This is a genomic window from Rhizobium sp. AN6A (assembly GCF_900215635.1).
GTDB lineage: Bacteria > Pseudomonadota > Alphaproteobacteria > Rhizobiales > Rhizobiaceae > Agrobacterium > Agrobacterium tumefaciens.
In genome coordinates, this window is record NZ_OCNC01000003.1 from 516,185 (window position 1) to 573,855 (window position 57,671).

The 57,671-nt window shown below is 57.6% G+C and carries 53 protein-coding genes (2 of these 53 running past the window's edge); 11 read left to right on the top strand and 42 right to left on the bottom strand.

What is annotated here, in order from left to right:
• From CRO62_RS06230 to CRO62_RS06265, 8 genes are all read right to left on the bottom strand, one after another.
• On the bottom strand, positions 1-79 hold the beginning of the coding sequence (locus tag CRO62_RS06230) for a class I adenylate-forming enzyme family protein (RefSeq protein WP_097099596.1). 1,454 nt of this gene lie to the left of the window's left edge; 79 of the gene's 1,533 nt are visible here — the first part of the coding sequence; the start codon lies at positions 77-79; its stop codon lies beyond the left edge, outside the window.
• A gap of 18 nt (positions 80-97) precedes the next feature.
• Entirely contained in the window at positions 98-361 is a 264-nt protein-coding gene (locus CRO62_RS06235) for an acyl carrier protein (protein ID WP_097099597.1), read from the bottom strand.
• Positions 358-2,310 (bottom strand): asparagine synthase (glutamine-hydrolyzing), encoded by a 1,953-nt coding sequence (gene asnB / locus CRO62_RS06240; protein WP_097099598.1) that lies wholly within the window; start codon positions 2,308-2,310, stop codon positions 358-360. The genes CRO62_RS06235 and asnB overlap by 4 nt, the downstream gene beginning before the upstream one ends.
• On the bottom strand, positions 2,310-3,245 hold the full coding sequence (locus CRO62_RS06245) for a hypothetical protein (RefSeq protein WP_323455477.1): 936 nt from the start codon (positions 3,243-3,245) through the stop codon (positions 2,310-2,312). The genes asnB and CRO62_RS06245 overlap by 1 nt, the downstream gene beginning before the upstream one ends.
• A 434-nt stretch (positions 3,246-3,679) precedes the next feature.
• Entirely contained in the window at positions 3,680-6,469 is a 2,790-nt protein-coding gene (locus tag CRO62_RS06250) for a bifunctional aconitate hydratase 2/2-methylisocitrate dehydratase (RefSeq protein WP_097099600.1), read from the bottom strand.
• Positions 6,470-6,808: 339 nt separating this feature from the next.
• Entirely contained in the window at positions 6,809-7,366 is a 558-nt protein-coding gene (locus CRO62_RS06255) for a fasciclin domain-containing protein (RefSeq protein WP_003518253.1), read from the bottom strand.
• Between the two features lie 248 nt (positions 7,367-7,614).
• The gene (locus CRO62_RS06260) at positions 7,615-8,871 is read right to left on the bottom strand and encodes a Zn-dependent hydrolase (RefSeq protein ID WP_097100403.1); all 1,257 of its coding nucleotides are present in this window, start codon (positions 8,869-8,871) and stop codon (positions 7,615-7,617) included.
• Between the two features lie 19 nt (positions 8,872-8,890).
• Entirely contained in the window at positions 8,891-9,733 is an 843-nt protein-coding gene (locus CRO62_RS06265) for a BtpA/SgcQ family protein (protein WP_038494808.1), read from the bottom strand.
• Between the two features lie 24 nt (positions 9,734-9,757).
• Here CRO62_RS06265 and CRO62_RS06270 point away from each other — a divergent pair, with 24 nt between their 5' ends.
• The gene (locus CRO62_RS06270; protein WP_019566855.1) at positions 9,758-10,654 is read left to right on the top strand and encodes a ribokinase; all 897 of its coding nucleotides are present in this window, start codon (positions 9,758-9,760) and stop codon (positions 10,652-10,654) included.
• A gap of 31 nt (positions 10,655-10,685) precedes the next feature.
• Here CRO62_RS06270 and CRO62_RS06275 read toward each other — a convergent pair whose 3' ends face one another.
• From CRO62_RS06275 to CRO62_RS06300, 6 genes are read right to left on the bottom strand one after another with little or no spacing between them, the layout of a single operon-like run.
• Positions 10,686-11,456, bottom strand: a complete 771-nt coding sequence (locus CRO62_RS06275; protein ID WP_003518260.1) for a glutamine amidotransferase — start codon at positions 11,454-11,456, stop codon at positions 10,686-10,688.
• A 25-nt stretch (positions 11,457-11,481) separates the two neighbouring features.
• The gene (locus CRO62_RS06280; protein WP_097099601.1) at positions 11,482-12,549 is read right to left on the bottom strand and encodes a phosphotriesterase; all 1,068 of its coding nucleotides are present in this window, start codon (positions 12,547-12,549) and stop codon (positions 11,482-11,484) included.
• Between the two features lie 4 nt (positions 12,550-12,553).
• Positions 12,554-13,558, bottom strand: coding sequence for an ABC transporter permease (locus CRO62_RS06285; RefSeq protein WP_003518264.1), 1,005 nt, complete (start codon positions 13,556-13,558; stop codon positions 12,554-12,556).
• Positions 13,555-14,364 carry an ATP-binding cassette domain-containing protein gene (locus CRO62_RS06290; RefSeq protein WP_097099602.1) on the bottom strand — a complete coding sequence of 270 codons (810 nt, stop codon included), beginning with the start codon at positions 14,362-14,364 and terminating at the stop codon, positions 13,555-13,557. Before CRO62_RS06290 ends, CRO62_RS06285 begins: the two co-directional genes overlap by 4 nt.
• Positions 14,361-15,314 carry a substrate-binding domain-containing protein gene (locus tag CRO62_RS06295; protein WP_097099603.1) on the bottom strand — a complete coding sequence of 318 codons (954 nt, stop codon included), beginning with the start codon at positions 15,312-15,314 and terminating at the stop codon, positions 14,361-14,363. Before CRO62_RS06295 ends, CRO62_RS06290 begins: the two co-directional genes overlap by 4 nt.
• Before the next feature lie 35 nt (positions 15,315-15,349).
• Positions 15,350-16,375 carry a LacI family DNA-binding transcriptional regulator gene (locus CRO62_RS06300; RefSeq protein ID WP_097099604.1) on the bottom strand — a complete coding sequence of 342 codons (1,026 nt, stop codon included), beginning with the start codon at positions 16,373-16,375 and terminating at the stop codon, positions 15,350-15,352.
• 528 nt (positions 16,376-16,903) lie between these two features.
• Here CRO62_RS06300 and CRO62_RS06305 point away from each other — a divergent pair.
• Positions 16,904-17,191 (top strand): hypothetical protein, encoded by a 288-nt coding sequence (locus tag CRO62_RS06305; RefSeq protein WP_097099605.1) that lies wholly within the window; start codon positions 16,904-16,906, stop codon positions 17,189-17,191.
• Positions 17,192-17,303: 112 nt separating this feature from the next.
• Here CRO62_RS06305 and CRO62_RS06310 read toward each other — a convergent pair whose 3' ends face one another.
• The 5 genes from CRO62_RS06310 to CRO62_RS06330 all read right to left on the bottom strand — a co-directional run bounded on the left by CRO62_RS06310 (position 17,304) and on the right by CRO62_RS06330 (position 23,518).
• Positions 17,304-17,573, bottom strand: a complete 270-nt coding sequence (locus CRO62_RS06310; protein ID WP_013762208.1) for a DUF1488 domain-containing protein — start codon at positions 17,571-17,573, stop codon at positions 17,304-17,306.
• Positions 17,570-17,863 (bottom strand): hypothetical protein, encoded by a 294-nt coding sequence (locus tag CRO62_RS27610; protein WP_097099606.1) that lies wholly within the window; start codon positions 17,861-17,863, stop codon positions 17,570-17,572. The genes CRO62_RS06310 and CRO62_RS27610 overlap by 4 nt, the downstream gene beginning before the upstream one ends.
• A 607-nt stretch (positions 17,864-18,470) precedes the next feature.
• The gene (locus CRO62_RS06320) at positions 18,471-20,423 is read right to left on the bottom strand and encodes a putative bifunctional diguanylate cyclase/phosphodiesterase (RefSeq protein WP_179784469.1); all 1,953 of its coding nucleotides are present in this window, start codon (positions 20,421-20,423) and stop codon (positions 18,471-18,473) included.
• Between the two features lie 159 nt (positions 20,424-20,582).
• On the bottom strand, positions 20,583-21,263 hold the full coding sequence (locus tag CRO62_RS06325; protein WP_097099607.1) for a DUF2161 domain-containing phosphodiesterase: 681 nt from the start codon (positions 21,261-21,263) through the stop codon (positions 20,583-20,585).
• A gap of 311 nt (positions 21,264-21,574) precedes the next feature.
• A complete protein-coding gene (locus CRO62_RS06330; protein WP_097099608.1) occupies positions 21,575-23,518 on the bottom strand; it encodes a methyl-accepting chemotaxis protein in 1,944 nt (647 codons plus the stop codon).
• A gap of 598 nt (positions 23,519-24,116) precedes the next feature.
• Here CRO62_RS06330 and CRO62_RS06340 point away from each other — a divergent pair.
• From CRO62_RS06340 to CRO62_RS06355, 4 genes are read left to right on the top strand one after another with little or no spacing between them, the layout of a single operon-like run.
• Entirely contained in the window at positions 24,117-25,712 is a 1,596-nt protein-coding gene (locus CRO62_RS06340; RefSeq protein ID WP_003518320.1) for a peptide ABC transporter substrate-binding protein, read from the top strand.
• Between the two features lie 53 nt (positions 25,713-25,765).
• A complete protein-coding gene (gene oppB, locus CRO62_RS06345) occupies positions 25,766-26,689 on the top strand; it encodes an oligopeptide ABC transporter permease OppB (protein WP_097099609.1) in 924 nt (307 codons plus the stop codon).
• On the top strand, positions 26,682-27,812 hold the full coding sequence (locus tag CRO62_RS06350; protein ID WP_097099610.1) for an ABC transporter permease: 1,131 nt from the start codon (positions 26,682-26,684) through the stop codon (positions 27,810-27,812). Before oppB ends, CRO62_RS06350 begins: the two co-directional genes overlap by 8 nt.
• Before the next feature lies 1 nt (position 27,813).
• Complete coding sequence (locus CRO62_RS06355; RefSeq protein WP_154964783.1) at positions 27,814-29,424, top strand: ABC transporter ATP-binding protein; 1,611 nt, start codon at positions 27,814-27,816, stop codon at positions 29,422-29,424.
• Between the two features lie 173 nt (positions 29,425-29,597).
• Here CRO62_RS06355 and CRO62_RS06360 read toward each other — a convergent pair whose 3' ends face one another.
• On the bottom strand, positions 29,598-30,434 hold the full coding sequence (locus CRO62_RS06360; protein ID WP_097099611.1) for a helix-turn-helix domain-containing protein: 837 nt from the start codon (positions 30,432-30,434) through the stop codon (positions 29,598-29,600).
• Positions 30,435-30,569: 135 nt separating this feature from the next.
• On the opposite strand from CRO62_RS06360, the gene CRO62_RS06365 reads away from it, so the two are divergent.
• Positions 30,570-31,613, top strand: a complete 1,044-nt coding sequence (locus tag CRO62_RS06365; protein ID WP_097099612.1) for a fatty acid desaturase — start codon at positions 30,570-30,572, stop codon at positions 31,611-31,613.
• 20 nt (positions 31,614-31,633) lie between these two features.
• Positions 31,634-32,380: a phosphate/phosphite/phosphonate ABC transporter substrate-binding protein gene (locus CRO62_RS06370; RefSeq protein WP_097099613.1), complete on the top strand. Its 747-nt coding sequence runs from the start codon at positions 31,634-31,636 to the stop codon at positions 32,378-32,380.
• A 23-nt stretch (positions 32,381-32,403) separates the two neighbouring features.
• Here CRO62_RS06370 and CRO62_RS06375 read toward each other — a convergent pair whose 3' ends face one another.
• The 6 genes from CRO62_RS06375 to CRO62_RS06400 form a co-directional block, all read right to left on the bottom strand.
• Complete coding sequence (locus tag CRO62_RS06375; protein ID WP_097099614.1) at positions 32,404-33,894, bottom strand: HAL/PAL/TAL family ammonia-lyase; 1,491 nt, start codon at positions 33,892-33,894, stop codon at positions 32,404-32,406.
• Between the two features lie 79 nt (positions 33,895-33,973).
• Positions 33,974-34,717, bottom strand: a complete 744-nt coding sequence (gene hutC / locus CRO62_RS06380; protein WP_097100406.1) for a histidine utilization repressor — start codon at positions 34,715-34,717, stop codon at positions 33,974-33,976.
• Between the two features lie 104 nt (positions 34,718-34,821).
• On the bottom strand, positions 34,822-35,736 hold the full coding sequence (locus CRO62_RS06385) for an ABC transporter substrate-binding protein (protein ID WP_097099615.1): 915 nt from the start codon (positions 35,734-35,736) through the stop codon (positions 34,822-34,824).
• Between the two features lie 61 nt (positions 35,737-35,797).
• The gene (locus CRO62_RS06390) at positions 35,798-36,475 is read right to left on the bottom strand and encodes an ABC transporter permease (RefSeq protein ID WP_003518330.1); all 678 of its coding nucleotides are present in this window, start codon (positions 36,473-36,475) and stop codon (positions 35,798-35,800) included.
• A complete protein-coding gene (locus CRO62_RS06395) occupies positions 36,472-37,122 on the bottom strand; it encodes an ABC transporter permease (protein WP_097099616.1) in 651 nt (216 codons plus the stop codon). The genes CRO62_RS06390 and CRO62_RS06395 overlap by 4 nt, the downstream gene beginning before the upstream one ends.
• Positions 37,119-38,231 (bottom strand): ABC transporter ATP-binding protein, encoded by a 1,113-nt coding sequence (locus CRO62_RS06400; RefSeq protein WP_097099617.1) that lies wholly within the window; start codon positions 38,229-38,231, stop codon positions 37,119-37,121. The genes CRO62_RS06395 and CRO62_RS06400 overlap by 4 nt, the downstream gene beginning before the upstream one ends.
• A 504-nt stretch (positions 38,232-38,735) precedes the next feature.
• On the opposite strand from CRO62_RS06400, the gene CRO62_RS06405 reads away from it, so the two are divergent.
• Positions 38,736-38,939, top strand: coding sequence for a cold-shock protein (locus tag CRO62_RS06405; RefSeq protein ID WP_003518333.1), 204 nt, complete (start codon positions 38,736-38,738; stop codon positions 38,937-38,939).
• Positions 38,940-39,172: 233 nt separating this feature from the next.
• Here the strand turns inward: CRO62_RS06405 and CRO62_RS06410 are convergent, their stop codons facing one another.
• From CRO62_RS06410 to CRO62_RS06475, 13 genes are all read right to left on the bottom strand, one after another.
• On the bottom strand, positions 39,173-39,778 hold the full coding sequence (locus CRO62_RS06410) for a nucleotidyltransferase family protein (RefSeq protein WP_323455478.1): 606 nt from the start codon (positions 39,776-39,778) through the stop codon (positions 39,173-39,175).
• Positions 39,779-39,810: 32 nt separating this feature from the next.
• A complete protein-coding gene (locus CRO62_RS06415; RefSeq protein WP_097099619.1) occupies positions 39,811-40,770 on the bottom strand; it encodes an XdhC family protein in 960 nt (319 codons plus the stop codon).
• Complete coding sequence (paoC, locus tag CRO62_RS06420) at positions 40,760-42,958, bottom strand: aldehyde oxidoreductase molybdenum-binding subunit PaoC (protein ID WP_097099620.1); 2,199 nt, start codon at positions 42,956-42,958, stop codon at positions 40,760-40,762. Before paoC ends, CRO62_RS06415 begins: the two co-directional genes overlap by 11 nt.
• A gap of 5 nt (positions 42,959-42,963) precedes the next feature.
• Positions 42,964-43,914, bottom strand: a complete 951-nt coding sequence (locus CRO62_RS06425; RefSeq protein ID WP_097099621.1) for an FAD binding domain-containing protein — start codon at positions 43,912-43,914, stop codon at positions 42,964-42,966.
• Positions 43,911-44,549 carry an aldehyde dehydrogenase iron-sulfur subunit PaoA gene (paoA, locus tag CRO62_RS06430; RefSeq protein WP_003518348.1) on the bottom strand — a complete coding sequence of 213 codons (639 nt, stop codon included), beginning with the start codon at positions 44,547-44,549 and terminating at the stop codon, positions 43,911-43,913. Before paoA ends, CRO62_RS06425 begins: the two co-directional genes overlap by 4 nt.
• A 216-nt stretch (positions 44,550-44,765) precedes the next feature.
• Positions 44,766-45,377 (bottom strand): hypothetical protein, encoded by a 612-nt coding sequence (locus CRO62_RS27155; RefSeq protein WP_097099622.1) that lies wholly within the window; start codon positions 45,375-45,377, stop codon positions 44,766-44,768.
• Positions 45,378-45,494: 117 nt separating this feature from the next.
• On the bottom strand, positions 45,495-47,093 hold the full coding sequence (locus tag CRO62_RS06440; RefSeq protein WP_097099623.1) for an MFS transporter: 1,599 nt from the start codon (positions 47,091-47,093) through the stop codon (positions 45,495-45,497).
• Entirely contained in the window at positions 47,090-47,533 is a 444-nt protein-coding gene (locus CRO62_RS06445; protein ID WP_097099624.1) for a DoxX family protein, read from the bottom strand. The genes CRO62_RS06440 and CRO62_RS06445 overlap by 4 nt, the downstream gene beginning before the upstream one ends.
• A gap of 173 nt (positions 47,534-47,706) precedes the next feature.
• On the bottom strand, positions 47,707-49,689 hold the full coding sequence (locus CRO62_RS06450) for an amidohydrolase (protein WP_097099625.1): 1,983 nt from the start codon (positions 49,687-49,689) through the stop codon (positions 47,707-47,709).
• Complete coding sequence (locus CRO62_RS06455; RefSeq protein WP_003519470.1) at positions 49,689-49,976, bottom strand: XapX domain-containing protein; 288 nt, start codon at positions 49,974-49,976, stop codon at positions 49,689-49,691. The genes CRO62_RS06450 and CRO62_RS06455 overlap by 1 nt, the downstream gene beginning before the upstream one ends.
• Positions 49,977-50,038: 62 nt before the next feature.
• Positions 50,039-50,728 carry a hydrolase gene (locus CRO62_RS06460; protein ID WP_097099626.1) on the bottom strand — a complete coding sequence of 230 codons (690 nt, stop codon included), beginning with the start codon at positions 50,726-50,728 and terminating at the stop codon, positions 50,039-50,041.
• A 723-nt stretch (positions 50,729-51,451) separates the two neighbouring features.
• Positions 51,452-52,369 carry a LysR family transcriptional regulator gene (locus tag CRO62_RS06470; RefSeq protein WP_097099628.1) on the bottom strand — a complete coding sequence of 306 codons (918 nt, stop codon included), beginning with the start codon at positions 52,367-52,369 and terminating at the stop codon, positions 51,452-51,454.
• Between the two features lie 58 nt (positions 52,370-52,427).
• Positions 52,428-53,360, bottom strand: coding sequence for a VOC family protein (locus CRO62_RS06475; protein WP_097099629.1), 933 nt, complete (start codon positions 53,358-53,360; stop codon positions 52,428-52,430).
• A 120-nt stretch (positions 53,361-53,480) separates the two neighbouring features.
• On the opposite strand from CRO62_RS06475, the gene CRO62_RS06480 reads away from it, so the two are divergent.
• Positions 53,481-54,380, top strand: a complete 900-nt coding sequence (locus tag CRO62_RS06480) for a LysR family transcriptional regulator (RefSeq protein WP_097099630.1) — start codon at positions 53,481-53,483, stop codon at positions 54,378-54,380.
• On the opposite strand, the gene CRO62_RS06485 is transcribed toward CRO62_RS06480, so the two are convergent.
• From CRO62_RS06485 to CRO62_RS06495, 3 genes are all read right to left on the bottom strand, one after another.
• Positions 54,367-55,077 carry a gamma-glutamylcyclotransferase gene (locus tag CRO62_RS06485; RefSeq protein ID WP_097100407.1) on the bottom strand — a complete coding sequence of 237 codons (711 nt, stop codon included), beginning with the start codon at positions 55,075-55,077 and terminating at the stop codon, positions 54,367-54,369. The genes CRO62_RS06480 and CRO62_RS06485 overlap by 14 nt on opposite strands.
• Positions 55,078-55,153: 76 nt before the next feature.
• A complete protein-coding gene (locus tag CRO62_RS06490) occupies positions 55,154-56,134 on the bottom strand; it encodes an alpha/beta fold hydrolase (protein ID WP_019566822.1) in 981 nt (326 codons plus the stop codon).
• A gap of 187 nt (positions 56,135-56,321) precedes the next feature.
• Complete coding sequence (locus CRO62_RS06495) at positions 56,322-57,113, bottom strand: alpha/beta fold hydrolase (RefSeq protein ID WP_097099631.1); 792 nt, start codon at positions 57,111-57,113, stop codon at positions 56,322-56,324.
• A 143-nt stretch (positions 57,114-57,256) separates the two neighbouring features.
• Here CRO62_RS06495 and CRO62_RS06500 point away from each other — a divergent pair, with 143 nt between their 5' ends.
• Positions 57,257-57,671 carry the 5' portion of a MarR family winged helix-turn-helix transcriptional regulator gene (locus CRO62_RS06500; RefSeq protein ID WP_003519242.1) on the top strand. It continues 53 nt past the right edge of the window, so 415 of the gene's 468 nt are visible here — the first part of the coding sequence; the start codon lies at positions 57,257-57,259; its stop codon lies beyond the right edge, outside the window.

Consider the following 57,671-nt stretch of genomic DNA (forward strand, 5'->3'; position numbering starts at 1 on the left):
GGCGCGTCTCACCGGCCACCAGCGCCGTCTTGCCGGCATGGCGCTCCGCACTTCGATGCAGGTAGTGGTCGATACGCAATTGGCGCTTCCCGAAATTTCAGGCGGTCTGCTTGCGACCGATGAAGGCCGCGATGTTGTCGATCGTATCGAGATTGGCCGGTACGATATCGCCATCGGCAACGCGGACGTCGTAGCGTTCCTCGATGAAGCTCACCAATTCGAGAATTCCCGTGGAATCGACCATGTCATTGTCGATCAACGAAAGATCGTCGCCAAACGGCCGGCTTTCGTCACCGAACAGAAAGTTTTCGATGATGAAACCGCGAATTTCGGCTTTCATGCCGGTGCTTTCATTGGTCATTTTGAGCTTCCTTCGATTTTTTGCGATGATATTTTGGAATTCTGGGTCGTGGCAGCGTGCAGAAGCTGGGTCGAGAGAATCCCGACGAAGGCGGCGTTGTCGCGAAAGCCGGTCGCCTGTTTTTGCCGCACCTTTGTCGTCAGCTTTTCCACCGCCTGGGCATTGAACAGGCCGGTGGCCCTGACTTGACCGGTAGAAAGTACGGTGTCGAGATAGCCGGCATCCGCGAAAGCTTCCGCGTCGGGCGCGCGATAGGGCTGCTTGGGTCGGTTTAAGATCGCATCGGGCACCAGCTCGGCTGCAGCCTGTTTGAGGATATATTTTTCCTTCAGACCGCGCAGTTTCGCCTCGGGATGGAGCGCTGCGGCAAAGTCCACCACACGGGGATCGAGGAATGGAAACCGGCCTTCCACTCCATTTGCCATCATGACCCGGTCTCCCTGACTGGACAGAATATAGCCGGGCAAGAGAAATGCTGTCTCGAGGTACTGCGCCTGATGAAGCGGATGCCAGCGGCCGAAATCCTCCGGCAACTGCGCGGCAAGATCGGCCGCAGCGTCGTAGTCGCCAAGCTGCGCTTTCAATTCCGCTGAAAAGAAGATTTTCGCCGCCGCCGTCGAGCGCAAGCGCGGCCGATGGGAAAACAGCGGCTCGTCGGTGGCTTCTGCGCCGAAGGAGAAGAAGCGTGCGAGATAATCCGGCGTCTGCTGTTTCAGCCCCGGAAGGTAGGGATAAAGCCGCTGGAACAGTTTCGGCCGGCGAGCCGATTGCGGCTGGCGGCTGCAAAAGCGCCGTACCCGCGCTTCGCGGAAAATATCGTAGCCGGCGAACAGCTCATCAGCACCTTCACCGGTCAGCACCACCTTCATGCCCCGTTCGCGAACGTGCCGCGAGAGCAGGTAAAGCGGCACCGGCGCTGTGCGAAGAATGGGCGTCTGCACGTGCTCCATGACCTCAGGCATGTATTGCGCTATGTCCGCAGTTGAGCACTCCGTGGTTTCGGATGCGACGCCAAGATGCTGGCTCATTGTTTTCTGCCAGATACTTTCGTCGTGCTCCGCACTTTCGAAGGCCAGCGAAAATGTGCGCAGGCCTCGGCTGACGCATTCGGCAGCCAGGGCAGAAACGAGGGAGGAATCGAGCCCGCCGGACAGATAGGAGCCGACAGGCACATCGGCGCGAAGCCTGATCCGCGTTGCGTCGGCCAGCAGCGCCGTCAGCTCTTCCACCTGCGCGCCAAGGCTTGCCGGCGGCGCCAGGTCATGGCCGTCAGGATAGGAAAGTTGCCACCAGCGCCGTACCGTGGACGCGCCATCGCGCAGGATCATCAGATGACCGGGCGGCAATTCATGAATGCCGCGAAAGGCGGTGCGCGGCGGCAACGGGAACCAGAAGGTGAATATCTGATCCAGCGCCACCGGATCGATCTCGGCCGTCATTCCCGGCAACGCCAGAAGCGCCCCGATCTCGGATGCGAAATAAAACGTACCTTCATGCCACGTATAATAAAGCGGCCGGACACCCATCCGGTCACGCGCAAGCACCAGCGTGTCGTTGCGGGCGTCGTGCAGGGCGAAGGCAAAATCGCCGTTGAATTCGTTGAGGCAATCCAGCCCCTTGTCGCGATAGTCATGCAGGATGACTTCGGTGTCGGAGTGGGTGCGGAAATGGTGGCCGCGTGCGGACAGCGTTTCGCGCAGTTCGACGTGATTGAAGATTTCGCCGTTGAAGGAAATGGCAAGATCGTCTTCGACGGTGCGCATCGGCTGCGCGCCATCGGCAATGCCCACAATCGCCAGCCGTGCGTGGGCAAGGCCGACATCGCCGCGCAGCAGGGCTCCATGCGCATCTGGACCACGATGCTTAAGGCGCGACGCCATCAGCGCAAGGCGCTCGTTTGCGCGCTCGGCCGGCATGTCGTGTCGGTAAAATCCGGCAATTCCGCACATTACTTGACCGCCTGACCAAAGCTGTCACCGATGAGGCGCGTCCAGCTTTCACCGCAAAAGCCGTTGAAAAATGCCGTTCCATCCGTCGCTGCCTTGAGGAGGTCCGCATTGCGCGAATGCACGATGGTGGATGACGCATGCAGAAACGTGCATTTCTTGCCGAGCATCGCCCGGAGCAGTGCTGGCTGGGTGCGGCCTCTGATGGCCGCGAGACCACGATCATAGGCATTGCGGATCAGCCGGTCGATCACGATCTGCTCCTGCCCGGGCACGGCCATGATCTGCAGCGTCCGGCCGATGCCCGTTGGATTGCCGTGGTAAAGAAAAAGCCCCACCGCCCTGCCGCCGCGGGCCCTCACAATCCGCTGGACTGGTTCGCCGTGCAGACGTTTGCGTTTGGCGTGTTGGAGCATGTGCAACAGGCTTTCCTCGGTCCAAACGGGATGGAGCGGAAAGTGGCCGACGAGTTCCCGTGCCAGGCGCGCGAATTCGGCATCGCTCGCGTCTTCGTCGGTAAAGCTGTCTACCTTGTCCGGATGTGATGCGTAATAGGATAATGCTCGCCCATGGCCACGCGCGGAAATGGTGCGGTCGATGATCTTGCTGAACGGCGTCAGCGCGCGGAAAGTGCTGGAAAAACGGTCAGCGGCTATTTCCAGCCCGAATGAAGCCGGGCGTAAAATCCGCAGCCAATCGAGACTGTAGGAGGCGAGCAGCTGGCCGCGCATCGTCTTCCACATATCGGCGGAAACGTCGTTGATCGTCTCCCCGAATGTCAGCTCCTGAGGTCCACCCAAAACTTCGCGCAGCAAACGCGCTCCGGCAAAGGGATCGGTCTCACGGTCTTCAGCGACAAAGGAAGAGCAGACAGCGGCCTGTATGTTCCGGCCATTAAGTTCCATTGCCACTGGCAAAACGCCCAGAAATCCAGACACGCGCCCATCGTCGCGCACATAGACCTTGGAGTGGATATCCGGATTTATGTTTGAATTTTCGAGAAAGACAGCGCGTAAATATGAGGTCAGATCATCTGTCGCGGCCCCATCTTTCTTCCGCAAAAAACGGTGAAACATGTCAGCCACGGACACGAGATCGTCCGCAATAAATGAGCGTATTTCAGACATACTCGCCGCTTCTTGCCGGATAGATATTTAATCGAAAGTAATTATCATTCCTATTCTGCCGCAGGCGTATTAATCAGAAGTTATGTGCCGGCGTTTTTTCGCGTGATTGTGGCGTTTTGCAAAGAATTTGACGGGTAATTTCAACCCTAGAGCGCGTCCGGTTTCAACTGAATTCGGTGGACGCGCTCTATATCTCTGGTTTCAAACGTTTTTCCGGACGTAAAAGTCCTACGCCCGGAAATACTTTAGTATTGGACAGACAGGGAATCGATTGGCGCAGCTTTCGGCGGTGCGAACTTGGTCAGATCGATACCTACCACGGCGGCCTTGTATTCCTCAGCGCTCGGTGTGCGGCCAAGGATTGCCGACAGTACCACGACAGGGGTCGAGGCCAGCAGCGATTCACCCTTCTTCTCGGCAGTGTCCTCAACAACGCGGCCCTGGAAGAGACGGGTCGAGGTTGCCAGAACAGTATCACCCTTCTCCGCCTTCTCCTGGTTGCCCATGCAAAGGTTGCAGCCCGGGCGCTCCAGATAGAGGATGTTCTCGTATTCCGTCCGGTTGGCGGTCTTCGGCTTGAGATCATCGAACTCGAAGCCGGAATACTTCTGCAGGATTTCCCAATCCCCTTCCGCCTTCAGCTCGTCGATGATGTTATAAGTCGGTGCCGCGACCACGAGCGGCGCCTTGAACTCGACCTTGCCTTCGGCCTTCTCGATGTTCTTCAGCATCTGGGCGACGATCTTCATGTCGCCCTTATGCACCATGCACGAACCGACGAAGCCCAGATCGACCTTCTTGGTGCCGCCGTAATAGGACACCGGACGGATCGTGTCATGGGTGTAGCGCCGGGACACATCGGTGTTGTTGACGTCGGGGTCGGCGATCATCGGCTCGTCGATCACGTCCAGATCAACCACGACCTCGGCGAAATATTTCGCGTTGGCATCGGGGGTCAGAGCGGGCTTTTCGCCCGAGCGGATTTCGGCAATACGCTGATCCGCCTTGTCAATCAGACCTTTAAGCGTCTGGGCGGCATTATCCATGCCCTTGTCGATCATGATCTGGATACGCGACTTGGCGATTTCCAGCGACTCGATCAGCGTCTCGTCTTCAGAGATACAGATCGACGCCTTGGCCTTCATCTCGGCCGTCCAGTCGGTAAAGGTGAAGGCCTGGTCAGCGAGGAGCGTGCCGATATGGACTTCGATGATGCGGCCCTGGAAAACGTTGTCGCCATGCTGCTTCAGCATCTGCGCCTGTGTCGCATGGACCACGTCGCGGAAGTCCATATGCGGCTGCATCGTGCCCTTGAAGGTGACCTTGACGGATTGCGGGATCGGCATGGTCGCCTCGCCCGTCGCCAGTGCTAGCGCCACAGTGCCCGAGTCGGCACCGAAGGCCACGCCCTTCGACATGCGGGTATGACTGTCGCCACCGATGATGATCGCCCAGTCGTCCACGGTGATGTCGTTCAGCACCTTGTGGATCACGTCTGTCATCGAATGATAGACGCCCTTCGGGTCGCGGGCGGTGATGACGCCGAAGTTGTTCATGAAGGACATGAGCTTCGGAATGTTCGCCTGTGCCTTCTTGTCCCAGACGGACGCCGTGTGGCAGCCGGACTGGTACGCACCATCCACCAGCGGCGAAATGACGGTTGCCGCCATCGCCTCAAGTTCCTGCGCGGTCATGAGGCCGGTCGTATCCTGCGAGCCGACGATGTTCACCTTGACGCGAACGTCCGAGCCGGCATGCAGCACCTTGCCGGGCGTCACGCCAACGGCGTTGCGGTTGAAGATCTTCTCCACGGCGGTGAGGCCCTGGCCTTCGATCGAGATTTCCTTGTTGGGGGCAAAGACCGGCGTAGCCTCGATGCCGAGCGTCTGGGCCGCAAAGGTCTGAAGCTTCTTGCCGAAGACGATGGCATAGGAGCTGCCTGCCTTCATGAACTCCATCTTCTGGGGCGTGAAGGCGGCGGCGACGTCGACCAGCTCATTGCCGCTTTCGTCGCGAAGCTTACGGTTCTTGGCGTCGATCTTCAGCACCGTGCCGGTCTCGACGGAATACTTCTGCTCGAGGATCGGGTTGCCGTCATTGTTGAGGATGGGCTTGCCGTCTTCGCCGAGTTTCTTCACCCAGTTCTTCAGGTTGATGCCGATGCCGCCCGTCACGTCGACAGTGGTGGCGAAGATCGGCGAAATGCCGTTTGTGCCGGCAACGACCGGGGCGAAGTTGACGAAGGGCACATAGGGGCTGGCCTGCTTGCCGGTCCACAGCGCCACGTTGTTGACGCCCGACATGCGCGACGAGCCGACGCCCATCGTGCCCTTTTCGGCGATCATCATAACCCGCTTGTCGGGATGCTGCTTCTGAAGCGCGACGATTTCCGCCTGCGCTTCCGGCGTGATCATACATTGGCCGTGCAATTCGCGATCGGAACGCGAATGCGCCTGGTTGCCGGGGGACAGAAGATCGGTCGAGATATCGCCTTCGGCGGCGATGAAGGTCACGACCTTGATCTCATCCTCGACATCCGGAAGCTTGGTGAAGAACTCAGCCTTGGCATAGCTCTCAAGAACGCCCTTCGCGACGGTATTGCCCGCCTTGAAGGCATCGCGCAGCCGGAACATGTCGGCGTCATAGAGGAAGACCTGCGTCTTCAGCACTTCGCCTGCCTGCTGGGCAAGCCCAGCATCATCACCAAGGGCGATGTCGAGCAGCACTTCGATGGAGGGGCCACCCTTCATATGCGACAGCAGTTCGAGGGCGAAGGTGGGCGTGATCTCGGGAACGACAGTTTCGCCCAGAATGATCTGCTTCAGAAAGGCCGCCTTGACGCCGGCAGCGCTCGTGGTGCCTGGCAAGGTGTTGTAAATGAAGAATTTGAGGGCATCCGCGCGATATTCGCTACCGGTGTCCCTGATCAAGGTGATGATTTCGCCGGTTAATCCGCCATCGTCGATCGGCTTGGGAGCGAGCCCTTGAGTTTTTCTGCTTTCGATCTCAGCCAGGTAATCCAAGTAAAGGTTCATCGCAATCCCAACGTCATGAGGTGTATGGCGCCGAAACGCAGCGCCACGAAACACTATTGTTAATCGGCCCAGGGTCCTACCGATTTCGAGTACGTCAACCAGGGCCGGAAGGCAAGATAGCGCACTCTGTTTCTGTTTTCGATAAGGGAACGGGAGAACATGCGGGCAGGCATGCCGTCTGCCGTCGTGCCCTCAGGGATGCGCCCGGCATTCCTCCCCGCAGCCTGCCTGACGTGATGCCGGCAAACCATTGCTTCACCGATAAAAGCAACGTCGAGCACATAAAAAATCCGGCCACCGAGGAGGTGACCGGATCAGGCATGCAGAAGATAAGAGCAATCACATCTTCGGAAGCAGAACCTTGTCGATGACATGAATGACACCGTTCGACTGCTTGACGTCGGCGATCGTCACATGCGCAACACCACCCGCTTCGTCGGTCAGGGTGATCTTGCCCATGCTTTCCTTCGCCTTGAGGATGCAGCCGCCGACCGTCTTCACATCATGGGTGCCGTTGTCGTCCTTGATCATCTTCTCGATGGCGCTGGACATGGCATCGGCCGCCACGACATGACAGGTCAGTATCTTGGTCAGCTGCGCCTTGTTTTCCGGCTTCAGCAGGGTTTCGACTGTACCCTTCGGCAATTTGGCAAAGGCCTCATTGGTCGGAGCGAAGACCGTGAACGGTCCCTTGCCCTGAAGGGTTTCTACAAGACCGGCAGCCTTGACGGCGGCGACCAGCGTGGTGTGATCCTTCGAGTTGACGGCATTCTCGATGATGTTCTTGTTTTCGTACATCGCAGCACCGCCGACCTTTGGATTTTCAGCAAAGGCACCCGAAGCAAGAGTCGAGATGGCCGTCGCAAGGGCGAGCGTACGGATTGCGGACTTGAACATTGAATATTCCTCTTCCCTAATCGCCTCGGCGCGGAAGCGCGCCTCTGAAGGCCTGTCGTTCCCGTCTCGGGGAACAGCACAAGTGACGAGAGCGACAGGGGGAAAGTTTCAAGCAAAAGGCAGTATCATACGATCACTTGCTACAGCGCTGATTCATTTCGGCTTTTTCTCAACCGAATTACACTCGCGATCGGCCAGCGCGCAGTGACCTGCAAACGGAGGGCGGGAACTACCCGCAAACATTCGATTTACAACGTGCCCGTCGGCGCTAGCAGCTGGAGAACCGACGCCAAGAGCATGTTGCCACCCGCAATACTATGCTCCTGCTCCACATATTCAGCCTCATTGTGACTGAGACCATCCCGGCAAGGTACGAAAATCATGGCCGATGGCGCGACGCGGTTCATAAAAAGCGCATCGTGGAATGCGCCGGAGAGCATTCTCTTTGTTGCAAAGTCCCGCTCCTGTGCAGCCTGATCCAATACGGCAAGCAATTCATCCGGAAAACTTGCCGGCGGCATGTCGAAAATCTGCGAAATGGTCGCCGAGCAGCCTGTGTCCGCCGCTGCCTGCTGGACAGCCGTGCGGATTGTCTGCTCCATGACGCCGATTGTTGTCAGCGAAGGGTGTCTAAAATCGATCGTGAAGCGCACCGTTGCCGGGATCGCGTTCACCGCGCCGGGTTCGAGGGCCATGCGGCCAATCGTGAAACGCGCGACCGGATCGGCTGGCATGATGTCGCCATAGAGTTCAGCAAGCGCGTTGGCCGTGGCTTGCATGGGGTCATGCCGATATTGCAGCGCCGTTGTTCCAGCGTGGGCGGTCTGCCCTTCGATAATCACCTCCAGCCAGCGCGTTCCCTGTATGCCGGTGACGATGCCGATCGGTAAGCCCTCTTTTTCCAATGAAGGGCCTTGCTCGATATGGACCTCGAGATAAGCGAAAACAGGCGTGCCCAGAGGCCGCATCGCGGCAGCCGGGAGACTTTCCAGAGTGGCGGAGAGTTCATCTGCGAAAAGTGCACCGTCAGTCGCGCGCATGGTCTCCCAGGCGCTTGGAATTGAACTGGCGGCAAAGGCCATGGAGCCCATGCAGCCCGGCGCGAAGCGGCAGCCCTCTTCATTCGTGAACGACACGACCTCCACCGGCCGCTCGGTTTCCACCCCGCAATCCTCGAGTGTTTCCAGAACCTCAAAAGCTGCGAGCGTGCCGAGCGCACCGTCAAAACGACCGCCTGCGGGCTGACTGTCGAGATGACTGCCGATAAGCAGCGGCGACAGATCCGGGTTGCGCCCCTCGCGGCGAATGAACAGATTGGCAATCGGGTCCTGAAAGACCTTGAAGCCGCGCTGCAGTGCCAACTCCGTCAGCAATTGCCGCGCCTGCCGGTCGAGGCCGGTCAAGGCCTGGCGGTTGACGCCACCCTTTGCCGTCGCGCCTATTTGCGCAAACCGGTCGAGTCGATCGATAAGTCGCTGCCCGTTGATCGAAAGAGTTTGCGTCATCATCATTTCCCGTTTGCCCTCAACCCGAAAGACCTGGCTGCGCCGCCTCAACAAACGATCGCACACGCGCAGGCTCGACAGGGTTCCACCAGACACCGCCCTGTTTTAGCGACGAAGCGACGATGACACCGCTGGTGCGCTTCAGGATTTCAACGATATTGGCTTCCCCAACACCAGAACCGACCAGAAGCGGAAGATGTGTGGCCTGCCCGATCTCTTCGATTTCCGCCATCGTTGCGCTGTTGCCAGTTCGCTGGCCAGTAGCGATCACCGCATCCGCATCAAAGAAGGCAAGGTCGCGGGTCAGCTCATCGATGCTGCGATCACCCGTGATAGCATGCGCGCCATGCTTGACGTGGCTGTCAGCGAAAACCTTTATGTGCTCGGCCCTGAGCAGGGATCGATAACGCATCGCTTCCGCCGCGCGCCCTTCCATGAAACCCTCGTTGGCGACATAGGCATTGGCCCACTGGTTGACGCGGATGAATTTCGCCCCGCCCGCCATGGCAATGGCGAAAGCCGGGATCGGCGCATTGGCAAGCACGTTGATACCGAGCGGAACGCCAGTCGCCCGCGCGACCCGGTCAGTCACCACGCTCATGAAGGCGGCTGTCTCATGACCGATATCCTCCGGCTTGGAAAAGGGAATATCGCCATGGTTTTCAACGAGAAGACCATGCATACCGCCTTCGATCAAAGCCTCGGCATCGCGCATGCAGACGTCGTAGATGGCATCCATGGCCGCGCCACGATACCTTGGTGCTCCGGGAAACGGCGGGCAATGCACCATGCCGATCAAGGCCTTGTCACGACCAAAGATTTCCTGGATGGCGTTCGCCCTATTGTCGGATATGATCTGCATGCCTTGTCCTCTCGAAAGTTTTTCATGCGTGCCTTCGTCATCGGCAATATCGCGCTCGACGAAACCTATTCCGTTTCCGCCCTGCCGGAAGCCGGGGCTTCGATTTTCGGCCGGCAGGCCTTCCGCGATCTTGGCGGCAAAGGCTGCAATCAAGCCATTGTCATGGCCCGATGCGGCCTCGATACCACATTGACTGCTGCTGTAGGTACAGATGACAGGTCTGCGACCATCCGCGCCCGCCTTGCAACCGAACCTCTGACCGCCGACCTCATTGGCATGGATGGGCAGACCAGCGATCTCTCCATCATCTTCAATACGCCCGATGGTGAAAACAGCATCGTCACGACCACGGCCTGCGCAGAATCCCTGACCCCGGAAGACGTGGCCGGAACCCTTGGTACAGCCAGCCCCGGCGACCTTCTCGTCGTGCAAGGCAATCTGGGCGAAACAACCACCCGTCTCGCACTGTCGCAGGCAAAGGCAACGGGAATGATCACCGCATTCAATCCGTCACCTCTCCAACCCTGGTTTGAAAGTCTCTGGCCGCTCACGGACATTGCTTTCCTCAACCGCGGCGAAGCCGCCGCCCTGACCGGGGATACCGGCTCGACAGCGATAAAATTGCTCATTTCAGCCGGTGTCCGACAGGTCATCCTCACCCTTGGCGGCGAGGGTTCGATGCTTGGCACGACAAACCAATGCCTGACCGTGCCCGCCGAAAAAACTGGCGTTGTCGACACGACGGGTGCTGGCGATTGCTTCATGGCCGTCACGCTTGCCTCCGCCGCGTTGAGAAACGTCAGTGTGGATGAACGGGCGTTGAGGCATGGCGCAAAGGCATCTGCGCTGACTGTCAGTCGTCGGGGCACGCTTTCAGCCTTTCCCGATATCCTTGAGCTCGCGGATATTTTGTCCAACTGACGATCCTCTCCACCGATACCTGCCGCCGCGCTCAGCGAGCTTCTGTCAGCCAGCCCAGAATGTTTTTCCACAAACGGCCGTAGCCCTGCCATTCGCAGAAGGCGGGAGAGAGCCAGTGCGGACCAATGTCGGATGTCCACGCCGCTGTCCGACCCTGGCCAAAAACGCCGGTGACCAGAAGCGGATGACCGCCCTGCTCCGCAGGCAGGCGGGCGACCACGTCCACATCCGCGCGCTCGCGCACCTCTACCTCATTGACACCGAGGAGAAGCGGCCATTCGCCGGAAAGACCTGCAACGGTGGGATGATCCGGCATCAGAATGTCGGCCGTCGATCCTTCCGGAATTTCAACGCGATCATCCCATGGCAGGCAGGTCACGGGAAGCGTATCTTCCACGGGGGTGCGACGCCACCGGGCCTTGCCATCGATACCCTGGAACGAGAAATATCCGCCAACCATCAGCAGGCCGCCACCCTTTTCGACCCATGCCTTGAGAAGCTTCAGACGGTTTGGAACGGTTTTCGAGTGCAGCCAAACCGCAGGCGGCAAAAGCAGCGAGTTGGCACCGATGTCAGAGAGGATGATCGCGTCATACGCATCCAGCCCCGCCATATCGAAGGGAAGTTTCTCGACAGCATCATGAGCCGTCAGGTAGGTCAGCTCGTACTCACTACCTTCAAGTGCCTTTACCAGAGGTTCCGCGCCCAAGTGAAAGGTGACGCTGCCGAACTGGTCGAAGCCCTTGTAGTGAGTGGCGGAGCTGACCCAGCTTTCGCCCACGAGAAGTATTTTCTTTGTCATGTTTCGTTCCATTTCTATGGGTTCGTCACGTCTTCGCCTGGAAGACCGAGCGCGGGTTATCCCGCATGAGGATTTGCAAGGTGAGGTCATCCAGACCATGCCGCTTCAATCGCGGCAGGAAATGCTTGAGGATATAGGCGTAACCATTTCCGCCATACCGCGTCAGCATCATCTTCAGGAAAACATCGTGGGAAAGCAGGATGCGGTCCAGATATCCGCGCTCCACCAGCTGGACGATGGCTTTGGCCGCTTCGTCGTCACTCGGGCATTGGACCTGCTGATCGGCATAGAAGAAATCCATGCCGATCATGTCGTATTCGATGAAGGCACCGCGGCCGGCAAGTTCTCCCTGATAGCCAAGGTCGTCATGCGACGGGTTCATGTGACAAAGAACGGTGTGACTGACATCCGCACCTTCCTGCTCGACTACATCGAGAACCCTGTGACCCAGCCTTAACCAGCCCGGAAGATGCACCATGAGGGGTAAACCGGTACGGGCCTGCGCCCTCGCCGCACCGCGCAGCGATTTCTGCTCCTCGGGGGTGAAGTCCGAGGACACACCGATCTCTCCGATCAGACCGATTTTCACGCCGGTTCCGTCGACGCCCTGAAGCGCCTCGTGAACGATTTCATCGGCGATATCGTCGATGCTGAGCGCTGCCACTTTCTCAGGATGGGAGGAGGCCAGATAATAACCCGCCCCCATCACGATGTTGAGCCCGGTCGCCTCGGATATCCGCCTGAGAGCAAGTGGATTTCTGCCGATACCCTGGCAGGTCGGCTCCACCACTGTATGGCCGCCCTGAGCGGCGAATTCATGCAGCTCTTTAATCGCAAGCGGCTCATCATCCAGCGTGATGTTGTGCTTGTTGACAAAGGGATCCTGGCGAAGTTCGCCGAGGATTTCCTGGCAGACCAAGCCCTCCGCCAGATATTGCCGCTCCGGCGTTTTCGGTGCGTGCCACCAGCAGCGGCAATCGTTGAGAATATGCTCGTGCATCAGCGTCACGCCGAGCTTTTCCACCGGGACGGGACCGGAAACGGTCATGAAATTGCCGGAGCGAATATGGCCTTTCGAGAGTTCATCCACCATGGCCTCAACCCTTTTTTCTGGAACCCAAGCGGAAGTTGGTGGTGAAGATGCGTGTGTTGAGCCAGATGGCGGCAAGAATGATCGCGCCCGTGACGATCTGTGTGAAAAAGGGCGAAATATGCATCAGGATCAGCCCGTTGCCGATCACGGCAATGGTCATGGTGCCAAGCACGGAGCCGAGAATGGTTCCGCGTCCGCCCATCAAAGATGTGCCGCCAAGCACAACCGCTGCCACGACCTGCAGCTCAAAGCCAACAGCAGCATTGGAGGAACCCGAGCCAAGGCGTGACGCGATCAGCAGCCCAGCGATTGCGGATGCCACGCCTGCCACCAGATAGACCGATGCGAGGATCCATTTTGCCGGCATACCCACACGACGGGCAGCCTCCAGATTGGAGCCTACCGCCACGACCCGGCGTCCGTAGCGGGTGGACGAAATGACCACATAGGCCACGACAGTGATGAGGATACCGATCAGCGCCGGCACCGGGAAACCGAACAGGTCTCCGCGACCGAGAAAAAAGAAGCCGGGCGCATCCGGAATCGGCACCGAATACCCTTGGGTGATATAGAGTGCGACCCCTCGAAGGATAGACAAGCCTGCGAGCGTAACGATGAAGGCCGGAATGCCCTGATAGGCAATGAACCAGCCCTGCAAGAGACCAAGCACGGCTCCGAGCATGAGCATGGCGACCAGCACCAGAGGCCAGGGATAGCCCGCCGCCATGAGGATGGCACCGACGGCGTTGATCAGCGCAACCATGGAGCCGACCGACAGGTCGATGCCGCCGGTGATGATGACAAGCGTCATGGCGACGGAGACGATGAGGATGGGAGCGGCCTGACGCACGACGTTCAGCAGGTTGCCTGCCGTCAGGAACGTATCCGTGCTTACGGCAAAGAACAGCATGCAGGCGATAAAAAAGGCCGTTATGGACAAGACCTGCGCGTTTTCGGCGATGAAATCGGCGACGGGTGAGCCCTTGGCGCGTTCAGTGTAGACGGTCAATGGCGACCTCCCACGATCAGTTTGACGAGGTCTTCGAGGCTGGTTTCGTTGATCTGCCGTTCGGCGACCTTCGTTCCCTCGTACATGACGGCGATGCGATCACACACGCGGAACAGATCCTGAAGACGATGAGTAATGAGGATGACGGACACGCCCTTGGCCTTGACCCGGTTGATCAGCGCCAGAACGGCCTCCACCTCTGCCACGGCAAGCGCCGAAGTGGGTTCGTCCATGATCAGGACCTTGGGATTGAAGGACGCCGCACGGGCGATTGCGATTGCCTGCCGCTGTCCGCCAGAGAGTTTTTCCACCTTGGCCGTCAACCGTGGAATACGGATTTCCAGCGCATCCAGCATCTTGCGGGCCTCGGCCAACATCGTCTGCCGGTCGAGGAACGGACCCTTGGTGATCTCGCGCCCAAGAAACAGGTTGCCGATCACGTCGATATGGTCACAGAGGCTCAAATCCTGAAAGACCATCTCGATATTGCGATTGCGCGCATCGGCGGGACCGGAGAAACGGACCTCTTCCCCTTCGAGCGTAATGGATCCTTCATCCGGAATGTAGGTTCCGGAAATAACCTTCGTCAGCGTCGATTTTCCAGCCGCGTTGTCACCGACAAGGCCCAGGCATTCACCGGGATAGATGTCGAGATCGACGCCGCGCAGCGCCTGATGTGAACCGAAGGTCTTTACGATACCGCGAAGCGAGACGCGCGGTTCTTGCACCGCACCGGAAAGATGCTGGGGGAGAATATCTCCCCCAGCGCCGGTGACAGCGGTTGGGTGCTGTCCGCCGGCGATCATTTGAAGACCGCCCGGTAGGGCTCGACATTGGCCTTGGTGACGATTGTCACGGGCACGGCAATCGTCTTTTCGACACTGCCACCATCAGAAACAGTCTTCAGCGCCTTGACGGCCGCAGCACCCATGGCCGCCGGGTCCTGCTGGATGACACCCGCGACATAACCAGCGTCGATGCCAGCGATCGCCTGCTTGGTCAGATCCCAGCCGAAGACCTTGATGTCCTTCTGCTTGCTCTGGCTTTCGACGGCAGCGACGGCGCCGAGAAGGGCCGGTTCACCCGTTGCGTAGATTGCGGTCATATCCGGATTGCCGGTTATGAGGTTTTCCGCTGCGGAAAGAGCCGTATCCTGCACGTTCTGTCCGTCAACGACACCAGCTGCCGTAATACCGGACTGCTCCTTGATGGTGTCTTCAAAGCCCTTCTGGCGGATATTCTGGATGAAAGAGTTGAGGGCCCCGACGACGCCGATCTTGGCCTTGCCGCCCATGTCTGACTTCACATAGTCGACGAAGAACTTGCCCATGTCGGCACCAGCCTTGGCGTTGTCGACGCCGATCTGTGCCTTCTGCGGACCTTCGGGCAATATTGCGTCGATAGCGACCACTGGGATTTTCGCTTCGGCGGCCTGCTTTACCGCAGGCATGATGCCGTTGACATCGATGGCGACGACCGCGATCCCATCGACCTTCTGCTGGATATAGGTCTCGATGGCGCTGTTTTGCGCTGCCGGATCGTTATTGGCATTGAAGATGACCAGCTTGACGCCCGCTTCCTTTGCCGCCTTTTCCGCACCCTTGTTCATGTCGTTGAAAAAGATGGCCTGCTGGTTGATCTGCACCAGGGCTATCGTCTTTTCCGCGGCACCGGCAATGCCGGCGGAAAGCGTCGCCCCGGCCAGAACGGTGGCGGCAAGGGCTGCGGAGAAATATCTGCGTTTGATTATTGTCATTTGCGTTCTTCCTCTGTTGGTTTTATCCGTCGCAATTATTGTTTCGACGGCGGCGCAACGGAGCTCCGCACGACGATTTCTACGGGAAGCAGCTCTTCCGGATGGGCCGGAGTTTCCTGTTCCCAATTGGTTTCGGCCAGCAACGACAGGGCGCGCTGGCCAATGGCCCTGACGGGCTGGCGAATGGCGGTAAGCGGCGGATCGAACAGATGCAGCGGGCCGACATCGTCGAAGCCGATCATCGATACGTCCTGCGGAATGCGCACACCCTGCGCCCGCAAGACTTCAATCATCCCGATGGCGATTTCGTCGGAGCTGGCGAAAATTGCCGTGGCGGGACGGCCTTCGGAGAGAAAACGCAAGGCCGCCTCGCGACCGAACTCCGCGGTATAGTCGCCGCAATAACGCATGATCGAGGGCTCGGAGCTGCAATGCGTCCGCAACGCTGCCTCCAACCCAAGGAAACGCCGCTGCGTGCTGAGCATCTCTTCGGGGCCGCCGACATAAAGCACGCGTTGGTGGCCATATCCGGCAAGGTGTTCGCCAGCCAGGCGGCCGCCCTGTTCATTGTCACAGAACAGCTTCGGCACGGATGCCCCCGGCACGTCTTCATCGACCACAACGACTTTGCCGGTGGCGCTGATAAGCTCGGCAAGCTCGTCCGTATCGGGGTGGTTGGTGACGAAGACCAGCCCGTCGACATGGTTGCGGGCAAGAAGCCGCAGATAGGACAGTTCGCGTCCCGGCCGGTTCAACGTTGCGAAAAGCGATACGGCAAGACCGCGCCTGTCTGCCTCCTCTTCCACTGCTGCAACCAGCATGCCGAAGAACGGGTTGCCGATATCGGGAACGACGAGACCGATCGTATCGGAGCGCCCACGGCTGAGACGACGCGCATGCGGGTTAGGAACATAGTTGAGCTGGCGAATGGCGTCTTCGATGCGCGCCTTCGTGTCCGCAGGCAGTTCTAGCGAGCCGTTGAGCAGCCGCGACACCGTGGCGACGGAAACACCCGCCGTGCGGGCAACATCCTTCAGACTGGTCGCACGATTTGGCGCCATCATTCTTCCCGTTCCTGTTCCCGTGGGCCTTTGGCCTCTTGATAGGCTTGTAAAGCGATTTACTAAACCGGTTTACAAGGAAATCCAAAACTTGCCCCCTGTCAAGATCATTTGGTGAGGCATTCGAATTTTGGCATATCGGAGACTTTTACGGCCTTCCAACGGAGAAGGGCAATCGCGGGACGAGTGACGGCGCTCCTCACCTTCACAAAAAGGTGTCTTCGATCAGCACCTCTATCTTATCAGGATTGTTTCATTGCTAAACGAGTGAAACGGGTCCACTGTGTTTGCTCCAGCAGCCATAGTACGGGCGCTGCTGTTTAAGGGTTGAATACCCTGGCCCCGACAAGGGAGGACGCCATGTCTTCCATATTCCACCAACCGACAAAACAGAATCTCGCAACGCTGGCTGGCTACGTCTTGTCTGCGGCAAGTGTGGCGCTGATCGTTTACATCCTGATCGGCGCATAGTTGCGATAACCGGCTGTAACTGTGCAGGTTTTAACGCAACGGAAAGCGGTGTTGGACATGATCGAAAGAACCACGGAGACCGAAATCACATTCACGCATCCGTTCCGTCTGGAGGCCCTTTCGGAATCCTTGGGAGCGGGCACTTATCGCCTGGTCATAGACGAGGAATTGATAGAGGGCCTCAGCTTCACGGCGTATCGCCGCGTGGGAACCCATCTAGAGATTCCCGCGATCGCTGTCGCCATGAACCGCCGCCAGTTCCTTCAGGTGTCACCAACTGAAATCGATGATGCATTGGCTCGCGACGCCGCAACCGTAGATGCCGGCCCGCGCGCCATTCCATGATCCCGCAATGGTCGCGCATTTCCTAAAGTGCGTAGCAGTTTTACTGCCCGGAAAATGCGTAAAAACAAATAGCTAGAGCACGTCAGACAATTTTGTTTAAACAGGATGTGCTCTAGCCGAAGTCGGAAGTCGTCAGGACGTTCAAATTGCGCCGGTACTTGGCATACACCTTCTTGGCAGCCTCGTAGATCGGCGTGCGCATTGCGTCAAAAGACGAAAGGCATTGGGCTTCCGACATGCCTGTTGCATGCACACCGCCCTTGGCGAGTGCAGCGGCTTCAACAAAAAACCGGATTTCGAACATGCCATCATGGCCGAAAAACCGCACAGCTTTACGCACGTCGTCAAAACTGCGGGCCGAGTTGGGGAAAGCCAGTGTCATGCTTCACACCTGCTGCGTTCTTCCCTTCGCAAAACGTTACGACGATTGAGTGAAAGCATGCCATCGGTTGCTTCCGATATGCTGAGTTCAGTCAGCCTGCGGCCACCCACCCGTACCGGCACACCGGTGAATACATGATATATGGTCCAGGTTTGGTCCCTCTCGATCCTTCTTCCATATTGGGAGTCACGTGTATCGGCGACGGAAGTCCCGCCTTCGTTCTCCCAAACTTCGATCCTGAGCGCCTGGCGTCTTTGGTCGTTATAACTATTCATGGTCTTGCCTTTCATCCGAGGCTTCAGCGCGGCTTTGATCCGCGTGGAGCCGGTTTTATTCTACATTGCGACTGCTGCGTTCCTGTCTCTCGGTCGAAAGTCCCTATCGATCGGAGTGGTGCGTGAGCCAGACATCCCTAAGGACTAGATGCGGTGTCGTGTCCGGGTGGTACCAAGAAAATCCAGGAGCGAAACGACCAGATGCCATGAAATGGCACTGGAGAAATGCAGATGGTCTGCGTTGTGCAACTGGTGGCAGCGTAATCGCCCGTCAACCTGCATGCTTGTGCCGCAATAGGTGACATCTCGGTGATTACCGCAAAGAAATACGGCACCGTCAGCGCAAACATTCACTAAAGGACAAAGAAGAAGATGCGGCGCCTCTCTGACACCGGGGAGCCGTGCTGCCAGCACAACGAAGCTTATACTGCGCCTGGATTGCGCGGAAAACAAGGCGGACGCTAAAACCTGCCGGGCAGACAAAGCAAACACGTCTATTCAAAGCACGCATTTCTACGTCACGATAGAAGTAGCCGAGCCCTGTTTTCCTGTCCTTCCCCGGATCAACATCAGCAGGCAGGCATCGCAGCCGGAAAATCGGGCCCGAAAAACCCAGGCCACTTCAGGCTGACAGGATCATGTGCTTTTTTGCCTGTCCGGAAAGAAACTCACGGACATCCTGTTCTCGTAGTGGTGCCGCATAGATATAACCCTGCACCAGCGTAGCACCGAGACCTTCAAGGGCCGCGAGTTCCTCCAGTGTTTCGACCCCTTCCACCACGCATTCCAGCCCCATGTCGCGGCTGAGCGTGAGCAGGGATTTCACGATTTTGTAGCTGGCTGGCTTTTCGTGCAGATCCGTGACGAAGCTGCGGTCGATCTTGATCTTGGTGAGGGGCAGAGCGTGCAGCCGTGTCAGGCTGGAATAACCGGTGCCGAAATCATCAAGCGAAATGCCGCAACCGAGCCGCCGCAGCATTTCGACCGACTGCCTGACCTGTTCGAAATCATGCGCAAAGGCCGTTTCGGTAATTTCAAGGTCAATACGTGTTGCGTCGAAGCCGCTGTTTTCGATGATGCCGATCAATGACAGCACGCCTTCGCAGGAATTGAGGTCATGGGCCGAGAGGTTGAAGGACAGTCTAAGGGATGGCTCCCATGCCGATGCGGAAGCGAGAGCGGTTCGAAGAAGAGGCCGTGTCAGCGAGCTGACGATACCGGCCCGCTCGGCAATGGCGAAGAACTGGGCAGGCGGGACATGCCCAAGGACCGGGCTGTGCCAGCGCGCCAGTGCTTCAAAGCCCGCAGCTCTTCCATCGCGTATGTCGACGATCGGTTGGAACACGACTGAAAGCTCGTTTTCTATCTCTTTCTGCTTGAGCAGATGTTCGATACGGGCTTCGATATTGATCTGCTTTTCGTGCTCCGCATCGAAGAGGACGGCATCGCCGCGCCGGGTTTTCTTGGCGTGATACAACGCATAATCCGCACGGTCGAAAAGTTGCTCAAGCGTCAAAGCGAGGCACGGGAATACGGCTATCCCCATGGAAGCAGCGACATGCACCGTTCCCTCGGGCAGATGATAGGGTTCCCTCAACCGTTCCGAGATCACGTTCGCATTTACGACGAGTTGCGCATCATCAGGTATGATTGGGGCAACGATCGCAAACTCATCTCCCCCAAGGCGGAATGCCCTGCTGGTCGTCAGAGTTTCGGTGAGACGTTTGCTGACGTTGACGAGCAGCCTGTCGCCGACGGAATGGCCGTAAAGGTCGTTAACCGGCTTGAACCCATCGAGATCGATAACGCCCAGCGCCAGCCGCGTTCCCGCCACCCTTGCTTTTTCGATCTCGGCTTCCAGATGGGCGAAAAAGGCGCGGCGGTTAGGCAGTTCCGTCAGGCTGTCAATATTGGCAAGCAGCAGGTTCTCGTTGTTGAGCGCTTCCGTACGCTGCTGCGAAACGATCATGCGCTCGAAATTGCGGTAATTGGTCAACAGGATGGACATCATGCCCGCACAGACCAACAGAACATTGATGGCAATGGCGATGAATGTCGGTTGCTGTGAGGCCAAAAAAAAGATGATGAAGGCGCCGTTGACGATGGCCGTGACCATGAAGGCCGCCGAACGCACATACATCAGACAGAAGATGCAGGAGATGACGGTAATCGCCATGTAGAAGGCGACATGGGACTGCGTATAGGCGTCCCCATAGGGCACCAGCAAAAAAGACCAGAGCGTGAATATAACGGCGATACCGGCTGCCAGGCGATTTGTGCGCTGAAGCGCTGCATGGGCCACCTTCGGCGGGGGATCGATACCGCGGGTTCTCCACCAGAATGCAACCCTGACGGTGCAGCCGAGTGTGAAAAAAGCGGGAATTCCAATGGTGAGCCAAAACGGCGCCAGTTGCAGATGTGTAGTAGCCAGCGCCCATGTACTTGAAATCAGTATGAAATACATCATCGGCATCTGCCGGGTGAAAGCGCGATATTGCGCTTTCAGCAGGTCCGGATTGTCGGACCGGACAGACATAAAATACAGCAATTTCTGTTTGGCGCTAATTATGTTCATTTGCACGACTCATCGAGTACAGAGTCGGTTATTTAGCAAGTCCGTATTACATCATCGGAAATACACAAGGTAAATCAAGAGGAAATGAAATCAACTCCAAGGTGTGCAGTCATGTTTTTACATAGTCTGCAGCAATTAAGCTCTATTGCTGAATAGAAATCAGCTGGGAAGGACGATCGTTGCCGGCGTCTCTTGTTGCGGCCATCGCTGCAGCGCCTCCTGTCCGGCAGGGGTCAAGCCATAGACGCCTCTATCCAGACGTTCAAACCAGCCATAGACGTTTGCAAGCAAAATCTTCCCGGCATCCGGTATGCCGGATCTGACCTGACGCACGCGCAGCGGCCCTGATGCCAACGCCAAAGCGCAGCCGAGTGCCTGTTGGCGGTACGCGGTCATAATTGGTGCGCGGGTGCTTCCACCCACCGCCGGATCTCCCCGTCGCCTCTTGTGTTCACGTATCAATCGCGAACGCCGTTTCGGGTTGGTTCGCGGCATTGGTGATATGGAACTGACGATGACGCTGATGTCGCCAACATCGGAAATGCCGAGCATGCCGATCCCGAGCCTGCGGCAGAGGTCGCGGTAACGTTTATCAGCCTCGCGGCCCTTGCCCTTGGCTGAGACCCGTGCCGCAATCCAGACCTCGTCTGCCATAGCCGCGCGATCAACCGCCTGCAAAATGAGCTCCAGATTGAAGCTCAGTTTTAGCTCGCAGATGACGACAACAGGCGGATCGTTATCGCTCAAGCCCACGAGGTCGCAACTGCCAACCTCGCCTTTGACAGTGTAACCCGCTTGCTCGAGGAAACTTTTGACGGGCAGATAAAGCGAAGTTTCCATGTACTCGCAGATTAAAGTGACGATCCAGGCCCTAGATATATCGATCCGCCTGCGCAGAACAACCACTATAACCAACCAATGCGGTTGCAAGTTGTCGGTGATGCGGGCAATCGCCAATAGTACCTGGGATGATCAACTGGCACTTCTCCGCGAAAGCGGACCCTTTTTGGGGAAGATACGATCAAAAATCGTCACGGATTCGATGTGCGATCGGCAAGACACCGGCGATCAAAGTCCAATCGCCGGTGCAAGTGTTTACAACAATGCTTTCAGTCTCTCATCAGACGTCAGGCGTGAAAGACCCGCATTTATCAAAACTCTTCCCAATTGTCCGGCGATGTGCTGAGGGCGGCATTGCCGGAGAACGCAGCTTTAATCTTTCCGCCGAGTGCACGCGCAGGAGAAACTGCAGGCCGGTCAGCGGACGAGGCTGCGCGAACCGGTGCGGAGATTTCGCTGTAACCACCTTCTGACAATTTGAACCGAGCGAGCAGCTGGTTGAGCGACGAAGCCTCGCGTGCAAGCCCGTGGCTTGCCGCCGTGCTTTCCTCCACCATGGCAGCGTTCTTCTGGGTGTCCTGGTCCATCTGGTTCACAGCCGTATTGATCTGCTGGAGACCAGAGGATTGTTCCTGTGCCGATTCCGCGATCGCCATCACGTGACGGTTGATTTCCTGTACTTCCGTGACGATGAGTTCGAGTGCTTTGCCCGTTTCGCCAACCAGTTGCACACCCTGCTGAACCTGACTGTTCGATGTCGTAATGAGATTCTTGATCTCCTTGGCGGCACCTGCGGAACGCTGTGCCAGTTCGCGAACCTCTTGGGCAACAACCGCAAATCCCTTGCCCGCCTCACCGGCGCGGGCAGCTTCCACGCCTGCATTCAGCGCCAGAAGATTGGTCTGGAAAGCAATCTCGTCGATCACCCCAATAATGTTGGAAATCTGATCAGCGGATGCAGCAATTTGCTCCATTGCCGTGACAGCTTTCTGCACCACTTCTCCCGACTGTTCCGCGCCAACTTTTGCACGACTGACAAAGTGGCCCGCTTCTTGCGCCCTTTTGGTCGAGTCTTTCACCGTCGTGGTGATCTCTTCCAGTGCAGCAGCAGTCTCCTCGACGGCCGCTGCCTGCTGTTCCGTACGCTTGGCCAGATCGTCAGCTGCGGCCCTGATCTCGTTCGCGCCGGAGTCGATGCCGCGCGCGTTCTGCGCCACCTGGTTCAGAGTCGATTGCAGCTGTTCCGCTGCCCTGTTGAAGTCGCCGCGAATACCGTCAAGGCTGGACACGAACGGCTGAGCGATCCGGTAAGTAACGTCGCCCTGAGCGATCTTCGAAAGGGCAGCAGCAAGGTTGTCGACGGCGAATTGCACGTCGGCAGCTTCTTTTGCCTTCTGTTTCTCGCGCTCTATCCGGTCCTGCTCTGAAGATGACCGATGGTTTTCCGTTTCATTCTCAAGCCGGAGGCGCGCGATGGCGTTCTCGCGAAATGCCTGAACAGCAGCGGCCATCTGGCCGACTTCATCCTTGCGGTCCATACCTTCGATTTCGCTGGCTGTATCGCCTGCCGCCAACGACCCCATGCGCTCGCGAAGCCGCGCAATCGGGGTGGTAATGCCACGCGAGGAAATAAGCAGGCCGAGCGCGATCAATGCCAGGGAAACGAGTGCTATGCTGACCAGAGCTGTCCAGATTGTCGTTTTGGTGCTGGCGGTGAGGCGTTCTCTGCCATCGTTCATCACCTGGATCAGTTGCTCATTCCCCGCGCTGATTTTCGGTGAGACTTCGGTTATTTTTCGAAGGACGTTAAGCGCCATCTGCTGAGCTTCAGCATTTTTTCCCGCCTGCATGAGAGCGATGACCTGATTGCCGATTTCCTCAACCTCGGCAACGCCCTTGAGGATATCACGAGCGGCATCCGTCCGGGCCGGCACCAGCTGCATGATTTTATTCTGCCGTTCTTCCAGTTGCTTCCGGTCGGCCTTGAATGTTTTGACAGCGGCCTCGAAATCACTGCTGGTCGAGTCATTGAGGCTGGCGCGAAGCATCTGCATGCCGAGTGCATTGAGATTGCCGCTGGTTCGGGCGTTCAGCACCGCAGCAAGCGCCTCATTTGCGATGAAATCGCTGTAAACATTGTCGGTATTTTTATACTGCAAGCTGACGTAGCTGATTCCGGAAAGCGACATCAAACTCATCAGTGATATGACGAATAAAACCTTTGTTTTTATTTTGGTATTCTTCAGGAAAGACATGAATAGCCTCAGGGCAAGCGCTCCTCCAGCTTTCCGCGAAGGAAGCCAGGGAAACAAACAATGGAACATCGCGGGTAGTTGTGCCCCTCCTCATAGGGCGACAAGCGGATATCCGCTCCGGGCCGCCAAAGGCTGGGCGCGTTGGATCCACTCGTTCTACCAGCCCCGCCGATGAAACTTTGGAACCTGCGTATTTTAGATTTCACAAAATTAATAAATGAAGTGTTACCCGGCATATGCAAACGATGACATGTGTGCTGCCGTAAACTTACTCGGGCGTTGATTTTCGACGGGCTGCGCGCTTCCGCGAGCCGGACTGGAAAGAGAAGATTATCCTCACCGTTTCAGCACCTGCTTGATGCCGGCGGCACTGGTATTTTCACGAGGATATCGATGGGGCCGACGGCTTCCCGGATCGATTTGACCGTCCCGGAGGTCGCGTCACGCGAGGCAATGTCCAGCGTGCGGGCCATGGCTTTGCCCTTATTCTTTTCGATCAGCAGTCACGGTTTACGCATAAACTCACAATTTGTTGTGGTTGCCCTTCGGAGCAATTTGGCCTTGTTTGTAGACTCACACTCTTCACGGGAGGGAAATTATGTCGATAAAAACAACAACTCGCGCCACTCTGCTGGTAGGATCTCTTCTGATTGGCGCAAGTTCCGCACTTGCAGAAACAGTTCTTCACCGCGGCAATTCCGGGGAGCCTCAGACGCTCGATCAGGCACAGACCTCGATCAATATCGAAGCCTTTATCCTCAAAGACCTTTATGAAGGTCTCACCATTTACGATGCTGCCGGCAAGATCGTTCCCGGTACGGCGGAAAGCTGGACGCTCTCTGAGGATGGCACCGTCTACACGTTCAAACTGCGTGCAGATGCGAAGTGGTCGGATGGCACTCCGGTAACGGCTGGAGATTTTGTTTTCTCCTATCAGCGCGTCGAAGACCCGAAGACCGCAGCAAAATATGCGAATATTCTTTACCCGATCAAAAACGCCGAAAAGATAAACAAGGGCGAAACTTCGGTTGATCAGCTTGGCGTCAAGGCGGTGGATGACAAGACCCTTGAGATCACACTCGAGCGCTCAACACCGTTCTTCCTTGAACTCCTTGCCCACCAGACAGCTCTGCCGATCTCGAAGGCAAGCTTTGACAAGAATGGAACCAACTTCGTAAAGCCGGGCGTCATGGTCTCGAACGGTGCTTACAAGCTTGAAGCGCATGTTCCCAATGACAGCTTGACGGTGGTCAAGAACACCAACTTCTGGGACGCATCGAACACCAAGATCGACAAGGTCATCTTCTACCCGATCGACGACCAGGCCGCATCCGTTCGTCGTTTCGAAGCCAAGGAAATGGACCTCGCCTACAACTTTTCCGCGGACCAGATCGACCGTCTGCGCAAGGCCTATGGCGAACAGGTTCACGTTTCGCCGACGCTTGCGACCTATTACTATACCTTCGACACACGCGAAGCGCCGTATAACGATGTCCGCGTCCGTCAAGCCCTGTCCATGGCAGTCGACCGCGATTTCCTCGCCAAGGAAATCTACAGCGGTTCGCAGGTTCCCGCCTACTCCATGGTTCCTCCGGGCATGGACTCCTACGGTGAGCCTGCGAAAGCAGAGTTTGCGACGCTGTCGCAACTCGATCGTGAAGACGAAGCCGTCAAACTCATGAAGGAAGCCGGTTACGGCGAGGGCGGCAAGCCGCTTTCCGTCGAAATTCGCTACAACACCAACCCGAACCATGAGCGCGTTGCAACCGCTATTGCGGACATGTGGAAAAATACCTTTGGCGCCAAAGTGTCACTGGTGAACCTCGACGTCGCCTCGCATTACGGCTACCTGCAGGAAGGCGGAAAGTACAACGTTGCGCGTGCAGGCTGGGTTGCTGACTATGCGGATGCGGAAAACTTCCTCGCCCTTTCGGTATCCTCCAACAAGACCTTCAACTACTCGAAGTTCAATAATGCCGAATATGACGCGCTGATGCAGAAGTCCTATGACGAAAAGGATCCTGCTGCTCGCTCCAAACTGTTGCACGAGGCAGAAACCATCCTCATGAAGGAACAGCCGGTTGCTCCGCTTCTCACACAGGCGGACCTGTGGCTGGTTTCCAATCGCGTGAAGGGTTGGGAAGACAATGCTGCTAACGAACACCTCAGCCGCTTCCTGAGCGTTTCCGAATAAGCAGTGCTGGCACGGTGGCCGAAACCACCGTGCCATGTCGGGGCCTGAAAATCATGATTTCATTTATCCTGCGCCGTTTGGCGAGCGCCGTGCCGACATTGTTCATCGTCGTCACGATTTCGTTTTTCCTGATGCGTTTCGCACCGGGCGGTCCGTTCAACCTCGAGCGGCCCCTGCCCCCGCAAACCATGGAAAACCTGATGAGAACCTATCATCTGGATGAACCATTGTGGCGCCAGTATCTCATCTATCTCGGCAACGCCGCCACCGGCGATTTCGGTCCGAGCTACATCTACAAGGACAACACCGTCGCCCAGTTGATCGGCAAAGGCCTGCCCTATTCGCTGGAGCTCGGTTGCTATGCTCTTTTGCTGGCGTTGGTCGGCGGCATTCTTGCCGGCACCTTTGCCGCACTCAGACAGAATAGCACCTTCGATTTCTCCATCATGTCCATCTCGACCATCGGCATCACCGTGCCGAACTTCGTCGTCGCACCTGTCCTCACGCTTATCTTCGCCGTCTTGCTGGGGCTTCTGCCCGCAGGTAGCTGGGGTGATGGGTCGCTACGCTATCTCATTCTTCCGATGATCGCGCTCGCCTTGCCGCAGCTTGCGGTTATCGCGCGTCTGACGCGCGGTGCGATGATCGAGGCTCTGCGCATGGACCATATCCGCACCGCCAGGGCCTACGGCCTCCCGGCTCGCAGCGTCGTGGTGGTTCACACCATGCGCGCGGCGATGCTGCCGGTCGTTTCATATCTTGCGCCTTGCGCCGCAGCGCTGCTGACGGGCTCGGCGGTCATCGAGACGATCTTCACCATTCCCGGTGTCGGCCGCTACTTCGTTCTTGGCGCCATCAATCGCGACTACACACTGGTCATGGGAACGGTCGTTCTCATCGCCATTTTTGTGATCCTGTTCAATCTCGTGGTCGATATTCTCTACGGCCTGCTCGATCCGAGGGTCAGACATGACTGATATCTCCGGCAATATCGCCCCTCAGCCATCGGTGAAAAGCCGAAGCCTGTTCCAGCTTGCAGCCCTGCGTTTCAGACGAAACAAGGCCGCCATGGCTGGCTCCATCATGCTTGTGCTGATCACACTTTTCTCATTTATCGGCCCGCATTTCCTTTCACACACCTATGATCAGGTGTTTTCGTCCTACGTCTCCGTCGCGCCAAGCCTCGAGCCGCGCCCCGACGTGAACAACCTCCAAAGCGTCATGGAAGGTGTGGCAGGCCGCGCGCGCGTCGAACTGAAGGAGTTTGCCGTCGAAGGGCAGACCTTCACGGCAACGGTTACCTCCAGCAGCCCAATTGACCCGCGCACGACACGCTATTTCGACCGCGCCAACGAATTCGAAAACACGAAAGTCGTTGCTACGGAAGATGATGGTCGAACACTGAAGCTGGAAGGCGATGTCAATCGCGAATACTTCTTCTTCGGCACAGATTCAAACGGTCGCGACATGCTGGCTCGCGTAATGCTGGGCGGCCAGGTCTCCATTGCCGTCGGCGTTCTCGCCAGCCTCGTTTCGCTCGGCATCGGCGTTCTCTACGGCGCTACGGCGGGTTACATCGGCGGGCGGGTCGACAATGTAATGATGCGTTTCGTCGAGATCCTCTATTCGCTGCCCTTCGTCTTCCTGGTCGTGGTTCTCGTGGTTTTCTTCGGGCGTAGCTTCATCCTGATCTTCCTTGTCATTGGCGCAGTGGAGTGGCTGGATATGGCGCGTATCGTGCGTGGCCAGACGCTTGCCTTGAAACGGCGGGAATTTGTGGCGGCAGCTCAGGCCTTGGGTTTGAGCGACTGGCAGATCATCCGCCGTCACATCATCCCCAACACCATCGGTCCCGTGGTCGTGTTCGTGACGGTCGTCGTCCCGAAAGTCATACTTCTTGAAAGCTTCCTCTCCTTTCTGGGCCTTGGCGTTCAGGCGCCACTCACGAGCTGGGGTGCGCTCATTTCCGAAGGCGCCAACAATATTCAGTCGGCCCCGTGGCTGCTGATATTCCCGGCAATCTTCTTCGTGCTGACGCTTTTTTCGCTGAACTTCGTAGGCGACGGATTGCGTGACGCACTCGATCCCAAGGATCGTTGACATGAATAAGACATCTGAAAACATTCTCACCGTCCGCAATCTCAAGGTCGATTTCACCACTCCAGACGGCACGGTCAACGCCGTCAAAGGTGTCGACCTCCACGTAAAGCAGGGTGAAACGCTCGCTGTCGTCGGGGAATCCGGCTCCGGCAAAAGCCAGACCATGATGGGCATCATGGGCCTCTTGGCTTCCAACGGTGTCATTCAAGGCTCGGCGCAATATCGTGGACGCGAGTTGGTAGGCTTGCCGGTCAACGAGCTGAACAAAATCCGTGGCGCGAAAATCACAATGATTTTCCAGGAGCCGATGACCTCGCTCGATCCGCTTTACAGGATCGGCGCGCAGATCGCCGAACCAATCGTCCATCACCGGGGCGGCAGCAAGAAGGAAGCGAGGGCACGCGTTCTCGAGCTTCTAAAACTTGTCGGTATTCCGGACCCGGAGCGGCGCATCGACAGCTACCCGCATGAGCTTTCAGGCGGCCAGCGCCAACGCGTCATGATCGCCATGGCGCTGGCAAACGAGCCGGATATTCTGATCGCGGATGAGCCAACCACCGCGCTCGACGTGACAATCCAGGCGCAGATCCTCGATCTTCTGAAGTCGTTGCAGCAGCGCTTCGGCATGGCCGTGGTGCTGATAACGCACGATCTCGGTGTCGTCAGGCATTTTGCCGATCGTGTTGCGGTTATGCGCCGAGGCGAGATCGTTGAAACCGGTCCGACGGAAGAGATCTTCGAGCGCCCGCAGGCGGACTATACGAGGATGCTTCTCGATGCCGAACCCAGCGGCCACAAGCCGCCGGTCGGCAAAGAAGCGCCGGTCGTTCTCTCTGGCCAGAACGTGACGATCGATTATGTGATCCCGGGCGGCTTCCTGTCGAAGTCACGGGCTTTTAGGGCCGTGGACAGCGTTAATGTCAGCCTTCATCAAGGGCAGACCATCGGCATCGTCGGTGAATCCGGATCAGGCAAGTCCACGCTCGGTCGCGCGCTTTTGCGCCTTGTCACTGCAGAGGGCCGCATTTTCTTCGGCAAGACGGAAATCACCGGACTGGGCCGAACGGCAATGAGGCCATTGCGGCGGCAGTTGCAGCTTGTGTTTCAGGATCCCTATGGATCTCTCTCGCCAAGGCAGACTGTTGGAGAGATTATCACTGAGGGTCTCTTTGTGCACGACCCAAAGCTCAGCCGCGCGCAGCGCGACGAGCGAGCAATAGAAGCGCTGAAAGAAGTCGGCCTCGATCCCGCCGCCCGCAACCGCTACCCGCACGAGTTTTCAGGCGGGCAACGTCAGCGTATCGCAATTGCCCGCGCGATCATCCTCAAGCCAGATGTCGTCATTCTGGACGAACCTACATCTGCGCTGGACCGATCCATTCAAGGACAAGTTATCGACCTCTTGCGTAATTTGCAGAAAACGCACAACCTTTCCTACATCTTCATCAGCCACGACCTCTCTGTCATCAAGGCCATTTCGGATTATGTCATCGTGATGAGAAACGGGAAGATTGTCGAAGAGGGAGAAACGGACGCGATCTTCGAGCGGCCGGCGGCTGAATATACCAAAACACTGATCAAATCCGCGTTTTCGGCCGAAGTAACATCATAGATTACAGCCCGGCATTGCCGGGCCTTTTCTGGCACCGTTACAAAAGATCCGGTTTGTTGGAGGAGGCCCGTATTTCACGGCCATGGCGGCCTTACTCTCCTGTTCAATCCCGACCATATCGTCACGTAGCAAACCGGTTCGATGATGTGCGAAAGCTGGTACCCGTCACAGGACTAAGCGACTTCCAAATTCATAACAAAATCCGCGGTTTCATGGGCATGAATGCGGGTAAAACGTATCAGCTCGTCGAAGTGACGTTGCATCTTACGGATGGCTTCAGCGTTGTTGAGCACAAGATACATGGCGCCGACGAAAAGTGCTGCCCGTTGCGAACCGAAGATCGTATAGGGCACGGAAAAGCGTTCTTTTTCATTGAAAAGAAACAGCCGGAATGATGGGTATAGCTCGCTGATAAGTCCCGACATATGCTTGAGTTGTTCGGCACGTGTCTCGCGGTCCAAACCGCTCCACATACCGCGCCCCTGCGCAAAGGCTTCCAGCGTTTCGAGCGGCATGCACACTTCCATGTCGGTGCCCGGCTGGCGATTATAATCGAGACGAAACGCCGTCTCGCTGGCCTGCGCCATCACACTCTGATGCGCGCCCATGGCCTCGAAAGCTATGATCTCGGGTGTGCGAAGCAAATCGGGAATGCGTGCCGGAACATAACGGATTTTGGTGCCTGCCGCTTCCGCATGCCACTTCATCAACAGCGTATCCGTATAATCAGCACCGCCCTCCTCGATCTCGAAACTTGGCCGCAATTCCCCCATCAGCCCCTGATCATGGGAAAGACCGAGTAGCCAGTCGAGCGAGACGGAATGTCGCGCGGCGATATTCAGCAGCGTCTCCACACGCGGAAGCCGCGCCGAATCACCGGAAAGCAATTGCGAAAGTGCCGATCGATCAATGCCGATGGCGGCGGCAAAAGACGCCTGGCTGTCTTCTGACCTATTCACCAGCTGGATCAGGCGGGCACGAAACAATTCTGCAAGCGTGCGTTTGTCCACAATTCACCCGTTTGTTTATAATTATCACCATATTGCTTAAACTGTTATCAAAATCAACAGTTGGTCACCATAAACCCGTTGTGGCTGGCTGAGACTGGTGCGACCCTGTGGTATCAGGGGCATCAAGAGTATGAAATGACAGAGATATTGGCAAAGAAGACGGCGCGGCTGACTGGCGTGCGCCGCAGAAGAAAGCGCGACCGAATTGAATGGCCGACCGTCTCGCTGTTGGCGGTCTGTTACGGTCTCTGGATTTTCGCGGGATATTTTCTGTATCCGATGTTTCCAATCGTTTCTCTGGTGCTCATGGGCATTGCGGTTGCTCTGCATTCCTCGCTCCAGCACGAGGTTCTGCATGGGCACCCCACGCGCAATGCACGGCTGAACGAAGCTTTGGTCTTTCTGCCGCTCGGGATTTTCTACCCCTATCGCAGCTACAAGCGCACGCATCTGCAACACCATGCAGACGAGCGTCTGACCGACCCATTCGACGATCCGGAAAGCTATTACCGGGCTATGGGCGACTGGCAAAAGATGCCGTCGTTCCTCAAGGTCCTGCTGGGATGGAACAATACGTTCATCGGGCGTCTGGTCATCGGCCCTCCGCTAATGGTCGTTGGTTTCACGATATCCGAATGGCGCAAGATCGCGCAGGGTGATCGGCGGGTGATCTATGCCTGGACCCTGCATCTTGCCGGACTTGTTCCGACACTGCTGGTCATATCCCTGATTTTCGGCGTTCCAATCTGGCTCTATGTCAGTGTGGCGGCCTATCTGGGCATATCCATCATCGCCATTCGCTCCTATTGCGAACATCAATGGTCAGAACAGCCGGATGGGAGAACGATCATTGTTGAAAACTCCATCCTGGCTCCACTGTTTCTCTATAACAACCTGCATTTCGTGCATCACAAAATGCCGACAGCCGCCTGGTATAAATTGCCCTCCCTCTACAGCGAGAGGCGGGCGGAGTGGCAGAAGATGAATGACGGATATGTGTTCAGCAATTATTTCGAGGTGTTCCGCGCTTTCGCCTTCAAGGCCAAGGAACCGGTAGCGCATCCTGTGTTGAGACGGGACGAGCAAGTTTTAATCGCGTCACCCGTCGTGCCTGCCGCTCTGATTTTTCCTGACCATGCGATGCAGGAACCAGACGTGAGACTGGAAATTCCGTCGTGACATGGATCGCGGCACTGCCAATGTATGACTGGCCCGAACTGCGCAATGAGACGGACAAGCTGTGGGCCAATATGCGCACCCGTTTTTTAGCAGAGGGTATCGACGCTCCCAAAGGCCTCACCCGACGCAACGGCGACATGCCAGCGGTTCCGGGAGGTATTCGTGGAAAGGACGGCGCCATCATTGCCGCAGATCCTGCCACACTCGATCCCGATGCATTGGATCTTGCGGTGCTCTGGCGGCATCCGGCTCTGCTGATCTCCGGCACCTGCTGGGGGCCAATGGAGTTTGGCCTGCAGGATCATGTGCAGGTGATTGGACAGAGCGACTATAACGGCATCAAGGGTGGTGCAGGCGAGTTCTATTCCAGCGCCATCATTGCCCGCATAGCCGACGGTGGAGAGGGTGCTGAACCTTTGAGAACCGGTGAGGCCGCTTTGCCGAAAGGATTTCTTAGCGGGAAAACACTGGCATTCAATGAGCACAAGTCATTATCCGGCTATCTCAGCTTGAAACGTGATCTGGAAGCAGAAGGCGCGGGCCTCGATCTGTTTGAAAACTGTCTTGAGACCGGTGCCCACCGCGCTTCCGTCATTGCCGTGGCCGAGGGCCGGGCGGACATTGCCGCGATCGACTGCAAATCCTGGATGCTTGCGCAACGGCATGAGCCGGCCGCCCGGAGCCTTCACGTTATCGGCTGGACTGCACGGCGCAAAGGCCTGCCCTTCATCCGCGCCAGGGGTATCGATCTGCCTTTCACCATGTAAGGCACGAGCCTTACGGCTTTCAATCACATATCCGGTGGCGAGAGATCACGCAGGAGCAGCCTTGCCTTTTCCATGTCCGCAGACAGGGGCCGGTCATCCGAATAGGGCTGGAGGTGCTCGCGAAGCAGATTATAGACCGCATTTGTTCCGACTGCCCGCCCGGCAACACTTTCCAGGAAATCATGGGCCTGCACCCCGGCCATCCATTCGATGGCCAGAATATATTCGGCATTGTCGAGAACCGCGAGCAGCTTGTTGGCCGCAGCCGTGGGATGAGAGAGGAAATCCTCCTGTAATCCCGATGTCAGCCCTCCATCTGTGGAGGCAGGCGCGGAAAGACGTCTGCTATCGCCGACAAGAGCTGCGGCCGTATATTGCGCGATCATGAAACCTGAATGGCTTCCGGCATCGGTCGCCAGAAATGGCGGCAGACCACTCACCAGAGGATTGACCAGCCTGTCGATCCGGCGCTCGCTCATGGAGGCAATCTGTGCAATGGCGATGGCAAGACTGTCTGCCGCCTGCCCCAATGCCGGGGCAACGGCATGAGCCTCCGACGAGACGATGGGTTGCTCGGGCGTGCCAAGGATCGCGGGATTATCGGTGACGGATGCGAGCTCTCGGTCGACGATGGAGGCGCAGGCATCGAAGATATCGCGCGCAGCACCATGCGCATGCGGCACGGCACGCAGGCTTAGCGCGTCCTGCGTCCGCCTGCCATGAGCAGCGGCAACCAGCCCACTGCCTTCAAGCCTGGAGCGCAGAGCAGCCCCTACGGCCGCGATTCCCTTCGAGGGACGCAGCGCGAGAACCGTCTCGTTAAAAGCGTCGATCTGGCAGCCTGCTGCTTCAAGCGTCAGCGCCGCTATGGCATCGGCCCAATCTAGCAGGTGATTGGCCCGCGCGAGTGCCATGCAGAACAGACCGGTCGCGCAGGCCGTACCATTGACGAGGCTCAGTCCTTCCTTGGCACCCAGCACGATGGGTTGAAGTCCCATTGCCGTCAGGGCATCCCGTCCACTCATAACGCGCCCGCCGAGCCGGGCCTGGCCCTCTCCGATCATAACAAGCGCAACATGCGCGTTGTGCACCAGATAGCCCGCCGATCCGCGGGACGGCACGTCGGGGATACAATCCTGTTCCAGAAACGTCGACAGATGCGAGACGATCTCGCGTCGGACACCGGAGTGCCCATGGGCGAAATTGGCGATCTGCGCCGCCATGATTGCCCGAACTTCGCGAGGATCCAACAACGGGCCGACACCGCAGGCATGGCTGAGAATAATGGATCTCGAAAGCCGACCCTGCGCGGTGCGATCCACCACAGTGTCCGACAGTGCACCGACCCCGGTATTGATGCCATAGGCGCGCACACCGCTTTCGACGATGCTGTCAACGATCTGGCTCGCCCGGTCAATCCGCAGATAGGCCGCGTCTGACACACGCAGTGCCTCGCCCTTGCCGATATCGGCAACATCGCGCCAACTCAATCCATCATCCAGTAGAACAGTCATGACGTTTTCCTATGATGCAGAAACGGCTGCGAGGAGCGGGAATTTTCCATCTTGAATACTGCCGGCGTTCGCTGGTGTCTCAATTACTGCTGTAAAGACGATAGCGGCTGCCGGGATAAAGGAGGCGGACGGAAGACACGATCCCCTTTGTCGACCATGTGCGACGACGCACGAGCAGGCATGGTTCCGTCTTGGAAATAGCCAGCAGCTTGCATTCCCAGGGCTGTGCGCTGACCGCCTCGATATGCTGCTCGGCTTTCACGATCGGTGCCACTCGCGTGAGATAACCGTTGGGTGTTACGAGGTTGAAATCCTGTTTGATGTAATCGGGCGCGCAGTCCGAATTGACGAAACGATCCTCGATTTGCATTGGCACGCCATCTTCCGCATGCACAATGATCGAGTGCGCAGCAAGGTTGCCAGCCGGAACAGCGAGCGCTTCGGCAAGATCTGGATCGCAGGTTTCGATGTGAAGAAGTATGACCCGCGCGCTGTGAACACCGCCGTTGCGTGTTATTTCTTCGGCAATGTTGGGCACGCTCTGGAACTGCGATGTGCGCTTCTTGGACGCAACGAACGAACCTTTGCCGCGTACACGCACCACAAGCCCTTCGTCGGCCAACTCACGCAAAGCGCGGTTGGCCGTCATCCGGCTGACACCGAGAATATCGACCAGCTCGTTTTCCGACGGAACACGTTGACCGATCTTCCACTCACCCGCCTCGACGCGGCTGCGGACATAGTCCTTGAGCTTTACATAGAGCGGTGAATTCTGGTCTTCGGTGCCCTGCGCGTCATGAGCGTTCTCAGATATCGGCGACATCACTTCCCGGAAAATCTTTCTGTCGTGATCCATAGCTATGACGTCACCAATACGCAGGGTTGTCGGCAAAGGGCGGGGCAATGCCACGCCCTTTGCCGATGGATTCAGTTCAATTTGTGTTCGGCCAGCCAGTCGCCCGCCACGACATCAAAACTGTCGTGATTGGCCAGACGACCGTTCATAACGACGAGATCTTTCGTCGTCAGGGCGGCGGAAACAGCATCGAGAGTGCTTGTCACAATGTCGCTAACTTTCGGTGTGGCAATCACTGGTACGATGTTCTGGGCAGGAAAGAGGTTCTTGACGTCTTCAAGCACGATGAGGTCGTTTGCAGCGATGGCCGGATCGGTCGAGAACAGGTTTGCAGCATGGACCTGACCGTTGATGAGTGCCGAAAGGGTCAGCGGGCCACCGACGTCAAGCGACTTGAACGACTGGAACTCGAGGCCATAAAGTTCCTTCAGACCGATAATGCCTTCCTTGCGCGTTTTCCATTCCGGTGGACCGCCAAGTACGAGCTGCGAGGCTACGGGTGCGAGATCGGCAATCGTCGTCAGCTTGTATTTGTCAGCGGTCGCGCGCGTCACAGCCACGCTATCGGAATCCTGTGCTGCAGAGGGTGTCAGCATCGAGACGCCTTTCGGCAGAGCCGCCTTGAGCGCGGCGGCCACATCGCTTGGCGAATGGGCCGTGGCGTTCTTGTCGAGATAGCTCAGCGTCGCACCTGCATATTCCGGCAACAGATCGATTGATCCGTCGAGCAACGCAGGGATATAGACTTCGCGGCTCCCGATGCTCAACTTCGTTTCGACGGCAACACCCTTGGCGGCAAGGGCCTTGGCGTAGATCGTCGCCAGAAGCTGGCTTTCGGGGAAGTCGGCGGAACCGACGATGATTGTCGTCGTATCGGTTCGCGGAGTGGCTGGCGCGGCCAGCGGATTGCTTTGCGCCAATGCCGAAGCAGCGGAAATTGCCATGAGCGCAAATGCGCTGGCGGCAGTGATGATCCTGAATGCCATGCGAGCTTCTCCTTTATGTTGAAACAGTCGTGGAATAGAAAACCGCGTTATTTTAAAACCTCTACCGCTTTGCTCGACGCGTCAGGCCTGGTGATACGGTGACCCTCGATATGACGCCGATGATCAGATCCACGGTCAGGGCCAACGCGCCGACGAGAACGGCACCTGCGGCCATCTGATAATAATCGTTCTGCGCCCGCCCATCGATGATCAGGCGACCGAGACCACCAAGAGAAACATAAGCGGCGATGGTTGCGGTCGAGATGATCTGAAGCGTGGCGCTGCGCAGACCGGAAAAGATCAACGGCAGAGCGCAGGGCAGTTCCACATCGAACAGAATATCGAGCGGACGTTTCCCCATGCCTCTTGCAGCATCCACCGCAGCGGGATCCACCGCCGCGATACCGGCGTAACTGCCAGTCATGATCGGCGGCACGGCCAGAAGCACGAGCACGATAAGGCTGGGTACGATAAAAGCCATATCGGATGCGAAAACGGGGCCAAAAACAATCACAAGAAGCGCGATCAGGCCAAGGCTTGGAAGGGAGCGCAGCGCATTTGCAAGACCCGCAATGAAGACGACACCGCGTCCCGTGTGCCCCACATAAAGCCCAACCGGCAAGCCAATCAGACAGGCGAGAAAAAGGGCCGCAAAGCTGTAAGCCAGATGCTGACCGACGAGAACGATGACACCATCACTCCCTGTCCAGTGAGCGGGATCGCTAAACCATTCGATCATCGCGCGGCACTCCCTGGCTGCCACGGCGTCAGGCGGCGTGAAATGAACAGCACAAGCCCGTCCAGCAAGGCTGCGAGAAGCACGCAGAGTACGATGCCTGCTATGATCGGCGTCAGGAACCGCAGTTGAAGCCCCTGCGTGAAGAGCAGACCAAGTTGCGGCGTTCCAACCAGTGCCGCTACGGAAACGATGCTGACATTGGAAACCACGGCCACACGCAATCCGGCGGCAATCACAGGGACCGCGAGCGGTAGCTCCACCATCACCAGACGCGCAACCTGTCTGTAGCCCATGGCATTCGCCGCCTGGAGGACGTCTGGCGAAACCGATTCCAAACCATCGTTCACTGTTCGCACCAGAAGCGCCAACGCGTAGATCGTCAGCGCGACGACGACGTTTAGCGGATCGAGTATACGGGTGCCGAGCACCAGCGGCAGCAGGACGAACAGCGCAAGCGACGGAATTGTGTAAAGAAGCCCGGCAACCCCCAGCAGGGTCGAGCGGAATAAACCGGCCCGCTGCGCAATCCAGCCGAGCGGCAACGCAAGAAGCAGGCCGATCACCACCGGGATGACCGAAAGGCCGAGATGCCAGATGAAAAGCTCGAAAATTCGCCCGGATTCCCGGTAGAGCCAATCGAACTTCATGGCTGACCTCCGAAGCGACCGACTCGCGCGGCTTCGATGGCTTTGGCGACATCAGAGAGTGTGACGGTGCCGACAAGCTGGCCCGTTGACCCTACGATGACCCCGCGGCCGGAGGGCGAACTCAACGCTGCATCGAGCACATGGCGCAAACTGCTGCCTTCCGGCGCCAGCGTACCACTGAGATTGAGATCTCCCTCACGCAGTGGCTGCCTGAGACCCTGCGCATCGGCCCACCCGATGGGACGATGTTCGGCGTCAGTCACCAGAACCCAGCGGTCCGTTGCAACGCCACGAAGGCTGTCCGGTGTTGCGCCGAGCAAGGTTGTCGGCTCCGCACCAAGAGGGACTGCACCATCAAATTCGGCGAAACTCAGGAAGCGATACCCTCTGTCCCGGCCGATAAAGTCCGCCACGAAGGCATCTGCCGGGCGCGCCAGCAATTCCTCTGGAGTGGCGATCTGCGCAAGCGTTCCGCCGGCACGCAAAACAGCAACCTGGTCGCCAAGCTTCAACGCCTCGTCTATATCGTGCGTCACCATGATGATGGTCTTGCCAATCTCACGCTGCAAGCGGAGAAATTCGTCCTGCAACTGTGTGCGAACGACGGGATCGACAGCACTGAAGGGTTCGTCCATCAGCATGAACTTGGGATCGGAAGCGAGTGCACGTGCAACGCCGACGCGTTGCTGCTGGCCACCCGAAAGCTGCCACGGATAGCGATCGGCAAAGGCGGCGGTCAGCCCTACACGCTCAAGCAACTCATGCGCCGTGCGCAGTGCTTTTTCCTTTGGCGCCCCGTTTAGCCGCGCAGTGGTCGCTATGTTCTGAACAACGGTGCGATGGGGGAAAAGCCCGGCATGCTGGATGACATAACCGATACGACGGCGCAGCAGTGCCACGTCCATGCCATCTGTCGGTTCGCCGTCAAGAAGGATCGAACCGGACGATTGTACGATCAACCTATTGATCATCCGCAAGGATGTGGTTTTGCCGCAACCCGAAGGGCCGACGAACACGGTCAGCTTGCCGTTTGGCGCCGTCAGGGACAAACCGTTTACGGCAGTAGCCGCGCCCGCATATTGCTTGGTGACGTTGTCGAAGACGATCATGCAAATCTCTCCTGCGCTCTGTCTGCGCCTTCAGGCTCGGCAACTGTGATGACTGCCTAGGTTGTCTATACAAGCACGCAAATAGCGCGTCCGCAAGATAGATCGATGAAAATATCCGCAACCCTGGAAACGACTAAACTTTAAGCATGTTGACCGCTATAAAGACGTTGTATGCACATAGAGCAAGCGATCTCGGCGGCCGCAACTCTCTACGCCTTCAAACTGCGCTGCTTTGCCGACCAAGATCAGGCCCGCTCAACACGACAAATTTGTTCATAAGCAACTCGTTGCTTCGATTTTTTGTGCGCGGGAGCACAATGGAAATACGAATTAAATCGTGCTGAAATTCAACAGATCGCTTGCTGATCGTGACTGAGACCGCAAAACAGGCGTTTTTGAAAGCCACTCATCCACGGCGACTTGGCTCGAGAAGGCCATAAAGCCTTGTGGCCAAGGCCATCGAACAATAGTATTACCGCGTCGTATTCAATTAACGAGGATAACATGGCAACAGGTACCGTCAAATTTTTCGCACAGGACAAGGGCTTCGGCTTCATCACTCCGGACAACGGCGGCCCGGACGTCTTCGTCCACATCTCGGCCGTAGGGTTTGGTGGTTCTCTTCAGGATGGCCAGAAGGTCAGCTACGATGTGGGACAGGACCGCAAGACTGGAAAGTCCAAGGCCGAGAACGTCAGCCTCATCTGATCAGCGTCTCTTGGCTCCGCGATTACTCGCGGGGCCAAATCCATCCTTACTCCCGCTGACCTTAGGCTGTTTCCACCCCGTCGCTCCCAATCCGTGCCAAGCTGGCTGCAAAAACTTCGGCGTCGATGGGGCGGCCGAAAAGGTAGCCTTGGCCGACCGGACAGCCCATTTCGCGAAGCATTGCGTGCATGTCCGGCACGAGCCCGTCCTAGAGGCAGCAGAAACCTCGATGATCAGCCGATTTCTGGATGGCCACCTAAAGCAACGAGCTGCTCTGTGTTGTCTATGTCCACCTTGGCGCTTTCGCCGATCTCGATGTCGATGACGTCGAGACCACATTGCGTGATTATCTTGCGCGCGCCGCTGTCGCCTATAAGCTCCATGAGCTGCGGGAATGCTGCGCGAGGAAAGACAACCGGGTTTCCCGGATCTCCGCCACACACCGCGCGGATAATCGCCTTTCCGTTTCTTTCCGCAAAAGCGCCGATGAGTGCGTCAATATCCGCAGGTTCAAGCAGCGGCATATCCGCAAGCATGATCATAATCCCATCAGGATCTTGCAAGGCGGCGTGTTGAACGCCAAGCACGATCGAGCTTGCCATCCCGTCATCGAAGTTGGAGTTTCTCGCGATGTTCAGGTCGAGCCCTGCAATTTCGGCCTCGACGTCCGAGCTTCGGTATCCGGTCACAACAACCACAGAACGACTGCCGGCCCCAACAGCTGCCAATGCGGCCCGACGAACCAGGCTGGTTCCCCCAAAACGCGCAAGAAGCTTGTGCCCGGCACCCGCCATCCTGCTCGATCGGCCAGCGGCCAGGACAACCACGGCAACTGACACTCGCCTATCTCCTGCCGCTTCCACACCGAACCTCACGCATAGAGGGACAAGCGGCTCGCCGCGATGTCGGCAAGGATGGACAGGGCAAGAGAGTTCGCATCGCGGGTTGGCCCGAAAAGCCCGATCGGCGCCCTTATCCGATCAGTATCTGCCCGGGAGAAACCGGAGCTGACAAGGAAATCGACCCGTCTACGGTGTGTACGGGTGCTCCCCAAGGCGCCGACGTAAAACGCGGGTGACCGTAACGCGGCTTGCAGAACGACCTGCTCTGCATCGAGGTCGTGATGGAGAAGAACAATGGCGGTGTACTGATCGATATCGGGCACAACTTTTTCGCTCGCTGTGCAGGCTACAACCTCGTAGCCGGAAGATTGGGCTATATCAGCGACCCTCTCGGCCTCTATACTTTGACCGGATATCACGACACGCGTGCGCGGCCGATAGACCGTGAAAAAGCGGTCGTCGGCGTAACCGGCCCGCGATGGCGGCTCGACGATCTCGAGCTGTTGGGTATCCCTCGCGTAGCACAGGCCCGTGGTCCGGCGCTGATAAAGCTGCTCAAGAACGCCGCTCAACATCTCGGTATTTTGCAGCACGTGGATCGACACGGTAATTCCACCACCGCACGGCAGGGCGATGTCGAAAAAGGGTGAGCCTAATCCGAACTTCACCTCCCTATCTCTGTTCTCGCCTATTGCGTCGAGCGCCTCGGAAGCGACAGCTGCCTCGATGCAGCCCCCAGACACATAGCCACAAAAACGACCATCGGCCGCAACGGCGACATGGGAGCCAAGCGCACGCGCCGCTCCCCCGCGAATTTCGACAAGGGTGGCAAGTGCCACCCTGCCCTTTGCAAGCTCCCTTATCGCAAAGCCAAATATTTCTTTCGTGTCATCGGTGAGCAACGACCTGACCGGCGTCGGCTTTGTCGCAGCTTGGATATCCTCCTGAGGACAGATATCCGTGAGGGCGGCGATGTCGTCATGCAACATCCGGCAGCCCGCCTATGATCTTGTCGAGGGTCACAGGATAGTGACGCACCCTCACCCCGGTGGCATTGTAGATTGCGTTGGCGACGGCCGCAGAAACCCCGCAGAGACCAAGCTCGCCAACGCCCTTGGCCTTCATAGGCGACGACATGGGGTCTGCTTCGTCCATGAAAATCACTTCCTGATGGGGAATGTCGGCATGCACCGGAACTTCGTAGCCAGCAAGATCGTGGTTGACGAAGAAGCCTTGCTTCGTATCGACCGCCAACTCCTCGGACAGGGCTCCACCCACACCCATTGTCATGGCACCAATAACCTGGCTGCGCGCTGTTATCGGGTTCAGGATCCGTCCGGCCGCACAGACGGCCAGCATGCGTCGAATGCGCGTTTCACCCGTGGCCACGTCAACACCGACTTCCACGAAATGGGCACCGAACGTTGACTGTTGATGGGCTTCGGAAAGATCGCCCCATTCCATTCCATCCTCGCCAACAAGACCGTTTGGCGCAGCCGCCTCCGTAAGCGCTACCGAACGGTTTCCTGATCGAACCTGTCCATTCTCGAACACGACGTCGTCAGTGTTAAAGCCGAGTTTCTGCGCCACCGCCTCACGAAGCTTCACGCAGGCCGCGTAGACGCCCGAGGTAGAACAGTTCGCGCCGAACTGCCCGCCCGACCCCGCCGAAACCGGAAAGCGGGAATCGCCCAGCTGAACGGCCACTCGATCGACCGGCAGGCCCAGCATCTCAGCTGCTGTTTGTGCGATGATGGTATAGCTGCCGGTCCCGATATCCGTCATATCGGTTTCAACCGTTGCAATGCCGTCCGCGCCGAGCCGAACCCTTGCTGCGGATGGGAGGAGAAGATTGTTTCGCAAAGCGGCTGCGACACCCGATCCGATCAGCCAGTTTCCTTCTCGTCGGGAACCCGGCTTGCCGCGCTGGTTCCAGCCAAACCGTTCCGCCCCGAGCTTCAGACAGCCGACCAGGTTCCTTTGGGTAAAAGCGCGCTCTGGCTTCTCAGGGTCGACCTGGGTGTCATTGAGTATCCGAAACTCGACCGGATCGACGCCCACCTTTTCGGCTATCTCGTCTATGGCGATCTCGAGAGCCATCAACCCCGGCGCTTCGCCGGGCGCCCGCATCGCATTGCCTTCGGGCAAATGAAGCGTGGCCAGTCTCATGGCAGTCATCCGGTTCTCACCCGCGTAGAGCAGTCGTGTCTGATTGACAGCCGTTTCCAGCTGGCCCCCAGGCTGGTCACCCGACCAGCTTTCGTGAGCAATCGCGGTGATTTTTCCGTCCTGTGTCGCTCCAATGCGAATACGCTGGATCGTCGCCGGCCGATGCGTCGTGTTGTTCGCTATGAACGGACGGGGAAGCGCGACCTTGACCGGGCGTCCAGTAGCCTTTGCTGCAAAGGCAGCAAGCACCGCGTCGGCTCGCAAGAAAAGCTTACCCCCGAAACCCCCGCCTATGAATGGCGACATCAAATGGATATTGTCCTTGTCGATACCGAGTGTAGTCGCCAGATCGGATCGCCACCAATCGATCATCTGGCTGGACGTCCAAACGGTCAGTTTATCGCCATGCCACGCAGCGATGGAAGCATGCGGTTCCATCATGGAGTGTGACTGATCTGGCGTGGTATAACTCTCGTCGAGAGTGACCGGTGCGCTCTTGAAGGCCCCCTCGAAATCACCGACTGCCGTGTCGGGCAGCTGCTTCTCGTCGGGCTTGACCGCACTGTCCTTGGCCTTCTTGAGATCGAAGCTCCCGGGCGCAGTTTCATATTCTACTGTTACCAGCGAAGCTGCGGCGCGCGCCTGCTCGAAGGTTTCTGCGACGACTACCGCCACGGCCTGGTGATAGTGCTGGACTTCATCGCCACCAAAAAGATTGGCTGTGTTGAATTTGCCCTTCTCGCGCTTGCCCACGTCCAAGGTGGTGACTACCGTCAAAACGCCGGGGGACCGCTTTGCGGCGTCGGTCGATATCGACCGGATACGGCCCTTCGCAATAGAGGCACCGACCGGATACCCGTAGGCGTAAGGAATGTTCGGATCATGCCATTCGTAGGCATACATTGCTCGGCCCGTCGTTTTCTCTTGGCCGTCAATGCGGGGGATAGGCTGACCGACGACTTTCATCCGGTCGATGGGATTGTTGATTGCAGGTGTGTCGAATTTCATGGTCGTTATCCCCTTGCCTCTGCGATCACCGCACCGATCGTTCGTTCCACGAGGGTTATCTTGAAGCGATTTTGCTCCGTCGGGCGAGCGTCGCCGAGAAGTGCCGCACTTGCGGCTTTTGCACCGCTCTTCAGCTCCTGGTCACCTGAGCCTGTTCGCCAGGGCTTGTGAGCGACGCCACCGACAGCCACGCGGCCGGTGCCATCCGGCTGGATCACCGCAGCGACGGATACGAGCGCAAACGCGTAGGAGGCCCGATCGCGCACCTTGCGATAGATATGCTTGCCCCCAATTGGCTTCGGCAGCGTGACCGTAGTTATGAACTCGCCCGGCTCCAGGACCGTCTCGATGTGTGGGGTATCGCCGGGAAGCCTGTGAAAGTCTGCGATCGGGATTGCGCGGCTACGGCCGTCGCCATTGACCGTTTCGACGGTTGCGTCGAGCGCCCTCATCGCAACAGCCATGTCGCTGGGATGAGTGGCGATACAGGATTCGCTGCTTCCGACGACTGCATGCTGTCGCGAAAAACCGCCAAGGGCAGAACATCCGCTTCCCGGCTGCCGCTTGTTGCACGGTTGGTTGGTGTCATAGAAATACGGACAGCGCGTGCGTTGGAGGAGATTGCCCGCGGTGGTGGCCTTGTTTCGCAGTTGACCAGACGCCCCGGCGACGAGGGCGCGAGTAAGCAAACCATAGTCACGACGGACAGTCTCGTCGCTTGCCAGATCGGTATTGCGGACCAGAGCCCCTATGCGCAGACAGCCATCAGAGGTGGTTTCGATCTTGTCGAGACCAACTCCATTGATGTCGATGAGATGCGCCGGGTGCTCGATCTCCAGCTTCATCAAGTCCAGGATATTTGTCCCGCCGGCGATGAATTTGGCTTCCGGATTGGCTGCTGCCGCTTTCGCTGCCGCCTGAGCCGTTGTGGCTCGCTCGTATGTGAAGGCTCTCATGCTTCGATCCCCCCGACTTCGGCAATTGCATCGAGAATGTTCGAGTAGGCGCCGCATCGACAGATGTTTCCGCTCATTCGTTCCCGAACTTCTGCCGCGGTGACTTCCACCTTTGCGGAAATGTCTGCAGTGGCGTGGCTTGGGATATTCGACTTGATTTCCTCCAAGACCGCCACGGAGGAACAGATTTGTCCGGGAGTACAATAACCACACTGAAAACCGTCGTGTTTGATGAATGCGGCTTGCATGGGATGCAGGTTTCCAGGTTGTCCGAGGCCCTCGATGGTGGTGACCTCGTCACCGTCGTGCATCACCGCCAACGTCAGGCACGAATTGATCCGGCGTCCATCCACCATCACGGTACAAGCGCCACACTGGCCGTGATCGCAGCCTTTCTTTGTGCCGGTTAGATGAAGGTGCTCGCGCAAGGCGTCGAGCAAGCTCGTGCGATTGTCGAGTTCGAGATCATGCATCTCGCCGTTCACTTTGAAGGAAACACTTGTCTTGAAATTCATTTCTTCCCCCGAGGACTGTGCTGCGGCTCCTTTTGCCGCAACTCCCGTGACAGCAATTGCCGCCGCCGAGGAAACAAGTAAGTCCCGCCGCGAAAGTTCCAAATGTGAGTGATCTCTCATCTCCAGCTCCATTCGTTGTTGATGGCCTGGCGCATTCGGAGAAACGCCATATCTCAACATAGGGAGGTAAAAGAAGATGATTAGATGCGCCTTTTCGCTAACACTTATTAGCGAGGCTCATAAATCGGCATAAGCGATCCATGGGGCAGCCACCGTCAGCCGCCCACTGTCACCCAGGCTCTCTTTCGAGAGAGAGTAGACCACACGATCATAAAACTAACGCATCTGGCAGAGTTGCGACAATTGCGACCCCGTCCAGCGCCTCGCGAGTTCGCTGGCATCCACCGTGCCGGGCAGGAGGCTTCCCAGCTCACCGCCGATCTGAATTTGAGCATCGGTGATTTTGCATGCTCTTTCGTTGACTGAAACGATCACCGCAATCTCCGACTGCATCGGTGGCATCTCGAAAAGCGCGTCGGGAGGGCTTTCGCAAGTAACGATAGCCGTAGCTCTGAGAGTGGAGTTTTGGTCCGCGCCACGGCAAAGTTCTGCGGATTGCACGTGGAAACTGCGAGTTTGGTTGGGTCCGGCTGGGAGCTGCTCACAAACCTGTGCTGAGGAAACTGCCCCTGCAATGATCGGCCATTCAGGCCGCCCAACCAGAGAAAAGCAATTTGCGAAAACGGGGGCGGCTGAGGCGACGAGCGACGCCATACATACAAACAGCGCTGGGATAGGATGTTTCACGGTGCCACGCTCCTCCACGTCTTTCAGACAGTTGTAAAGCTGGATTGCGGCTTTTTCGCTTCGAATGCAGCAAGAGCCGGTTAATCGATCCGTATATGCGCCGTTTGGTCGCGCCTTTCTGGCGGGGAGGATGGCCGACATCCATCTGGTACCTTTTCACGACAACGGATGAATGAGAAAAGTTTAGTCGGCTCCAAGTTTCCTGCGTCAAATGGCATAAAAAAAAGAGCGGCCAGAGCCGCCCTTTTTATGGAATGTTTACGCCGCCCCTGGCCGATTGATCGTCAGGAAGTGACGAACGACGGGTTTGTCCGGGCCAACATGGTAGGTCAGAACCTTTCCCTGCACGTCTGCATCGGCGTTTGAAACCCGCTTGTGCTGGCGGAGGTGCTCAGCCCAGGATTCCACCATGAACCACTCGACGATCTTTTCCGGATCGGCGGAATCTTCCGTCACACCCCACCCATAGGCACCATCGCGGCGGCGTTCTTGAGACAGGTGGTCGAGAGCACGCAGGAAGGCTGAACGATGCTGTTTCTCGACCTTGTACTCGATGAGGATCAGGACAGGACCACGGTCATGAGCAACAGGCTCGGCGACCAACGGTTCCGGCCAGTGGTTGGACGGCACCATGTCGGCGTCACCAGCCGGGAGCTTTACGCGGTGCATGATGAACCCCGCAACGAGCAAGCCAGCTGCACCGATAAGCAATGTCGTCTGAATTCCAACGGCTTCGCCCACAGCACCCCAGCCGAGGCTGCCCGCCGTCATGGCTCCGTTGAATACTGTCAGATAGACAGCAAGGCCACGCCCACGCACCCAGTTGGGCAGAACAGCCTGGGCTGCCCCGTTCAGGGTCGTCAGGGCGGTGATCCAAGCACCACCGAGGAACAGAAGAGCGATAATGGCGACGATCTTCGGCGGGGCGAGCGAAAGGACACCCATGACGACTGCGGTGATCACCGCTGCGCCAAGAAGCAGACCATCCGAGCTCAGGCGTTCGCGTAGCCTCGGCATGACCAATGCTCCACCGATCGCACCGGCGCCGACCGCACCAAGCAGAATACCGTAGAAGCTGGCATCACCACCCAGCAGTTGTCGGGCAACCAGCGGAAGAAGTGCCCAGACGGCACTGGCGAATGCGAAGAAGATGGCGGCACGAAGAAGGACGACATGCAGGGGGCGGCTTGAGCGAGTGTAACGTAGGCCAGCCCTGAACGCGCCGAAGAAGTTCTCTTGTAGAGCGTCGTTGGCGTTTTTGGCACGTGGCCACCACACCAGAGCCGCGATAACGAAGATGTAGCTTGCAACGTCTGCGCCATAGGTGATCCCCGCCCCGAACGCTGCCAGAAGCAAACCGCCAGCAGCTGGGCCGATGGAACGAGCGATATTGATGCCGAGGGAGTTGAGAGCGACAGCGCTCTTCACGTCCTCGCGTTTCACCAGTTCAGGAACAATCGCCTGCCAGGTCGGGCCCATCAATGCGGCACCAATGCCGCCGAGGAAGGTCAGGCCGATCAGTGCGCTCACGGAAAGCATGCCTATCTGCGAGAGGACCATCAGTGAGATACTTACGGAGGCCAGCAGGAGCTGGACCGCAATCAGGAACTTGCGGCGATCCAGAATGTCGGTGAGAACGCCTGCCGGAATGGCAAGCAGGAAGATCGGCAATGTTCCGGCCGCCTGAACCATGGCGACTGCAGCAGGCGATGCCGAGAGGTCCGTCATCAGCCATGAGCTTGCGACATCGCGCATGAAGCTTCCGGTATTGCCGAGAACCGTTGCAATCCACAGGACCGCGAAGACGGGCTGTGCGAGAGGAGCAAAAGTGCCCCCGGATGTTTTCGCGGCGCTCATTTACCCGCTCCCTTTGCAAGGTCGGCCGCTGCAACGAAGATGAATGCACCGGCCAGACCGATGTGTTCGAAGAAGGCGTTCGTTGCCATCATGCGGTCCATACCGGGCGCCATTTCCCAGAAGCGAAGAGCAATGAACGTTGCGAGAAGCGTAAAGCCTGCAAGTGCGAGTGCGCCTGCCCAGCGCAGGAAGCCCGAGACCACCATCGCAGCGGCCGTAAGCTCGAACACGATGACGATGACGGCAAAGAGAGCGGCAGGGTGCAGACCGAAATGATTCATCTCAGCAAGCGCGCCATTGAAATCGAAAATCTTGGTGAGTGGACCCTGGATGTAGGCAGCGCAGAGAGCAAGCAGCGATACAGTTCTCGTAATGGGAGAGCCGACAACACGTGCAAGTCCGCTCAAGGCCGAATTCGATATAGGGGATTGGTAGGTCATATCTTGCTCCTTTTTGGTCGCTGACGTGATCGAGCGGCCGCGTTTGATGGAGCGATATTGGCCGGTGATCGCTCTGCCAACAATTGCAGCAATAGTTTCGATTTAATTGCCAATATTGCAATTATGGGGTCGGATCGCTTGGGCGAACAGAAGTCGCCCGAGCGAGGGCACGATCAGACTGCCCAGCAAGAGCAGCCAAGAGCGCCGAAGAAACCCTTGAGGTCGGCGATCGGCAGTTTCGAGGTCCAGGCTCCCGCATGGTCGTGACCATGCACGCCGCAATCGCTGGCGCAGCCACAGGTCGAGATAGCCGTGCGCCTTAGAGAACGCGCGCCAGCACCTTCCGGCTCGCCCCATGCCGCATATCCGCCGAACTTGCGGACTGGAGACCAGTCGGGCATTGCAGGCGGCACGTCGTTCTCGTCGAGCGTTTTGAAGTCACCCGCTCCATAGACGATTTTGCCGCCAACCATGGTCAGCTCCGATACCAGGAACGAGATCTCGTCTTCGGCGCAGGAGAAGAAGTCCTTGTCGGGAACGACAAGGTCGGCGAACTGGCCTTTCTCGATACGGCCTTTCTTGCCTTCTTCATTCGAAAACCATGTGACTTTTTCAGTCCACATCCGCAGAGCCGTCTCGCGATCAAGGCAGTTGGCACGCGGATAGAGTTGCATGCCACCAACCGTCTTGCCGGTCACCATCCAGGACAGCGAGACCCAGGGGTTGTAGGAGGCGACGCGGGTCGCATCCGTGCCGGCGGAAACGTTGACGCCCTTGTCGAGCATCTTTCGGATCGGTGGGGTCGCTTCGGCAACGCCTTGGCCATATCGCTCGACAAAATATTCGCCCTGATAGGCCATCCGATGCTGGGTTGCGATGCCGCCACCAAGGGCCGCAATGCGGTCGATGGACCGGTCCGAGATGGTTTCGGCATGGTCGAAGAACCAGTTCAAACCATCAAGCGGAATGTCCTTGTTGACCTTCTCGAAGACATCAAGCGAACGGGAGATTGTCTCGTCGTACGTGGCGTGCATGCGCCATGGCCAACGGTTCTCGGCCAGAACGCGCACCACTTCTTCGAGTTCGCCTTCCATTTCCGGCGCCATTTCCGGACGCGGCTGGCGAAAGTCCTCGAAGTCAGCCGCGGAGAAAACCAGCATTTCGCCGGCACCGTTGTGACGGAAATAGTCGTTGCCCTGCTTGTATTTGACTGAAGACGTCCAGTTGAGAAAGTCTTGCTTTTCTTCCTTGGGCTTCTGGGTGAAGAGATTGTAGGCCAGACGCACCGTCATCTGGTTCTCGTCAGAGAGTTTTTGAATGACCTCGTAGTCATCAGGGTAGTTCTGGAAGCCACCGCCTGCATCAATCACACCCGTTACGCCAAGACGATTGAGCTCACGCATGAAATGGCGGGTGGAGTTGACCTGATAGTCGAGAGGCAGTTTGGGTCCCTTGGCAAGGGTGGAATAGAGAATGCCGGCATTGGGTTTGGCCAGCAATAGGCCGGTCGGATTGCCGTTGGCATCACGGGTGATCTCGCCACCGGGTGGATTGGGCGTATCGCGGGTGTAACCGACGGCGCGCAGTGCAGCTCCGTTCAAGAGCGCGCGGTCATAGAGGTGCAGCAGAAATACTGGGGTATCTGGCGCGACCGCGTTGATCTCCTCGATCGTCGGCAGACGCTTCTCCGCAAACTGGTGTTCGGTGAACCCGCCGACAACACGCACCCATTGCGGGGCTGGCGTTATCGCCACCTGGCGCTTGAGCATGTCCATTGCATCTGCCAGCGAGCGCACGCCGTCCCAGCGCAATTCCATATTGTAGTTTAGCCCGCCACGCACAACGTGGGTATGGTTATCGATGAGGCCGGGCAGGACGCGCTTGCCCTTGAGATCGACGATCCTGGTGTTGGAACCAGCAAGGGACATGACCTCGCTGTCTGAACCGACTTCAAGAAACAGTCCATCCTTGATGGCGACCGCGGTCGCGTTTGGATTGGTGCGGTCAAGGGTCGTGAAACGACCGTTATGGAGGATCAGGTCTGGGTGCATGGTATCTATTCCGGTCTGGTTGGGATCGGCGGCATTGGCCTTTGAGAAGAGGTTCGAAAACGCCAGGCTCGAGGCCGCTCCAAGGAAGGTTCGGCGCGTCGTCATCAGCTCCGCTCCTCCAAATTGGTTTGCGAACGATGGGCAATCTCCGGAGAATTTCCGCCCTTCGGCATGTGACCGAACATGTGCGGCTTCACCTGCTGGAGCCAGGAAACCGCTGCCGGCTCCTTGCTCCAGAGCGATTTGGCGAGCGGGATGATCTGCTCACCGACGAGAATGCCGAGCAGGCCGACAAGCGCGATGACGGGCGGAGCAGGCGAACGCACGTTGAGCAGGCTGTAGACGATGCCGACCAGCAAACCCGCGCCAAGAGACAGAAGATAGATTTTCATGAGAGTCATCCTCGTTAAAACGGACAACCGCTCCGATGCGTCACCGGAGCGGTTGATCTGGCTTACTTCGCGGGGTTCGGGCCGATGCGCTTGCCATGGCTGACGCGTTCGGCACCGCCGTGGACGTGAGTGACCGCGTAATCGATGCCCATGCCGTAAGCGCCGGAATGCTCCTTCACCAGTGTGGTGACCGCATCGTAGGTTTCCTTGCGAGCCCAGTCGCGCTGCCATTCGAGCAAGACCTGCTGCCAGGTGACGGGTATGACGCCAGCCTGCACCATGCGGTCCATTGCATATTTGTGCGCATCGGAAGAGGTGCCGCCGGAAGCGTCGGCGACCATGTAGATTTCGTACTCCGGAACGTCATGCAAAGCAGAGAGTGCAAAGGTCGTGTTGCAGACTTCGGTCCACAGACCGGAGACGACAATCTTCTTGCGGCCGTTGGCAGCATTCTTCGCCAGCGCATCGCGTACGTTCTGATCATCCCAGGAGTTCATTGAGGTGCGTTCAAGGATGTCATTCTGCGGATAGACGGCCAAAAGTTCGGGGAAGGTGTTGCCGGAGAAGCTCTCGGTCTCAACCGTGGTAATCGTGGTTGGCACGTTGAAAACCTTGGCAGCCTTAGCCAAGCCAACAACGTTGTTCTTCAGGGTCTGGCGGTCGATCGACTGAACGCCGAATGCCATCTGCGGCTGCTGATCGATGAAAATGAGCTGGCTGTTGGCGGGGGTCAGAACTTCAAGCTTGGACATGTCAATTCCTCTTCGGTTGTTTTGGACCGCAAATGCGGCCGGTTATGAAATGAACAGGACCTTTCGGATGGATGCCGTGCCCTGGCACACGGCTTCCAAGACCGTTGGGAGGTTGAAACCGATGCTTTCGTTTGCTTGCTGCCTCGGCTGCTGAAAGGAAAGGTAGCGCGACTTGCGACCTCGCAGAATTGCAATATTAATTGCGAATGAATTGCTTTTATCGCAATAATAATCTCTCGATCCGGCTGAGCGGCGGACTTCGCACGGGGCTGCGATACGCGGCCACTCGTTCCGAAAATTTCTGAAGGAAATTTCGTGCACAGAGTCGGCCTTGAAGACCTCTGCAGTGTTCCTGGTTTCGCTGTTCGGTGGGGAGCGATTTGTTTGAATTTTCTCTGCGCGGCACTGCCAGTGAACAACAGTTGCGCGGTGCGTGAGCCGCGTAATGCTTGGCAGTCTGCCGTTGAGTATTGACGCGACAAGATGGCGGGTCACCCTTGGCATTGACGCCCCATATCGCGATCACGTCGCCTTATACTTGATCTGAACAACCGTTATTCCAAATTGCAGGTGGGTTCGTACGACCAAGGAGCCAAGCCTGTCACAGCATACTCCCAAACGGGATAGAGCCACGGGCTCACATCAGCCGTGGGATATCGTCAAAGGAGAACGTGGAGAAGCCCGCCGTTGTGGAGTAACTATCCATGGATATGGATAAAGCTATCAGGACGTGGCGGTACCCTCGTCGTAGGCAGAAAACACGCCCGCGACCCAGTCTGCAAATACCCGATACTTCACGCTTGGAAACCGGCCCGCTGGCCTAACTATGTGAACAGGATAACGTGGTGGCGCCCAATCTTGCAGGATGGGGACCAGTGCGCCGCGAGCGATATGGGCGCGCGCCAAGAATTCAAATGTCTGTCCAATACCCAGCCCCGCTAATATTCCATGCAAATGCGCAGTCGCATCACTGGTGGATAGCTTGATGGGGCTGTAGATTTCTATTTTCTCGTCACCATTCATCAATCGCACTGGTGCGGCCTTCAGGCTACGTGCGAAAAAGTACTGAACGAAAACATGATCACGCTGCAGATCCGATGGCGAAGCTGGCACGCCGTATTTTTCGAGGTACGCAGGGGTGGCGCAGGTGACTATCTCCACGCTGCATAGTTTCTTCGCAACAAGAGATGCGCTGGGCAGATCTCCGGCACGAATGACGCAATCTATTCCCTCTTCAACGATGTCGGCCTGACGTTCTGTCACACCAAGGTGCAACTCGATCTCTGGATATAGCGCGTAAAACTCTGGCAACCGAGGGATCAGAATCGTATTGGCGAAGGTCCCTCCTACGTCAACACGAAGTTTTCCCCTGGTGGCAAGGCGCCCGCGGGTCGCCTCGTTGTTCATTTCATCGAAATCGGCGATCAGGCGGAGGGCGCGCTCGTAATAAGCAACGCCCTCGGGTGTTACCGTGAGTGAACGTGTCGTTCGTTCCAGCAATTTGAGGCTCAAGCTTGCCTCAAGATCCTGAACAAGCTTGCTCACGGTGGAGCGTGGCGCACCCATCGTGCCGGCAGCCTTTGCAAAGGATCCGGCCTCGACGACGCGAACAAAGGCTCTGATTGCTCCCAATTGATCCATTGGCATTTCTCCATAGAGGCCCGATCAGTTGCCACCGACACCAGTGAGCGGGGGGGTGTTAGGCAGTCAGCGGCTCGAGATTTGCCTGAATCTGGTCACGGAACGCTTCATACCGGCTCGGCAGCTTAAGCGCCTCGCCCAGATGTGCCGTGTCCTCGTCCCGGTCAAACCCCGGCTCGTTCGTGGCAATCTCGAACAACACGCCGCCTGGTGTGCGGAAGTAGATTGCCCAGAAATAATCGCGGTCAATGACGGGCGTAACCTGATAACCGGTGTCCATCAGTGCCTTGCGAACTTCGAGTTGCTTTTCGCGGTTTTCGACGGCAAAGGCGATATGGTGAACCGAACCGGCGCCCTGACGGGCAAACGACGTTTTCGGCAGTGCTGCGACATCAATCGTATCGGCGCCGTTTCCATTGGGAATGATAAAGCGGGTCACGTCACCTTCCTTCTCGGCGCGTTGATACCCCATGAAACCAAGAAGCTCTTCTGTCGCGGCAGTATCGTGCAGGCTGAACCGGGCGCCGGCAAAACCGCGGATAGCTGCATCGCCCGGAATGCCGTCTGCCAGCCACGGCGCGCGGTTGTCATCGGCAGCTTCAATCAGCGCCAGACTGTCGCCGTCCGGACCCATGAATTGAAGTCTGTTGGCGCCAAAGACGGTGTCAGTTTTCAAGCCATCGACACCGTGCGCGGTAAACCGATCCTGCCAGAATTTCAATGCGCCCTTTGGCACGGAGAACTGGGTTTCCCCGACCTCACCAACACCGGGACGACCCAGCATCATGTTCGGGAACGGGAAGTAGGTCATGACGGTGCCTGCGGAGCCGTTCTCGTCACCATAATAAAGGTGGTAGACGTTCGGGTCGTCGAAGTTAACGGTCTGCTTGACGCGACGCAGGCCCAGTGTGTCGGTGAAGAAGCGATTGTTCTGACGCGCATCCGAAGCCATTGAGGTTACGTGATGCAGTCCCTTGATATCCTTGATCATGTCCTTGCCTTTCAATGTCGCCGTTAGTGTTTGGCTGTTGACGAATATCTAGGCCGATTGATCACGCCAGAGAATTGCAATATTCATTTCGACTGCGTTGCTCTTTTTGAAACAATCCCAATGAACGATTACAAAGCTCTGCGAACCTTCCTCCTTGCGGCCGAAAAGCGAAATTTCGCCCAGGTTGCCCGCGAACTCGACATGACGCCGGCTGCAGTCACAAGGGCTATTGCGGCACTTGAAGCCGAACTCGGCGTTCAGCTGTTTGTCCGTACGACCCGGCAAGTCTCGCTGACAACAGACGGTGCGATATTCGCCGCCCAGATTCAGCCCGCGGTGAAGACGCTTGAAGAAGCGCGCCGCGACGTGATGAACGCTCACAAAGCCGACGAAGGGCGTCTCAGGATCAGTGCGCCGACGTGGTTTGGCAAGGCGGTGCTCCCACCGATCCTCTCCGGCTTCAAAGAGCGGTACCCGAAGATGGGCTTCGAGATATCACTGTCCGACGGACTGGTGAATATCGTTGATGATGACTACGATCTGGCGATCCGCATCTCGTCTCAGCCATCGGACAAGTTCACGATATGGAGGAAAATCCGCGTCGTGCCGCGCATTCTGGTTGCGGCACCGGGAAGCCGGTTTGTCGAGATGCAGCATCCGAACGAGCTGACGCCAGACGATTGCCTCGCCTATAGCGGCGAAAGCCGGCGAGAGAACTGGGTGCTCTCGGACGGTGGCTCGAGCATGACGATATCGGCAGGGCGCGCCTTCAGCGCCAATAGTGGCGAGGTTCTGGCCGACATGGCCGCGGATGGAGCAGGCGTTGCCATGCTGCCGAACTTTCATGTCTCGGAACACCTCAAGAGTGGGCGCCTCGTGCACGTCTTCAAGGGCTGGGCCCCACCCGATCTGTGGTTGACCCTCTACTACCCGCCCTATCAGGCTCTGCCTCCCCGCATTGCATCCTTCTCCAAATTCTTCGAGGAGCAGGTTGCGGCGCAGATGGTCATGCTTGATTGATATCCCGGACTGTCCCGCCACAGCGTCCTTGCTGTGCGGAGATCTCGGCCGCGACCCGCGCCTGTAACTGCCAGAGGTTTCGATCGCGAATGCCTTCTGCCTGAAGATCGACGATCGTGTTGTGCAGATACTGGGCGCAGGAACCGCCCTCTCCGCAGGCGCTGGCGATCAGTTTTGCGGTCGTTTCCACCGGTAGCGGCGCCGTCAGACCCGCGCGCTTTGTGCTCGCCCAGAATGTCAGAGCCTTCTGGATGCCGTCAGGCGTTTTGACCTTTACCCAGCGCACCATGTCGATGACTTCCCGATACCTGATTTCGCGGGCGACGAGAGCTCGAAGGTCATCACGCCGCCGCTCGGACGAGAGTTGTAGGATGACACCGTCGCACTGTCCACCACGCTCAAGCGCCATCATCAGACCTGGCTGTGCGCTCGTTGCCCGCCAGCGCTCGATTTTCAGGGAAAACGAACGATGCCAGCCATGGGCGGTGGCACGTCGCCTGCCGGCTGGTTTGAACTCAGGATTCCAGATCAGGGAACCGTATGCAAACACCCAGATTGGATCGCTATCGGCTTCACGCTCGATAGCGGCAACCAGAGCGTGAAGTTCTGTTTCAGATAACGGCGTCCAGCCCGGCTCCGGGCCGTCGTCACGCACGTCTCTGATGGTCAGGGCTACAAGCTCGGGCGTTAACTGCATCATCGTCTCGATCGGTGGTGCGGCAAGGATTGGCATCGGTGGCCGTGGCAGGTTCCGCCACGGCCACCTCTTCTCGTCAGGATCGAATGAATGCCAGAAGATCGGCGTTCAGGACATCGGCATTCACGGTCAGCATGCCATGCGAGAAGCCGGGATAGGTCTTCAGCGAACCATTCTTCAGCAGCTTGGCGGACTTCAGTGCAGAATCCGCGATTGGAACGATCTGATCGTCTTCGCCGTGGAGAACGAGCGTCGGCACCGTGATTGCCTTCAGATCTTCCGTCTGGTCGGTTTCGGAGAAGGCCTTGATGCCATCATAGTGCGCCTTTGCACCGCCCATCATGCCCTGGCGCCACCAATTCTGGATTACGCCTTCCTGAACCTTGGCGCCATCGCGGTTAAAACCGTAGAACGGGCCGGCCGGGACATCGCGGAAGAACTGCGCGCGATTGGCCGCCAGCGCCGAACGGAAGCCGTCGAACACTTCGATCGGCAGGCCTTCGGGATTGGCTGCGGTCTTCAGCATCAGCGGTGGGACTGCCGATACCAGAACGGCCTTGGCGACACGACCGGCCGGCTGACCAAACTTCGCCACATAGCGCGCCACTTCGCCACCGCCGGTGGAATGGCCGATATGCACGGCATTTTTCAGATCCAGCGCTTCGACGACAGCGAAAGCGTCGGCGGCATAGTGGTCCATATCATGCCCTTCGGAAACCTGGGCAGAGCGTCCGTGGCCACGGCGATCATGGGCAACGACCCGGTAACCGTTGGCGAGGAAGAACAGCATCTGGGCATCCCAGTCGTCAGACGATAACGGCCAGCCGTGATGAAATACGATGGGCTGAGCATCCTTGGAGCCCCAATCCTTGTAGAATATTTCGACTCCGTCCTTGGTGGTGATAGTACCCATGGTCTTGTTTCCTTCGATTGATGTGTTGGTGGGGGCAGCGTTTGCTGCGAAGGTGAATACGGGTGAAATGGCCATCGCCGCTGCGGCTGCACCAACTGAAAGCAGTGCGCCACGGCGCGTTATGGAAAAGTCGTTCTGGGTCATCTCACGTCCTGCAAATGTATGGTTTCGTGTTTCAGGCGACGCCGTTGCTCGTCTGATGCGTGGATATTGCTACCAAGTCGCGGGCACAACAATTGAACTAATAATTCATAGTTTGTTGTGAAATTCGAAATAATACGTTCCGGTCGTTATCGGGACAGTGCGGATTGTCCCGATAACGCGGAATCTATCATTTCTGCTTTGCCGAGACGGCCTTGGCGGCAGCATCGATGGTATCAGCGACGACCGTCGGCTGCGTCATGAACAGGGCGTGGCTTGCTGAGACCTTGGTGATCTTGGCCTTGATGCGTTCGGCCATATGGATCAGCATTGCCTGGTCGAATGCCTTGTCCTCGGTAGCGATCACAGCCCAGCTGGGCTTGGTGCGCCAGGCAGCATGTTCGAGCTTCGTGCCGAACGCCGACATGTTGATCGGGACCTGCGCGTCCCTCATGAACGCAACATCGGCATCGCTAACGTCATGAGCAAAACCAGCCTTGAACTTTGCCGGGCTGACATATCCAAAACCATCCTTCGTGGTTTCGATGACGAATTCCGATGCGGGAGCAAACCCCTGATATTGCTGGGCCGTCGTTTCGCCGGCATCTGGTGAGAGCGCAGAGACATAGACGAGGCCTGCAACCTTTTCATCAACGCCCGCTTCTGTAATGACCGTGCCGCCCCAGGAATGTCCGACCAGAATGACCGGACCATCCTGCCGCTCGAGAGCACGCTTTGTGGCGGCGACGTCGTCTGCCAGAGAAGTCAGGGGATTCTGGACGATGGTCACGCGGTAACCACGCTTTGTGAGATTGTCGTAGACACCCTTCCAGCCAGAGCCGTCAGCGAAAGCGCCATGGACGAGCACGACGTTTTTTACGGACTGGTTCTGGGAAATGGTGTCGGCAGCGTTTGCCGGCAGTGCGGCAGACAATGCGGCGGCGGCAATTGCAGAAAGGGCGGTTGCGGAGTTGCGTGTCATGGCTTCTTCCTTTTTGTTTTGCGATAACTGTTATCGCGATATACATAAGCTGACAGATGCCGATGCTTCCGTCAAGATAATTCTTATCGCGATATTTATTTTTGCCGTATGATTGACTATATGTATGTGTGAAGGAGCCTAGAATGACCATACGTCACAACAATCCACCGCCCTTGCACGACCAGCTGTGCTACGCAATTTATACTGCCGGCATTGCCATCCAGCGCGCTTACAAGCCCCTTCTGGATGAGTTGGGGCTGACGTACCCGCAATATCTCGTGCTAAACGTGCTTTGGAGCGGAGATGAGCAAACCGTTGGCGCCATTGCAAACGCCCTCGCATTGGAATCGAGCACACTCACGCCGCTCTTGAAGCGCCTTGAGACAGCCGGCTTATTGCGCAGGACCAGAAACCTCAGCAATGAGCGGCAGGTGGTGATCGCGTTGACCGAGGAAGGCCGCGCATTGCAGCACAGAGCGGGCTGCCTCAGCGACACCTTGCTTGCAGCTTCAATGCAAACTCCAAAGGAGCTGGCCGATTTGAACCACGACGTCCGTC

Coding starts and splice junctions, on each gene's coding strand:
- CRO62_RS06375 (WP_097099614.1), bottom strand. CDS start 33,894: ATGACTGTTCTACTGGATGATGGATTGAGTTGGCGCGATGTTGCCGAT.
- CRO62_RS06475 (WP_097099629.1), bottom strand. CDS start 53,360: ATGATCAAGGATATCAAGGGACTGCATCACGTAACCTCAATGGCTTCG.
- asnB (WP_097099598.1), bottom strand. CDS start 2,310: ATGTGCGGAATTGCCGGATTTTACCGACACGACATGCCGGCCGAGCGC.
- CRO62_RS06370 (WP_097099613.1), top strand. CDS start 31,634: ATGTATGACTGGCCCGAACTGCGCAATGAGACGGACAAGCTGTGGGCC.
- CRO62_RS06320 (WP_179784469.1), bottom strand. CDS start 20,423: ATGAACATAATTAGCGCCAAACAGAAATTGCTGTATTTTATGTCTGTC.
- CRO62_RS06390 (WP_003518330.1), bottom strand. CDS start 36,475: ATGATCGAATGGTTTAGCGATCCCGCTCACTGGACAGGGAGTGATGGT.
- CRO62_RS06455 (WP_003519470.1), bottom strand. CDS start 49,976: ATGAAAATCTATCTTCTGTCTCTTGGCGCGGGTTTGCTGGTCGGCATC.
- CRO62_RS06445 (WP_097099624.1), bottom strand. CDS start 47,533: ATGACCTACCAATCCCCTATATCGAATTCGGCCTTGAGCGGACTTGCA.
- CRO62_RS06305 (WP_097099605.1), top strand. CDS start 16,904: ATGATCGAAAGAACCACGGAGACCGAAATCACATTCACGCATCCGTTC.
- CRO62_RS06340 (WP_003518320.1), top strand. CDS start 24,117: ATGTCGATAAAAACAACAACTCGCGCCACTCTGCTGGTAGGATCTCTT.
- CRO62_RS06460 (WP_097099626.1), bottom strand. CDS start 50,728: ATGTCCAAGCTTGAAGTTCTGACCCCCGCCAACAGCCAGCTCATTTTC.
- CRO62_RS06290 (WP_097099602.1), bottom strand. CDS start 14,364: ATGATCGCCGGCGGACAGCACCCAACCGCTGTCACCGGCGCTGGGGGA.
- CRO62_RS06270 (WP_019566855.1), top strand. CDS start 9,758: ATGCGTGCCTTCGTCATCGGCAATATCGCGCTCGACGAAACCTATTCC.
- CRO62_RS06450 (WP_097099625.1), bottom strand. CDS start 49,689: ATGACGACGCGCCGAACCTTCCTTGGAGCGGCCTCGAGCCTGGCGTTT.
- CRO62_RS06400 (WP_097099617.1), bottom strand. CDS start 38,231: ATGATCGTCTTCGACAACGTCACCAAGCAATATGCGGGCGCGGCTACT.
- hutC (WP_097100406.1), bottom strand. CDS start 34,717: ATGTCGCCGATATCTGAGAACGCTCATGACGCGCAGGGCACCGAAGAC.
- CRO62_RS06440 (WP_097099623.1), bottom strand. CDS start 47,093: ATGAGCGCCGCGAAAACATCCGGGGGCACTTTTGCTCCTCTCGCACAG.
- CRO62_RS27610 (WP_097099606.1), bottom strand. CDS start 17,863: ATGAAAGGCAAGACCATGAATAGTTATAACGACCAAAGACGCCAGGCG.
- CRO62_RS06485 (WP_097100407.1), bottom strand. CDS start 55,077: ATGCAGTTAACGCCCGAGCTTGTAGCCCTGACCATCAGAGACGTGCGT.
- CRO62_RS06235 (WP_097099597.1), bottom strand. CDS start 361: ATGACCAATGAAAGCACCGGCATGAAAGCCGAAATTCGCGGTTTCATC.
- CRO62_RS06255 (WP_003518253.1), bottom strand. CDS start 7,366: ATGTTCAAGTCCGCAATCCGTACGCTCGCCCTTGCGACGGCCATCTCG.
- CRO62_RS06395 (WP_097099616.1), bottom strand. CDS start 37,122: ATGAAGTTCGATTGGCTCTACCGGGAATCCGGGCGAATTTTCGAGCTT.
- CRO62_RS06350 (WP_097099610.1), top strand. CDS start 26,682: ATGACTGATATCTCCGGCAATATCGCCCCTCAGCCATCGGTGAAAAGC.
- CRO62_RS27155 (WP_097099622.1), bottom strand. CDS start 45,377: ATGTCGGCCATCCTCCCCGCCAGAAAGGCGCGACCAAACGGCGCATAT.
- CRO62_RS06495 (WP_097099631.1), bottom strand. CDS start 57,113: ATGACACGCAACTCCGCAACCGCCCTTTCTGCAATTGCCGCCGCCGCA.
- CRO62_RS06325 (WP_097099607.1), bottom strand. CDS start 21,263: ATGGAAACTTCGCTTTATCTGCCCGTCAAAAGTTTCCTCGAGCAAGCG.
- CRO62_RS06365 (WP_097099612.1), top strand. CDS start 30,570: ATGACAGAGATATTGGCAAAGAAGACGGCGCGGCTGACTGGCGTGCGC.
- CRO62_RS06490 (WP_019566822.1), bottom strand. CDS start 56,134: ATGACCCAGAACGACTTTTCCATAACGCGCCGTGGCGCACTGCTTTCA.
- CRO62_RS06355 (WP_154964783.1), top strand. CDS start 27,814: ATGAATAAGACATCTGAAAACATTCTCACCGTCCGCAATCTCAAGGTC.
- CRO62_RS06425 (WP_097099621.1), bottom strand. CDS start 43,914: ATGAGAGCCTTCACATACGAGCGAGCCACAACGGCTCAGGCGGCAGCG.
- oppB (WP_097099609.1), top strand. CDS start 25,766: ATGATTTCATTTATCCTGCGCCGTTTGGCGAGCGCCGTGCCGACATTG.
- CRO62_RS06415 (WP_097099619.1), bottom strand. CDS start 40,770: ATGTTGCATGACGACATCGCCGCCCTCACGGATATCTGTCCTCAGGAG.
- CRO62_RS06480 (WP_097099630.1), top strand. CDS start 53,481: ATGAACGATTACAAAGCTCTGCGAACCTTCCTCCTTGCGGCCGAAAAG.
- CRO62_RS06470 (WP_097099628.1), bottom strand. CDS start 52,369: ATGGATCAATTGGGAGCAATCAGAGCCTTTGTTCGCGTCGTCGAGGCC.
- CRO62_RS06260 (WP_097100403.1), bottom strand. CDS start 8,871: ATGACGCAAACTCTTTCGATCAACGGGCAGCGACTTATCGATCGACTC.
- CRO62_RS06250 (WP_097099600.1), bottom strand. CDS start 6,469: ATGAACCTTTACTTGGATTACCTGGCTGAGATCGAAAGCAGAAAAACT.
- CRO62_RS06275 (WP_003518260.1), bottom strand. CDS start 11,456: ATGACAAAGAAAATACTTCTCGTGGGCGAAAGCTGGGTCAGCTCCGCC.
- CRO62_RS06405 (WP_003518333.1), top strand. CDS start 38,736: ATGGCAACAGGTACCGTCAAATTTTTCGCACAGGACAAGGGCTTCGGC.
- CRO62_RS06310 (WP_013762208.1), bottom strand. CDS start 17,573: ATGACACTGGCTTTCCCCAACTCGGCCCGCAGTTTTGACGACGTGCGT.
- CRO62_RS06295 (WP_097099603.1), bottom strand. CDS start 15,314: ATGACAATAATCAAACGCAGATATTTCTCCGCAGCCCTTGCCGCCACC.
- CRO62_RS06330 (WP_097099608.1), bottom strand. CDS start 23,518: ATGTCTTTCCTGAAGAATACCAAAATAAAAACAAAGGTTTTATTCGTC.
- CRO62_RS06385 (WP_097099615.1), bottom strand. CDS start 35,736: ATGGCATTCAGGATCATCACTGCCGCCAGCGCATTTGCGCTCATGGCA.
- paoA (WP_003518348.1), bottom strand. CDS start 44,549: ATGAGAGATCACTCACATTTGGAACTTTCGCGGCGGGACTTACTTGTT.
- CRO62_RS06300 (WP_097099604.1), bottom strand. CDS start 16,375: ATGGCGCCAAATCGTGCGACCAGTCTGAAGGATGTTGCCCGCACGGCG.
- CRO62_RS06265 (WP_038494808.1), bottom strand. CDS start 9,733: ATGCAGATCATATCCGACAATAGGGCGAACGCCATCCAGGAAATCTTT.
- paoC (WP_097099620.1), bottom strand. CDS start 42,958: ATGAAATTCGACACACCTGCAATCAACAATCCCATCGACCGGATGAAA.
- CRO62_RS06280 (WP_097099601.1), bottom strand. CDS start 12,549: ATGGTGGATGAACTCTCGAAAGGCCATATTCGCTCCGGCAATTTCATG.